The sequence below is a fragment of the Streptococcus sp. A25 genome (assembly GCF_043674095.1).
In the GTDB taxonomy this organism is placed as follows: Bacteria; Bacillota; Bacilli; order Lactobacillales; family Streptococcaceae; genus Streptococcus; species Streptococcus suis_V.
Genome location: NZ_JBIMJO010000003.1, coordinates 57031 through 113244 on the forward strand (window position 1 = coordinate 57031; position 56214 = coordinate 113244).

General features: G+C 45.2%; 63 protein-coding genes and 1 tRNA gene (2 of these 64 cut by a window edge). 16 read left to right on the forward strand and 48 right to left on the reverse strand.

The window, feature by feature from the left end; all coding sequences use genetic code 11:
- The 3 genes in view from ACHBID_RS02045 to ACHBID_RS02055 are tightly spaced (at most 36 nt apart) and all read right to left on the reverse strand, a layout consistent with a single transcriptional unit that may run on beyond the window.
- Positions 1-422, reverse strand: partial view of a PTS galactitol transporter subunit IIC gene (locus tag ACHBID_RS02045; protein ID WP_104929502.1) — the 5' portion only. Its footprint begins 928 nt before the window's first position; the window shows 422 of its 1350 coding nt (coding positions 1-422); the start codon lies at positions 420-422; its stop codon lies beyond the left edge, outside the window.
- Between the two features lie 36 nt (positions 423-458).
- Positions 459-761 carry a PTS sugar transporter subunit IIB gene (locus tag ACHBID_RS02050; RefSeq protein WP_024377731.1) on the reverse strand — a complete coding sequence of 101 codons (303 nt, stop codon included), beginning with the start codon at positions 759-761 and terminating at the stop codon, positions 459-461.
- A 13-nt stretch (positions 762-774) separates the two neighbouring features.
- Complete coding sequence (locus ACHBID_RS02055; RefSeq protein WP_170239024.1) at positions 775-1230, reverse strand: PTS sugar transporter subunit IIA; 456 nt, start codon at positions 1228-1230, stop codon at positions 775-777.
- A gap of 208 nt (positions 1231-1438) precedes the next feature.
- On the opposite strand from ACHBID_RS02055, the gene ACHBID_RS02060 reads away from it, so the two are divergent.
- The 5 genes from ACHBID_RS02060 to ACHBID_RS02080 all read left to right on the forward strand — a co-directional run bounded on the left by ACHBID_RS02060 (position 1439) and on the right by ACHBID_RS02080 (position 6110).
- On the forward strand, positions 1439-2176 hold the full coding sequence (locus ACHBID_RS02060; RefSeq protein WP_394731565.1) for a DeoR/GlpR family DNA-binding transcription regulator: 738 nt from the start codon (positions 1439-1441) through the stop codon (positions 2174-2176).
- A 23-nt stretch (positions 2177-2199) separates the two neighbouring features.
- A complete protein-coding gene (locus ACHBID_RS02065; RefSeq protein ID WP_394731566.1) occupies positions 2200-3156 on the forward strand; it encodes a 1-phosphofructokinase family hexose kinase in 957 nt (318 codons plus the stop codon).
- 80 nt (positions 3157-3236) lie between these two features.
- Positions 3237-4103: an Hsp33 family molecular chaperone HslO gene (gene hslO / locus ACHBID_RS02070; RefSeq protein ID WP_394731567.1), complete on the forward strand. Its 867-nt coding sequence runs from the start codon at positions 3237-3239 to the stop codon at positions 4101-4103.
- Complete coding sequence (dusB, locus tag ACHBID_RS02075) at positions 4096-5100, forward strand: tRNA dihydrouridine synthase DusB (RefSeq protein ID WP_394731568.1); 1005 nt, start codon at positions 4096-4098, stop codon at positions 5098-5100. Before hslO ends, dusB begins: the two co-directional genes overlap by 8 nt.
- Before the next feature lie 185 nt (positions 5101-5285).
- Positions 5286-6110: a C39 family peptidase gene (locus tag ACHBID_RS02080; RefSeq protein ID WP_394731569.1), complete on the forward strand. Its 825-nt coding sequence runs from the start codon at positions 5286-5288 to the stop codon at positions 6108-6110.
- 61 nt (positions 6111-6171) lie between these two features.
- Here ACHBID_RS02080 and pnuC read toward each other — a convergent pair whose 3' ends face one another.
- The 6 genes from pnuC to relB all read right to left on the reverse strand — a co-directional run bounded on the left by pnuC (position 6172) and on the right by relB (position 11665).
- Positions 6172-6975, reverse strand: coding sequence for a nicotinamide riboside transporter PnuC (gene pnuC / locus ACHBID_RS02085; protein WP_394731570.1), 804 nt, complete (start codon positions 6973-6975; stop codon positions 6172-6174).
- Positions 6976-6990: 15 nt separating this feature from the next.
- Positions 6991-8028, reverse strand: a complete 1038-nt coding sequence (locus ACHBID_RS02090; protein WP_105122239.1) for an AAA family ATPase — start codon at positions 8026-8028, stop codon at positions 6991-6993.
- 60 nt (positions 8029-8088) lie between these two features.
- Complete coding sequence (locus tag ACHBID_RS02095) at positions 8089-10539, reverse strand: ATP-dependent Clp protease ATP-binding subunit (RefSeq protein WP_394731571.1); 2451 nt, start codon at positions 10537-10539, stop codon at positions 8089-8091.
- Positions 10540-10543: 4 nt separating this feature from the next.
- Positions 10544-11002 carry a CtsR family transcriptional regulator gene (locus ACHBID_RS02100; protein WP_172021050.1) on the reverse strand — a complete coding sequence of 153 codons (459 nt, stop codon included), beginning with the start codon at positions 11000-11002 and terminating at the stop codon, positions 10544-10546.
- 179 nt (positions 11003-11181) lie between these two features.
- The gene (locus ACHBID_RS02105; RefSeq protein ID WP_394731572.1) at positions 11182-11442 is read right to left on the reverse strand and encodes a type II toxin-antitoxin system RelE/ParE family toxin; all 261 of its coding nucleotides are present in this window, start codon (positions 11440-11442) and stop codon (positions 11182-11184) included.
- 1 nt (position 11443) lies between these two features.
- A complete protein-coding gene (relB, locus tag ACHBID_RS02110) occupies positions 11444-11665 on the reverse strand; it encodes a type II toxin-antitoxin system RelB family antitoxin (protein WP_105111718.1) in 222 nt (73 codons plus the stop codon).
- 280 nt (positions 11666-11945) lie between these two features.
- Between relB and ACHBID_RS02115 the strand changes: the two genes are divergently transcribed.
- A complete protein-coding gene (locus ACHBID_RS02115; RefSeq protein WP_105111719.1) occupies positions 11946-12281 on the forward strand; it encodes a thioredoxin family protein in 336 nt (111 codons plus the stop codon).
- 121 nt (positions 12282-12402) lie between these two features.
- On the opposite strand, the gene purR is transcribed toward ACHBID_RS02115, so the two are convergent.
- From purR to ACHBID_RS02155, 8 genes are all read right to left on the reverse strand, one after another.
- Entirely contained in the window at positions 12403-13221 is an 819-nt protein-coding gene (gene purR, locus ACHBID_RS02120) for a pur operon repressor (protein ID WP_105111720.1), read from the reverse strand.
- A gap of 91 nt (positions 13222-13312) precedes the next feature.
- Positions 13313-14197 carry an aminoglycoside phosphotransferase family protein gene (locus ACHBID_RS02125; protein ID WP_394731573.1) on the reverse strand — a complete coding sequence of 295 codons (885 nt, stop codon included), beginning with the start codon at positions 14195-14197 and terminating at the stop codon, positions 13313-13315.
- Positions 14194-15138: a 3'-5' exoribonuclease YhaM family protein gene (locus ACHBID_RS02130; protein WP_105122241.1), complete on the reverse strand. Its 945-nt coding sequence runs from the start codon at positions 15136-15138 to the stop codon at positions 14194-14196. Before ACHBID_RS02130 ends, ACHBID_RS02125 begins: the two co-directional genes overlap by 4 nt.
- Positions 15128-16366, reverse strand: a complete 1239-nt coding sequence (locus tag ACHBID_RS02135) for a DNA recombination protein RmuC (protein ID WP_105136986.1) — start codon at positions 16364-16366, stop codon at positions 15128-15130. Before ACHBID_RS02135 ends, ACHBID_RS02130 begins: the two co-directional genes overlap by 11 nt.
- Positions 16367-16999 (reverse strand): thiamine diphosphokinase, encoded by a 633-nt coding sequence (locus tag ACHBID_RS02140; RefSeq protein WP_105122243.1) that lies wholly within the window; start codon positions 16997-16999, stop codon positions 16367-16369. It lies immediately after the preceding gene.
- Positions 16992-17651 (reverse strand): ribulose-phosphate 3-epimerase, encoded by a 660-nt coding sequence (rpe, locus tag ACHBID_RS02145; RefSeq protein WP_105111725.1) that lies wholly within the window; start codon positions 17649-17651, stop codon positions 16992-16994. Before rpe ends, ACHBID_RS02140 begins: the two co-directional genes overlap by 8 nt.
- 13 nt (positions 17652-17664) lie before the next feature.
- Positions 17665-18540, reverse strand: a complete 876-nt coding sequence (gene rsgA, locus ACHBID_RS02150) for a ribosome small subunit-dependent GTPase A (RefSeq protein WP_105136983.1) — start codon at positions 18538-18540, stop codon at positions 17665-17667.
- Positions 18541-18675: 135 nt separating this feature from the next.
- Positions 18676-19866 carry a cation:proton antiporter gene (locus ACHBID_RS02155; RefSeq protein ID WP_394731574.1) on the reverse strand — a complete coding sequence of 397 codons (1191 nt, stop codon included), beginning with the start codon at positions 19864-19866 and terminating at the stop codon, positions 18676-18678.
- Positions 19867-20128: 262 nt separating this feature from the next.
- Here ACHBID_RS02155 and ACHBID_RS02160 point away from each other — a divergent pair.
- Positions 20129-20210: transfer RNA gene (locus ACHBID_RS02160), tRNA-Leu, on the forward strand.
- A 53-nt stretch (positions 20211-20263) separates the two neighbouring features.
- On the opposite strand, the gene ACHBID_RS02165 is transcribed toward ACHBID_RS02160, so the two are convergent.
- The 6 genes from ACHBID_RS02165 to ACHBID_RS02190 all read right to left on the reverse strand — a co-directional run bounded on the left by ACHBID_RS02165 (position 20264) and on the right by ACHBID_RS02190 (position 26764).
- On the reverse strand, positions 20264-22696 hold the full coding sequence (locus tag ACHBID_RS02165; protein WP_394731575.1) for an LTA synthase family protein: 2433 nt from the start codon (positions 22694-22696) through the stop codon (positions 20264-20266).
- A gap of 12 nt (positions 22697-22708) precedes the next feature.
- A complete protein-coding gene (locus tag ACHBID_RS02170; protein WP_394731576.1) occupies positions 22709-24439 on the reverse strand; it encodes a hypothetical protein in 1731 nt (576 codons plus the stop codon).
- A gap of 202 nt (positions 24440-24641) precedes the next feature.
- Positions 24642-25514 (reverse strand): 16S rRNA (adenine(1518)-N(6)/adenine(1519)-N(6))-dimethyltransferase RsmA, encoded by an 873-nt coding sequence (gene rsmA, locus ACHBID_RS02175; protein WP_394731577.1) that lies wholly within the window; start codon positions 25512-25514, stop codon positions 24642-24644.
- Between the two features lie 11 nt (positions 25515-25525).
- A complete protein-coding gene (locus ACHBID_RS02180) occupies positions 25526-26158 on the reverse strand; it encodes a tetratricopeptide repeat protein (protein ID WP_394731578.1) in 633 nt (210 codons plus the stop codon).
- Positions 26159-26244: 86 nt separating this feature from the next.
- Entirely contained in the window at positions 26245-26502 is a 258-nt protein-coding gene (locus ACHBID_RS02185; RefSeq protein WP_105123973.1) for a Txe/YoeB family addiction module toxin, read from the reverse strand.
- A gap of 1 nt (position 26503) precedes the next feature.
- Positions 26504-26764 (reverse strand): type II toxin-antitoxin system Phd/YefM family antitoxin, encoded by a 261-nt coding sequence (locus tag ACHBID_RS02190; RefSeq protein ID WP_029693536.1) that lies wholly within the window; start codon positions 26762-26764, stop codon positions 26504-26506.
- Positions 26765-27009: 245 nt separating this feature from the next.
- Between ACHBID_RS02190 and ACHBID_RS02195 the strand changes: the two genes are divergently transcribed.
- Positions 27010-27093: a putative holin-like toxin gene (locus tag ACHBID_RS02195; protein ID WP_221739394.1), complete on the forward strand. Its 84-nt coding sequence runs from the start codon at positions 27010-27012 to the stop codon at positions 27091-27093.
- 185 nt (positions 27094-27278) lie between these two features.
- On the opposite strand, the gene ACHBID_RS02200 is transcribed toward ACHBID_RS02195, so the two are convergent.
- From ACHBID_RS02200 to ACHBID_RS02225, 6 genes are read right to left on the reverse strand one after another with little or no spacing between them, the layout of a single operon-like run.
- Positions 27279-27734, reverse strand: coding sequence for an 8-oxo-dGTP diphosphatase (locus ACHBID_RS02200; RefSeq protein ID WP_257117157.1), 456 nt, complete (start codon positions 27732-27734; stop codon positions 27279-27281).
- Between the two features lie 3 nt (positions 27735-27737).
- Positions 27738-28106, reverse strand: a complete 369-nt coding sequence (locus ACHBID_RS02205; RefSeq protein ID WP_172021035.1) for a hypothetical protein — start codon at positions 28104-28106, stop codon at positions 27738-27740.
- Entirely contained in the window at positions 28099-28668 is a 570-nt protein-coding gene (gene rnmV, locus ACHBID_RS02210) for a ribonuclease M5 (protein WP_105111050.1), read from the reverse strand. Before rnmV ends, ACHBID_RS02205 begins: the two co-directional genes overlap by 8 nt.
- Complete coding sequence (locus tag ACHBID_RS02215) at positions 28652-29434, reverse strand: TatD family hydrolase (protein ID WP_394731601.1); 783 nt, start codon at positions 29432-29434, stop codon at positions 28652-28654. Before ACHBID_RS02215 ends, rnmV begins: the two co-directional genes overlap by 17 nt.
- Positions 29418-29642: a hypothetical protein gene (locus tag ACHBID_RS02220; RefSeq protein WP_105111052.1), complete on the reverse strand. Its 225-nt coding sequence runs from the start codon at positions 29640-29642 to the stop codon at positions 29418-29420. The genes ACHBID_RS02215 and ACHBID_RS02220 overlap by 17 nt, the downstream gene beginning before the upstream one ends.
- A gap of 22 nt (positions 29643-29664) precedes the next feature.
- The gene (locus ACHBID_RS02225) at positions 29665-30891 is read right to left on the reverse strand and encodes an ArgE/DapE family deacylase (protein ID WP_394731579.1); all 1227 of its coding nucleotides are present in this window, start codon (positions 30889-30891) and stop codon (positions 29665-29667) included.
- Between the two features lie 180 nt (positions 30892-31071).
- Here ACHBID_RS02225 and ACHBID_RS02230 point away from each other — a divergent pair, with 180 nt between their 5' ends.
- Positions 31072-31953: a diacylglycerol kinase family protein gene (locus tag ACHBID_RS02230; protein ID WP_105111054.1), complete on the forward strand. Its 882-nt coding sequence runs from the start codon at positions 31072-31074 to the stop codon at positions 31951-31953.
- 51 nt (positions 31954-32004) lie between these two features.
- Here the strand turns inward: ACHBID_RS02230 and rpmH are convergent, their stop codons facing one another.
- From rpmH to ACHBID_RS02275, 9 genes are all read right to left on the reverse strand, one after another.
- Complete coding sequence (gene rpmH / locus ACHBID_RS02235) at positions 32005-32142, reverse strand: 50S ribosomal protein L34 (RefSeq protein WP_018368178.1); 138 nt, start codon at positions 32140-32142, stop codon at positions 32005-32007.
- A 157-nt stretch (positions 32143-32299) separates the two neighbouring features.
- Complete coding sequence (jag, locus tag ACHBID_RS02240; protein WP_105111055.1) at positions 32300-33310, reverse strand: RNA-binding cell elongation regulator Jag/EloR; 1011 nt, start codon at positions 33308-33310, stop codon at positions 32300-32302.
- An 18-nt stretch (positions 33311-33328) separates the two neighbouring features.
- The gene (locus ACHBID_RS02245; RefSeq protein WP_105160356.1) at positions 33329-34138 is read right to left on the reverse strand and encodes a YidC/Oxa1 family membrane protein insertase; all 810 of its coding nucleotides are present in this window, start codon (positions 34136-34138) and stop codon (positions 33329-33331) included.
- The gene (rnpA, locus tag ACHBID_RS02250) at positions 34122-34481 is read right to left on the reverse strand and encodes a ribonuclease P protein component (RefSeq protein ID WP_105111057.1); all 360 of its coding nucleotides are present in this window, start codon (positions 34479-34481) and stop codon (positions 34122-34124) included. Before rnpA ends, ACHBID_RS02245 begins: the two co-directional genes overlap by 17 nt.
- A gap of 86 nt (positions 34482-34567) precedes the next feature.
- Entirely contained in the window at positions 34568-35956 is a 1389-nt protein-coding gene (gene argH, locus ACHBID_RS02255; RefSeq protein ID WP_394731580.1) for an argininosuccinate lyase, read from the reverse strand.
- A gap of 6 nt (positions 35957-35962) precedes the next feature.
- Positions 35963-37159 (reverse strand): argininosuccinate synthase, encoded by a 1197-nt coding sequence (locus ACHBID_RS02260; protein ID WP_105111059.1) that lies wholly within the window; start codon positions 37157-37159, stop codon positions 35963-35965.
- Positions 37160-37349: 190 nt separating this feature from the next.
- A complete protein-coding gene (locus ACHBID_RS02265; RefSeq protein ID WP_105109010.1) occupies positions 37350-37898 on the reverse strand; it encodes a hypothetical protein in 549 nt (182 codons plus the stop codon).
- Positions 37899-38263: 365 nt separating this feature from the next.
- Positions 38264-38791: a transcription repressor NadR gene (locus ACHBID_RS02270; protein ID WP_105111061.1), complete on the reverse strand. Its 528-nt coding sequence runs from the start codon at positions 38789-38791 to the stop codon at positions 38264-38266.
- A gap of 103 nt (positions 38792-38894) precedes the next feature.
- Positions 38895-39707: a VOC family protein gene (locus tag ACHBID_RS02275; RefSeq protein ID WP_394731581.1), complete on the reverse strand. Its 813-nt coding sequence runs from the start codon at positions 39705-39707 to the stop codon at positions 38895-38897.
- 246 nt (positions 39708-39953) lie between these two features.
- Between ACHBID_RS02275 and ACHBID_RS02280 the strand changes: the two genes are divergently transcribed.
- The 3 genes from ACHBID_RS02280 (at position 39954) to ACHBID_RS02290 (ending at position 43445) form a co-directional block, all read left to right on the forward strand.
- The gene (locus tag ACHBID_RS02280; protein WP_394731582.1) at positions 39954-41156 is read left to right on the forward strand and encodes an IS110 family transposase; all 1203 of its coding nucleotides are present in this window, start codon (positions 39954-39956) and stop codon (positions 41154-41156) included.
- Positions 41157-41383: 227 nt separating this feature from the next.
- Entirely contained in the window at positions 41384-42586 is a 1203-nt protein-coding gene (locus ACHBID_RS02285; protein WP_394731582.1) for an IS110 family transposase, read from the forward strand.
- Between the two features lie 358 nt (positions 42587-42944).
- Positions 42945-43445 (forward strand): NUDIX domain-containing protein, encoded by a 501-nt coding sequence (locus tag ACHBID_RS02290; protein WP_394731583.1) that lies wholly within the window; start codon positions 42945-42947, stop codon positions 43443-43445.
- Positions 43446-43498: 53 nt separating this feature from the next.
- On the opposite strand, the gene gltX is transcribed toward ACHBID_RS02290, so the two are convergent.
- The 7 genes from gltX to ACHBID_RS02325 form a co-directional block, all read right to left on the reverse strand.
- On the reverse strand, positions 43499-44953 hold the full coding sequence (gene gltX / locus ACHBID_RS02295; protein ID WP_394731584.1) for a glutamate--tRNA ligase: 1455 nt from the start codon (positions 44951-44953) through the stop codon (positions 43499-43501).
- Positions 44954-45024: 71 nt separating this feature from the next.
- A complete protein-coding gene (locus ACHBID_RS02300) occupies positions 45025-46305 on the reverse strand; it encodes an MFS transporter (RefSeq protein WP_394731585.1) in 1281 nt (426 codons plus the stop codon).
- Between the two features lie 86 nt (positions 46306-46391).
- Positions 46392-47051: a hypothetical protein gene (locus tag ACHBID_RS02305; protein WP_394731586.1), complete on the reverse strand. Its 660-nt coding sequence runs from the start codon at positions 47049-47051 to the stop codon at positions 46392-46394.
- A gap of 4 nt (positions 47052-47055) precedes the next feature.
- On the reverse strand, positions 47056-47502 hold the full coding sequence (locus tag ACHBID_RS02310; RefSeq protein ID WP_394731587.1) for a LytTR family DNA-binding domain-containing protein: 447 nt from the start codon (positions 47500-47502) through the stop codon (positions 47056-47058).
- A 136-nt stretch (positions 47503-47638) separates the two neighbouring features.
- Positions 47639-48397 carry a TIGR00266 family protein gene (locus ACHBID_RS02315; protein ID WP_105111067.1) on the reverse strand — a complete coding sequence of 253 codons (759 nt, stop codon included), beginning with the start codon at positions 48395-48397 and terminating at the stop codon, positions 47639-47641.
- Between the two features lie 280 nt (positions 48398-48677).
- Positions 48678-49172 (reverse strand): carbonic anhydrase, encoded by a 495-nt coding sequence (locus ACHBID_RS02320; protein ID WP_105111068.1) that lies wholly within the window; start codon positions 49170-49172, stop codon positions 48678-48680.
- Between the two features lie 137 nt (positions 49173-49309).
- Complete coding sequence (locus ACHBID_RS02325) at positions 49310-49804, reverse strand: DUF536 domain-containing protein (protein WP_105111069.1); 495 nt, start codon at positions 49802-49804, stop codon at positions 49310-49312.
- 145 nt (positions 49805-49949) lie between these two features.
- Here ACHBID_RS02325 and ACHBID_RS02330 point away from each other — a divergent pair, with 145 nt between their 5' ends.
- The 4 genes from ACHBID_RS02330 to ACHBID_RS02345 all read left to right on the forward strand — a co-directional run bounded on the left by ACHBID_RS02330 (position 49950) and on the right by ACHBID_RS02345 (position 54240).
- Positions 49950-51122 (forward strand): NAD(P)/FAD-dependent oxidoreductase, encoded by a 1173-nt coding sequence (locus ACHBID_RS02330; RefSeq protein ID WP_394731588.1) that lies wholly within the window; start codon positions 49950-49952, stop codon positions 51120-51122.
- Between the two features lie 9 nt (positions 51123-51131).
- Positions 51132-51824, forward strand: a complete 693-nt coding sequence (locus tag ACHBID_RS02335; RefSeq protein ID WP_394731589.1) for a GNAT family N-acetyltransferase — start codon at positions 51132-51134, stop codon at positions 51822-51824.
- A gap of 82 nt (positions 51825-51906) precedes the next feature.
- The gene (locus tag ACHBID_RS02340; RefSeq protein ID WP_172009838.1) at positions 51907-52605 is read left to right on the forward strand and encodes an ATP-binding cassette domain-containing protein; all 699 of its coding nucleotides are present in this window, start codon (positions 51907-51909) and stop codon (positions 52603-52605) included.
- Positions 52606-52614: 9 nt separating this feature from the next.
- Positions 52615-54240 carry a hypothetical protein gene (locus ACHBID_RS02345; protein ID WP_394731590.1) on the forward strand — a complete coding sequence of 542 codons (1626 nt, stop codon included), beginning with the start codon at positions 52615-52617 and terminating at the stop codon, positions 54238-54240.
- 146 nt (positions 54241-54386) lie between these two features.
- Here ACHBID_RS02345 and ACHBID_RS02350 read toward each other — a convergent pair whose 3' ends face one another.
- The 3 genes from ACHBID_RS02350 to ACHBID_RS02360 form a co-directional block, all read right to left on the reverse strand.
- Positions 54387-55127 (reverse strand): metallophosphoesterase family protein, encoded by a 741-nt coding sequence (locus ACHBID_RS02350; RefSeq protein ID WP_257103959.1) that lies wholly within the window; start codon positions 55125-55127, stop codon positions 54387-54389.
- 104 nt (positions 55128-55231) lie between these two features.
- Complete coding sequence (locus ACHBID_RS02355; protein WP_257117169.1) at positions 55232-55876, reverse strand: DUF4352 domain-containing protein; 645 nt, start codon at positions 55874-55876, stop codon at positions 55232-55234.
- Positions 55877-56047: 171 nt separating this feature from the next.
- Positions 56048-56214, reverse strand: partial view of a glucose-6-phosphate isomerase gene (locus ACHBID_RS02360; protein WP_172063867.1) — the end only. It continues 1183 nt past the right edge of the window; 167 of the gene's 1350 nt are visible here — the last part of the coding sequence; its start codon lies off the right edge, out of view — the gene reads right to left on this strand; its stop codon occupies positions 56048-56050.

The window sequence follows — 56214 nt, forward strand, 5'->3', positions numbered from 1 at the left end:
ACATAATATACCAAGTAACCAGTCAAGGCTTTCCCCCAAACGTTCCACATATCCACGTTCAAGGTTTTTGTCCAATTCAAACTAAGCATCAACACGTTGATAGCAATTTGAACAGCAAAGAAGGTGAAAGCAAAGGTCCAAGACCATACAATACTAGCTGCACCAGTCCAACCCAAGTCAAGTGCTGGAAGGGAGATGCCGGTATTTAAGGCCAGAGCTTCAGACGCAGGCGATACGGCATTGGACATGAAACCAATAATCATCCCCATACCTGTGAAGGCTACCCCCAATGTAATAGCGGAGATGAAAGCTTTTTTAAATTTCATCCCTACCAACAAGCCCAGTACAAGAATAATGAGCGGAACAAAGATTGCGGATCCTAAATTCAATATCCATTGAATGATATCTTGAAAGACTCCCATTGTCATTCTCCTTTATAATGTATTTTGATTGATTCCTTATTTTTTAGTTGCCTCTACGATTTCTTCGTAAACGCTATCGACACCCATGCCTGTCAAGAATGGCACACCTGGAAAAACAGATACACCTAGGCGTTCTGCTTCTTCCAAAACCTCTGTTTCTGGCTTGGCGATATAAACGTAGATACTTGCCTGTGGCAACTCATTTAAAATTGACTTATAATCAACTGCTTCTACTGGATAACTAATGTTGTCATCTTCAAAACGAGTTTTTATTTTCTCTGCAATGGTTGTACTGGTTGCAACACCACTACCGCACGCTACAATTAGTTTTCTTGCCATAAGACTGTCTCCTTTATAAATAATGATTTAGTAATTGATACATATCCAAGGGTGTTTCCGCTTGAATAAATTGGTGGGCAAATGCTTCCTGCGAAAATATATCCATGAGTGCCGCCAACAGTCCCACCTGTCCTTTTGGATCCTTAATACCTAGGAACAAGAAATACTGACAGGTCATCTCAGAATTATCTCCCATTTGCAACATATTTATCGGTTGGCTGTTTTTGACAACATAGATAAATGGTCGCTCGATAACATGAGGGTCTGTATGCGGTATTGCAATGTTAACATGACGTGTCTTGAGGCCCGTAGGGAATTCTCGCTCCCTTTCCAACAAAGCCTCAAGGTACTGATCTGTAACGTATCCTTTTTCTTTTAACTCCTTTCCAATTAATTGAAACAGGTCAGTATGCTCGGAAACATTACAATCCAATCGAATTAAATCAGCTTGTAACATATCTTTATACATTTTTTCACCTCTTTTTGTTAACTTTTTTGTTAATCTTTTGTTATAATATGATTATAAACCATTTATTTATCGTTGTCAACGCTTTCAGTAAAATTTTTGTGTCTTTTTGTTAATCATTTGTTACACAAAATGGTTTTTATCTCCCTTTGACTTGTGATATGATAGAAAGAATAAGGGGAACTATCCTATATAGAAAGGAAACAATAGTATGAAAGCTAATCGGCAAAAGGAAATCTTAGACATCACCGACCGAGCCGAAATCATTTCTTATTCAGACCTCGCCCAAGAACTTGGTGTTTCTATCATGACCATTCGGCGAGACATCAATGAATTAGAAAAACAACAAAAAATCATCAAAGAGCACGGTGGTGTGCGTAAAGTGGCTCGTGTCAAACCGACCTATGAAAAATTAACACTGAATACCAAGGAAAAGGAAGAAATCGCTGTAACTGCTAATGCGATGATTCGTCCTGATAGCGTCATCTATCTGGGGGCAGGGACGACCATTCTTTCCTTGGCCAAACACTTGCGAAATGACCATAAACACATTATTACCAATAGCCTGATTACATTTAATTGGCTCATTGACCATCACTTTAAAAATGTCCATTTGACAGGAGGAGAATTCTATCCTAAAACCGCTGAATTCCATGGCCTACATGCAGAAAAACTAATCCAAAATTTTTCAATCGATTATGCTTTTTTGGCGACAAATGGCGTTTCCGAAAACAATATGACAACTTTTTCTCCCTCCGCTGGACGCTTGCAAACTGAAGTTATGAAACAAGCAAAAGAAACCTATCTGGTCATTGACCACACAAAATTTGGAAAAAGTGATTCCTACATTTTTGGTAAGTTGGATCAATTGACCGCCATTATTACCGATAAAGGTGTCAGTTCTGATACCAAGGAGCACTACGAAGCATATACACCGATTATTTCTTAGTTCAACTAGAAAGGATTTCCCCTATGGTTCTCATTGTTACTTTAAACCCCTCTGTTGACCTACTTTATTTTGAACCGCAATTTACACTTGGCAAACACAATCGTTTTAGCCCTTCTACCATTATGGCTGCAGGCAAAGGAATCAATTGTTCCCGTGCCCTTTCGCATTTGGGAATCAATGCAACTTCACTGGCTCTGGTGGGTGGAAAAACAGGTGACTTTTTCAAGCGACATTTGGAAGAGGAAACTTTCCGCTCTCTCTATATTCCTGTAGAGGATGAAACCAGACACTCCATTACAATCATGCACAACCAAGGGACCCACACAGAAATTGTAGAGGCTGGTCCAAAGGTTAGCTCAGAATTGAAAACGACCATTTTCAACCGAATCTTAGACATTGCCAAACAAGAAAAACCTTCCATTGTCTCCCTTAACGGCTCTGTCCATTCTGATGACCCTTATTTTTATGATGAACTTATCCAATTACTCCGAGAGGACTTGGGCTTTCCTATTACCATTGTGACTGACTTTTCACGTCAATCCTTGTACAATATTGTCCACAAAGCCCCCTACAAGCCTGACTTCATCAAGCCGAACATTCATGAGTTTTCCGAGTTGGTTGGTCAGGAATTGTCTTCAAAAGAAGAAGTTCTTACCCACCTACAGACCAATCCGTCACCTATTCCCTACACGCTGGTATCCTGCGGTGGTCAAGGTGCAATTGCTCAATTCAACGGCCAACTCTACGATGTGACTGCTCCTACGATTGACTTGGTAAATCCAACGGGATCTGGTGATGCTTCTGTCGCTGGAGCGATATACGCATTTGCTAACAAGCTAGACGATGAAAGCATTATTCGTTATGCTATTGCTAGCGGAACAGCTAATGCCATGGAAAACGGAGTGGGGGTAGCACCAAAAGAAATCGTGCAACGTTTACTAGATCAAGTCACCATTCGTCCCATTACACATGACAACTAACCTCGGAATAAACCGAGGTTTTCTTTTTCAAAAAAACTCTCCCTTTCCCCATTTTCTCCACTTGTGCTATAATAGTCCTTATGGATAAAATTATTAAGACACTATCAAAGAGCGGGCATTTTCGTGCCTATGTTCTGGACAGCACAGAAACTGTTCGTACAGCTCAAGAAAAACACGACACCATGGCTTCTTCGACCGTAGCTCTAGGTCGCACCCTCATTGCCAATCAGATTTTGGCTGCCAACGAAAAAGGTGATACCAAGATCACCCTCAAAATCTTAGCCAGCGGGGCCGTTGGGGCTATCATCTCCGTTGCCAATACCAAAGGTCAGGTCAAGGGCTACATCCAAAACCCAGACTTGGACTACAAACGAACATCAACTGGCGAAGTCATCGTTGGGCCTCTTGTAGGCAATGGGCAATTCCTAGTCATCACAGACTACGGAACAGGCCACCCTTACAATTCCATGACCCCTTTGATTTCTGGTGAAATCGGTGAAGACTTTGCTTATTTCTTAACAGACAGCCAGCAGACACCGTCTGCGGTGGGACTTAATGTGTTATTAGACGAAGAAGATAAGGTCAAGGTAGCTGGCGGATTCTTGTTGCAAGTTTTACCAGGTGCGACTGAGGCTGAAATTGCCCGTTTCGAAAAACGCATCCAAGAAATGCCTGCCATTTCAAGCCTGCTGGCTTCTGAAAACCACATAGAAGCTCTGCTATCCGCCATTTATGGCGACGACGACTTCAAACGCCTATCAGAAGAAGAAATCGGCTTTGTCTGCGACTGCTCTAAAGACCGCTTCCTCGATGCTCTAGCCAGCTTGCCAAAAGCGGACCTGCAAGAGATGAAAGAGGAAGACAAGGGCGTGGACATCACCTGCCAATTCTGCCAGACCCATTACCACTTTGACGAAAACGATTTGGAGGAACTCATCAATGGCTAACCTCAATACCCCTTTCATGATTGGTGATGTGGAAATCCCCAATCGCTGCGTGCTGGCCCCAATGGCCGGCGTGACCAACTCGGCCTTCCGCACCATTGCCAAGGAAATGGGCGCAGGCCTAGTCGTTATGGAAATGATTTCTGAAAAAGGCCTTCTCTATAACAACGAGAAGACCCTCCATATGCTCCATATTGACGACAACGAATACCCTATGTCCATCCAACTCTTCGGTGGCGACGCCGAAGGACTGAAACGGGCTGCCGACTTCATCCAAACCAACACCAAGGCTAATATCGTGGACATCAACATGGGCTGCCCTGTCAACAAGGTCATCAAGAACGAGGCAGGTGCCAAGTGGCTCAAGGACCCCGACAAGATCTACCACATCATTAAGGAAGTGACCTCGGTCCTCGATATTCCCTTGACCGTTAAGATGCGGACCGGTTGGAACAATACCGACCTGGCGGTCGAAAATGCCCTGGCCGCAGAAAGTGGCGGTGTGGCTGCCCTAGCCATGCACGGTCGGACCCGCGAACAGATGTACACAGGAACAGTTGACCTAGAGACCTTGACCAAGGTAGCTGGCAGCCTGACCAAGATTCCCTTCATCGCAAACGGCGACATCCGCAATGTAGAAGATGCCCGCCAGCGAATCGAGGAAGTCGGAGCTGATGCTGTCATGGTCGGACGGACTGCTATGGGAAATCCTTATATTTTCAACCAAATCAACCACTATCTTGAAACAGGAGAAGTCCTGCCCGACCTCTCCTTCGATGACAAACTCAATGTCGCCTTCGACCATCTGACCCGATTGACCAATCTCAAGGGCGAGTCAGTTGCCGTCCGCGAATTCCGTGGTCTTGCTCCCCACTATCTGCGTGGCTCAGCTGGTGCCGCTAAAATCCGTGGTGCCGTATCCCGTGCCGAAACCATCGAAGAAGTCCAAGAACTCTTCGACCAAGCACGCGCTGCCTATCAAGCAAAACAAGTTAAATAAACAAAAGGAGATCAGTTCCAGCTGGTCTCCTTTGTCATCTCCGCAAAAGACGTGTTACTAAATAAAATATAAGGAAATGGTTGGGCATGCCTCAGCCATTTTTTATGGATAGTTCTTGCTAAATATATATAATTATAATATACTAATATTGTGAAATGTTTTAAAAAATCCTCCAGGAGGTGGCTATGAAATCAAAAGCTATTCTTATCAGTCTCTGTCTGTCTTCTTTAGCTCTCATTCTTGCCTCTGCCAGCTTTTTTCTGCTTGTCCCTCGGCAGGAGCAGGCCTCCCCTGAAGTAAAGGCGACAAGTAGCTCTGTTGTCAAAACAAGTGGAGAACAGACTAAAAACCCTAGCTCTTCAAGCTCCAGTAGCTCTGCCATTACCCAAGAAAATGAACCAAATGAGACCACACCGAGTTCCGAACCAGAGCAGGAAAAGCCGGCATCCAAGCGAATCAAAAAACAGCTAAGTGTCCAACCGCAAATCCAAACTGTCTGGAACTATTGCGCTCCGACGACTGTCAGTATGATGCTATCTAGTCAGGGCGTCCATGTTGGGCAGAAGCAGTTGGCGTTTGAAATGGGAACCTACGAGCCTTTTGGCACCCATAATCGTGACGCCATTCGCATCCTCAATAAACATCTTTTCGGCTATGAATATCCTACAGATGGTCAGGCTGGCTATCGGCTGGTGACGGTGACGGACCCTAATCCAGCTGGACAAGAGATGGCCTTGTTTAAGCAGAGGGTCAGGGAAAATATTGATGCTGGCTACCCTATGTACTACACTTTTGACTCCGCTGTGATGTATCCTAGTAAAAAAGGGGAGCACAACGTCATTGGTATTGGCTATCTGACCACAGAAGACGGGAAGGATATTGAGCAGCTCTACTACCTCGACCCCTCTCCCAATGTCCAGGACCATAGATACGGTGGGCTGAAAGTCACTACGCCCGAAGAACTATTCCAAGCCCTGATGACCTGTGAAGAGCCAAATTATGGCTGGTAGCAATAGCAAAACCTCCGAATGCTGACTCGGAGGTTGTTTTTGTATTTAAGTTTTTAATTTCCTATCCCTTTTTCATAGCCTTGGACCATTGGTACCAGCCGACGACACTATTGAGAGCGTAGACCCAGTACATGGCCTGCATTTGGATGGAATTTCCCCACCAGAGGTAGATAGAAAAGAGGTTGGTCGCAATCCAGAAGAGCCACTGTTCCCTATAAAGATATGTCATGAGAAATTGCCCTGTCCAGTTGGTTCCATCTGTCACAGAATCTCGGAAGGGTCTGGCAGATCCGATAGATTGGTAGAGAAGACCAAAAATCCCCCAGACAAGAGCCGTGAAGCTCAGCCATTTGACCCAGCCAAAGAAAGACAGACTGCGGGTTTCAAATTCGCTGATTTCAGGCGTCTCATCCTCGGTTTCATTGACACGGGCAGCCAACCAAGTATAAAGGCCAATAGGCTGCATGACCAAGAAGAAAACAGCTGTCATCACTTCCCCATAAAAGGCACTATTATAGGAAAGCACAAAGTAAATCAGACTGTTGATAAAACCAAAAACATAGTTACTAGCCCGGCCTTCTGCTACCATGATGACACAGACAATACCCGTCCAGGAGGCAAAGAGCCCCATCCAGTCGTGTTTGTCGCTACCGCTGGTAAACTCTAAAATCAGCGGCACACTGGATAGGCCGATGAGATAGAGCCACTGAAAGGCTGTCCGTCCCAAAAACATATCCGCAAAGGCTGCCTTCAAGAGCCCGAAAAATCCTAATTCCTTGGCTGCCTGGCCTAATTTCGCAAAGGTGGCAGGGACATTTCGGATGCCCTCCACCCAGCCAGTCAGCATCTGTTTTATTTTTTCCATATCTCCGATTTTCTCCTAAAATTCCTGATAGATGGCATCAATCAGATCAATGGATTTTTGATAGTTTTCCAGATAGGACCCACCGATAAAGGCCAAATGCGCATCTGGGTGATTTTTTGCCACTAATTTTTTCAATAACTCCGTAAAAGCATGGCGTACTTCCTGGTCGGCCATAGACATGTCCCGAAAACCGTCGTCCACATAGTTACCTGTCGGCAGGACAAAGATAATCAAGTCCCACTTTTCATTCTTGACCGTGTCAGCACAGAGGGAATGGAAGGAGCTGGAGCTTTCGCCGATATAGTAATTATAGTAGGCCTCGGTCACAGTCGCATTGGTATCCGCAATGACCAGCCCGCGGTTGGTGTCTGAGTCAATCAAGTCAGAGGTCTGGCGATACTGGCCCGTCAGCAGGTAATTGTAATCCTTGCCTGTCAACTCATCGTCACGAACATTGTAGCGCTTTTGGTAATAGCGGGCGTACTCTAGGGAGACAGGACAGGAATAATAGCGTCCCAAATCCTTGACCAGGGTAGTCTTACCGTTTGAGGCCGAACCAACCACCAAGACATTTTTTGAAAAATGCCGTCTGAAGGGCTTGGCAATCAGGTTCCAGTGCTTGGCTGGATTTTCCCGAATCAGGGTAGCCGAAATACCGAAATTACGCTCGGTGAAAGATGCTCTGAAGCCACGCTCTTCCAGCTCCGCAGAGTATTCTTTTTCAGAAACATAGAAGACCAATTCCTCGTCTTCGCCAGCCTGCACCAGCTGTTGCAAGGCCTCTAGCCAGGGCGTCCAACCTTCTGGATAAGGAGGCATGCCTGTTTCGTCTAGCTTATAAACCGAAATCAAGGACTCGTCATTAAAAGTTTCACGAATATAGCGAAAACGCTTTTGCAGACCCAGGCCAATCTTGTCCCCACGGTCATTTTCATAACCAGATACGATGACCACCGCTCGGTCACAGGCTCGTTTGGCCCGCTGGATCAGGTCAATGTGACCCTTGTGCATAGGCGCAAAGGTCCCAAAAATAACAGCAACAGTTTTTTTCATAAGATACCTATTTACATTTTATATTTTAGGAAAATGGCGAATGCGTTCTCCCTTTTCTTCTTACACTATGTCAAATTTCAATTGGCCAGCTTTGACGCCCACTTTAAGGGTTTGACCGCCAACCAGGTCACCACGCAAGAGCATTTCTGCCAATGAATCTTCCAGCTTGGTCTGCAAGAGACGGCGGAGCGGACGGGCACCCATTTCTGGATCGTAGCCTTCTGTCGCTAGGAGTTTGAGAGCAGACGGTTGCAACTTGAGGGTCAGACCACGCTCGGCCGTGATAGCTATCAGCGGCTGCACCATGACCTTGACAATATCCTGCATATCCGCTTCAGATAGGCTGTGGAAGACAACCTTTTCATCAATACGGTTGATAAACTCTGGGCGGTAGGCCTTTTTCAATTCCTCGAAAATCCGTTTTTCCACATGCTCCTGGCTCTTGGACAAATCAAGGGCACCAAAACCAACCGTCTTATCGTCCCTCAGGGCAGTTGCCCCAAGGTTGGAGGTCATGATAATAATCGTATTAGAGAAATCTACCTTACGCCCCTTGTTGTCTGTCAAGACACCGTCGTCCAAGACCTGGAGGAGGATATTGAAAATATCTGGGTGGGCCTTTTCAACCTCGTCAAAGAGAAGGACAGAGTAAGGCTTGTTGCGGACTTTTTCCGTCAACTCGCCACCCTCTTCATAGCCAACATAGCCTGGAGGCGCACCGTTGAGGCGGCTGGCCGCAAATTTCTCCATATACTCGGACATATCAAAGCGGATTAGTGCCGACTCATCATCAAAGAGGACTTCTGCCAGGGCCTTAGCCAGCTCGGTCTTGCCGACACCTGTTGGCCCCAGGAACATAAAGGAACCGATTGGACGGCGACCGGTCCGAATGCCAGACTGATTGCGTCGAATGGCTCTGCTGACGGCTGAGATGGCCTGGTCCTGACCGATGACCCGCTTGTGGAGTTCTGCTTCCAGGTTCAGGTATTTCTTGGCATCTGTCTGGCTGAGTTTCTGCACTGGAATACCCGACAGGCGACTGAGGGTCTCCAAAATATCTGCCTCCGTCACTTCTAAGTCGTAACCTTGGCCGGCTTTAACAGCCTCTTTCTCAGCCAGGAGGAGCTTGCTGACCGTTTTGTATTTGCCAGCCATGAGGGCCTGGTCAAGGACTGTCAAGCCTGTCGCAACTGGCTGACCCTTGACACGGTTCTGCACCCTTGCCGCTGATTCGTCTAGTAAGTCAATTGCTGAATCCGGCAGGCGTTTGCTGGTCAAATACCGCTTGGCATAGGTCACGGCCGTCTCGACAGCACTATCTGTGATTTGGACCCTGTGGTATTTTTCAAAAGTCCCTTTGAGACCTGCCAAAATGGCAATGCTGTCCGCCACTGTTGGTTCTTCGATGATGACCTTGGCAAAACGGCGAACCAGAGCAGCATCCTTTTCGATATGTTTCTGATATTCCGACTGGGTCGTCGCACCAAGCGTCCGCAGAGTGCCACGCGCCAGAGCAGGCTTGAGGATATTGGCCGCATCCATGGTCGAATCAATCCCAGAACCAGAGCCCATAATAGTATGAAGCTCATCAATGAAAAGAATCACCTGACCATCTTCTTCGATGTCGTTTATGATATTGTTCATCCGCTCCTCAAAATCCCCACGGAAACGGGTCCCAGAAACCACACTCATCAAATCCAGCTCCAAGACCCGCATCTTAGCCAGGCTAGGCGGAACATCTCCCGACGCTATACGCTGAGCAAGTCCCAGGGCCAGGGCTGTTTTCCCGACACCCGCATCACCGACCAAGACAGGATTATTCTTGGTCTTGCGCGATAAAATCTGCACCATACGCGAAATCTCAGTATCACGACCGATAACAGGCTCCATCTTGCCTTCACGAGCCAAGGCAGTCAAGTCACGGGTGTAATCTTCCAAACCACCTGTCTGGGGCTGAGGCATACCGCCACCCATCATCTGCCCCATGGTCTGTTGAGGAGCCTTGCGCCCCTTCAAGGCCAGACGAATGGCCTTAAGATCTTCCTTGTTGAAGCCTGCACGGGTCTCAAGATTTTTCCGCAAATCTAGCAGGCGAATCTTATCATCCGAGTCTTCATGGTGAAAACCAACCTTGTCCAAAATCTGACTGGCCACTGTTTTCTTGTCCAAAAGCATGGCTAGGAAAAGATGCTCTGTTCCTACTTCCTTAGCCTTGACGGCCTGCGCAATGGTTTTGGCATTGGCTGCCTTCTCATCCAAACGCTTGGACGACGGCAAAACCTTGAAGGACTCTATGTCCTCCTGATAGACTTTTTCGGTCACGACAAAGGTAGCATGCTCATAGTCTGCCACACTAGGTGGATAATCTGCCAGGACCGCTCCAGCCACTGTATCTTGGTTGATAACAAAGGCCAAGAGCACATGCCAGGTCTCCAACAAATCACTACTATAACGTTGGGCAATCAGCTGGGCATCCTCAAAGACCCGTTTCAATCCCTTTGAAATATTCATTCCCCTAATCCTCTTTCCTATCTAAGCGCCGTAAAATCTGACGCATCATGCGGGCCCGGATACTTGCCGCTTCCTTGCCGAGCACCTCATCTGTACCCGTCGCAAGAAACAAATTGCCCTCGCGCTCTGTCATCAATTTCTCATCAAACAAGAGCTGTAAAATATCATTATAAACGGTCGCAGACAACTGGTCGCCCATATTATTTAACAAATCACGAACCAATTCATGCTTGTCCGAAAAGGTAATGCGGCCAATTCGGATATAGCCTCCGCCACCGCGTTTACTTTCCACAATATAACCCCGACTGGCTGTAAACCGTGTCTTAATGACATAGTTTATCTGACTGGGCACGACCTCAAACCGACTGGCCAATTCACTCCGACGGAGTTCCGCCACATTGACCTGCTCCAAGATAGCCTTGATATGCTCTTCGATATAGTCTGATGTATTTTTCATCGCCATGGAATCGCCTCTTTCTTTGACTTTCTTTGACCATTATACCCTAAAAAGAGGATTTTTTAAAGTAAAACTCTTTTCCAAGCAAATGGGAACATATAATATGCCTGAAAAACATTTATTTTTTAGTTTTTCTTCAAAATATCTACCAAGCAAGGAAAACAATAAAGACTGGTCAAACCAGCCTAATAAACATCTTTCCGGTATCCAAACTCAAGGGCTAGAATAACCATCTTATCCTCTTGAATATCGTAAATCAGTCTGTAATCTCCGATACGATAGCGCCATTCATTAGCTCGGTTACCTGTCAAGACCTTGCCATGCTGCCTAGGATTTTCTGTACCGTCCAGATGTTTGTCAATCCAGGCAAATAGTAACCTCTGTACCTGCTTATCCATTTTACGAATCTGACGCTGTGCTCTTTTGGAATAGTCAATACGGTACATGTTAAAAACCTAGCTCTTTCTTGAAGTCAGCGTGCGAAATGGTTTCAGGGTCGTCTTGGTACTCCTTATAGGCTTGGTGGTAGATTTTTAAATCAAACTCATCTTCTATAGTCCGCTCCAGCGCCTTCTTAAATAAACTCGAGAGGCTTTGGCCTGTCAACTGCGCGTAACTTTTGAAAAAAGTTTCCTCTTCTTGGTTCAATCGAACTGTCACTGTACCCATGCTTTTCCCTCTTTTGTGTTACATTGTAGCACATTTGCCAAAAAAGGCAAACTATCCCCCCTCTTATATGGTTCTACTTACGCTAATTCTGCGCCCTCTATTTTTCCCCACCCTGTCCGACGCTCTAGGAGGCCAGTGACCTCAAGAATTAGAAGACGGTTCAGGAGTTACAAACACGGGACAAGAGCAATAACTACAGAAGATAAAGCTCCCAACGTAGCAGACTTTTGTAATTCTTGCTAAATTCTTCTATAATGTAAGAAAAAAAGGGGGGAACATTATGGATTTCCAAACTTACATCGAAGATTTTACAACTGTTACTGTGCAAGAGGCTGAAAAGCTCTTGGCAGATAAAGAGGGGGACATTCTCTTCATCGGTCGCGCCACCTGCCCCTACTGCAATCGCTTTGTACCGAAACTCCACAAGGTCGCTCAGGAAAATCAGCTGACCGTCAACTTCCTGGACTCTAGCCAGATGAGCCCAGCTCTTCAAAACCTTCGTGACCACTACGGTGTCCCAACTGTACCAGGTCTCCTCGTCGCCAAAGCAGACGGTGTCCAAGTTCGTTGCGACTCTAGCATGACGGAAGAAGAGATTTTGAATTTCCTTTCTTAATTCAGCACAAAAGCACTGACCATCACGGCCAGTGCTTTTTAAGGAGATTATGAAAAATATTTAGGATTGGTATTAGTATACCCCAAATTTTCCATCTCTCCATCGGTCTTGAGACGGATTATTACTTGCTATCAAAAATATTTCCCAACTCAACGTCCACTCGGTTTTCTTTGACATTGATATCGGTCACGGCTAGCAGAGACTTGTAGTTAGCCACACTGCGGTCGCCTTTTTGATTTTCCGCAAAAACTGCTACACCGACCAAGGTCGAGTCAAACTCTGTCAAGAGGCTAATCATACCGTTGATAGTGCCACCATTTTTCAAAAAGTCATCGACAATGAGCACCCGGCTACCGGCCTTGAGACTGCGCTTAGAGAGGAACATCTTCTCAATCCGGTCGCTAGAACCCGACACATAGTTGACCGAAACGGTCGAACCTTCAGTAATTTTCAAGTCCCGACGAACGATAACAAAGGGAACATTGAGTACGTTGGCAACGGCATTGGCCAAAGGAACCCCCTTGGTCGCCACGGTCATAACAGCATCAATCTTCTCTGCCTTAAAGGCATCCGCGATAATGCGACCAACATTTTTTAATACATGGGGCGTCGACAGCAAATCCGACGAATAAATATAGCCACCAGGCAGGATACGGCTACTTTCCGCCATCTGATTGCGAAGGCTCTGGGCAATCTCAATCGATTCTTCCTTAGAAATAGATGGCGTAAATACAACACCCCCACTAGCACCCGTAATGGTCTCGATATGTCCGATAGAGCTCTCTTCAAAAGCTTTTTTGATAATGGCAATGTCCTCTGAAATCGAAGACTTGGCTGATTCGTACTTTTCCGCAAAGGTATTCAAACTGGTTAATTCATAGGGGTGGTTAATCAGGTAATTGGAAATAACCACCATCCGTTCACTTCTTCTTAATTTCATAACAATTTCCTCTTTCACTTTTTTTCATTATACCACACCAACACACAAAAAGCGAACTTTTTCTATCAAGAAAGTCCGCTTTTTTCGTTTTTTATCTGTTTTTACCTAGATACCAGGAGGGAATGACCTCCTTATAGCCCTGATACCAATCAAAAAGCTGTTTAGCCTGCGTTTTCATCAGAGAAATCTGGTCTGGATTCACCTCTTCCGCCCAGACCAAGGCTCCAATGCTATTGACCGTCAGATAAAGGGCCAGCAGCTGCCAAAATTCTTCTGGAATAGTCTCTTCAAAATAGGCATCCAGCATCCCTCGAGCCAAAGCTGGAGAAGTTTCCACTGTAAATATCAGTCGATTGAACTCCTCCCAAGGATCGCCCTTGTCAAAACGATCAAAATCCAGCAGGTAAAGCTGACCATCCTGGCCCACCAACATATTCCCATCATGGAAATCCCCGTGGTGATAAGCAATCGGACGACCCGCTACCAAGTGACGACTGCGCTCGATGAACTCCAACATAGCCTGACCCTGCTCATAAGCATGGCTAGCAGTCTGGTAAGCCGCAGTCTTTTTGTCAATTTTAGCCTGATAATAGCTCTCCCAATCCAAGCTAGTCTGGTCAATTGGGATTTGATGAAGGACTTTTAATAGCTTCTCCGCTTGGCAACCTAGCTCATAAAGAGTTTCATCCGACAAATTCGGAGCCGCTTGTCTCAAATCCTCCCCCTCAATCCACTCAAAAATCTGGTAGACTGACTGACCATCATAAGTCAATTCGACTGTTTTTTGCACTGGCAAATTCCTCTCAAACAAGATTTTGAGTAGGGCAAATTCAGCCTGCTTATCAGCCAACTTTTCCACAAGCGCAATCCGTAATAAAAATTTCTGACCATGTTTATCCACAGCCAGAAACTTTTGGTCAGCAGACCAGCCCTTGGTGATGGGCTGGCACGCAATCAGTTTGGTTTTCATCTTCATTGGTCAATATCCGGTTTGTAGAAGGCGCGATTATCCATGGCAAAGATACGGCTGGTCATCTCGCCCGGTCCCACTTTTTCCAGAGCCGTCAGCATCATCATCATTTCCGCATCAATGTTGTCAATCATGTGGAGAATTTCTGCCTCCATGATTTGCGGACGAACTGGGCTACCATATTCCAGCAAACCATGGTGGCTGAGAATAACATGGCGGAGAACGGTTACTTCTTCCAGACTATCATCAATGCCCAATTCCATCAGAACCTTGGTAATTTCTTCATCAATCAAGGAAATGTGCCCAATCAGATTGCCCCGAACAGTATAGCCCGTATTGTCTGGACCTGTCAATTCAATGACCTTGGCTAAGTCGTGCAACATAATCCCGGCAAAGAGCAGGCTCTTGTTGAGCTGCGGATAGACATCGCCAATCTTGTCCGCTAGACGAACCATGGTCGCCGTATGGAAAGACAAACCGGAGTAAAAGGCATGGTGATTGGTCTTGGCCGCTGGATAGGAATAAAATTCCTTTTCGTACTTGCTGTAGAGAGCCCGAACGATGCGCTGCCAAGTCGCATTTTCAATCTGGAAAATCATCTGACTCAGGTAGTCCTTGGTGTCCTTGACATCAACAGGCGGTTTTTCCTTGAAATCCGCTGGATCATTTGGCTCGCCAGCTTTCGGCAAACGGATCACCAACTGATTGACCTGAGGCGTATTATTGTAAACCTCGCGGCGTCCTTGGACATGAACGACCACTCCAGCCACAAAATCCTTGATTTTTCCCGGTTGGGCATCCCAAACCTTGCCATCAATTTCGCCCGTATCGTCTTGGAAAGTCAGGGCTAGATAATCCTTGCCAGCTCTGGTCTGACGAACATCGGATGACTTGATCAGATAAAATCCTTCGAAGAACTCATCTACTTTCATTTGGTTAATTTTCATCTAAATCCTCTTCTAATGGAGAAATGCCGAGCAGACCCTTGGTCTGGTCGTCTTCGTAGAGTTCAATGGTGCGCAGGGTCCGCTCAATGGCTGACGTCCGTGTCGTCAGGAGCTTGTCAATATTGGAGCTAGCTTGGTTAATCTGGCGCTGGGCCTTGATTAATAGATCGCTGAACTTGCCAAATTCCAGCTTGACATTGCCCAAGACCTTGCTGATGTCGTCGGCCGACCGCTGAATATTGAGGGTCTTAAAGCCGACGGACAGGGAATTGAGCAAGGCAGATAGGGTCGTCGGACCTGCCACTACAATGTTTTCCTGCCGGCGCAGGTCATCAAAGAAAATGGGATTGCGGACCACTTCCGCATAGAGCCCCTCGGTTGGCAAAAAGAGCACACCAAAATTAGTCGTTTCAGGCGGGTTCAGATACTTGCTCTGAATATCCTTGGCAAAGCGCTTGATAGCCGCCAACAGTTGCTTGCGGTGAAAGTCAATTTGGTCCCTGTCACCGGTTTCATAAGCATCTTCCAAACGGTAATAATCCGCCAGGGGAAACTTGGAGTCAATGGGCAGGTAGACATAATCCTCTGCTGATTGCCCCGGCAACTTGACAGCATATTCGACCCGCTCTCCGGAACCCTTAACCGTCGCAAATTCCCTCTCGTACTGGCTGGGCGTCAAAATATCCTCGATAATCTGTCCCAGCTGGAGCTCACCCATGATGCCTCGCGACTTGGTTCCGGACAAAACCTTATTGAGGCTGCCAACATCACGCGCCACTGTCTGCATCTCACCCAATCCACGATTGACAGATTCCAACTGCTTGGACACTGTTTCAAATGAGGCTTGCAGGCGAGTTTGCAGGGTTTTCTCTAATTTTTCTTCCACCGTCTGGCGCATCTCTTCCAAGCGTTTTTCGTTGGACTCCTGAATAGCTTGGAGGCGCTGGTCAGTGGCATCACGATTTTGCAGGAGACTGTGGTGAATATCCTGCCGAATGTCTGTTAATTGTTGATAGAGTTCACGCCGGAGTTCATTGACTTCACGGCTGAGAACCTGTTGCTGCTTGAGACTGGTTGATTCCAATTGATAGGTCAACTGGTCCGACAATTGGTCAGCTGTGTCCTCGGCCTGGTCTTGCAACATCAGAGACAAGCTCTGCCATTTTCCATAGAGAAAGACCAAACCGACCACCACCAAAAGCAGCAAGATGATTTGTAGTATTTCCATCTAATCCTTATCCTTGCTGTAAATCAGGACCACATAGCCTGTGTCCAGACTGATGTCCATGTCCCTACCTATAAATTCGTTAGAGGCGTAGCATTTTTTGTAAAAATAATTTTCGTCGTCCAAGGGATACTTGGCATATTTGATGGTCAAGCGACTGCCGTCGGACGGCATGAAGGAAATATAGGTCATACCCGCAATCGGTGAAATCCTGTGCTGTCCAGCCGGCCGAAAACGAATGACATTCTGTTGGTCCACTAGCTCGATATGCTCCATAAATGGCGCCAAATTAGGTTCTGCTGCCAGAAACAAATTGGTCATGACATGGTCCATTCGACCGCCAAAGGCTGCGTAAATCTGAACCTGTGCCGTTTGATGCCGCTTGAAAATCTCCTTGAGCGCCAATTCCAAGTCCGTATCATCCTTCTCAGCTGGGGCCTTGATAACCAGCTCTGCTCTTTCCTCAATCCGCGATAAATCCGCTGGGCTGACCGAGTCAAAATCGCCAACTGCCATATCAAGAGGAAGGTCATTTTCCAAAAGCCGTAAACAACCTGCATCTACGCCCACATAGAGGTCCACAGGCGCAGGCAAGCTGTCAAACTGTCCACCAGCGACGACTGCGACCCTAATCATGAAGAGCTGCTCTCAACTTGGCAACATTGGCCTCCAAGTCACCCTTGAAGAGGAAGGAGCCAGCCACAAAGACGTTAGCGCCCGCGTCCTTGGCAGAATGAATGGTCTTATCATCAATACCACCGTCGACCTCGATGTCAAAATCCAATCCCTTAGCCTTGCGCATTTCCACCAAGGCTGCAATCTTTTCAGCCACCTCTGGAATGTAGGCCTGACCGCCGAAGCCCGGATTGACTGTCATCAGGAGCACTTGGTCCACCAAATTGAGCACAGGCTCAATGGTCACCAAAGGCGTACCCGGATTGATAACCACGCCAACCTTCATACCCGCCGCATGGATTTTCTGCAAGGTTCCATGCAGATGTAGGGTCGCCTCAGCGTGAATGGTTAAAATGTCCGCACCCGCACGGGCAAAGGTTTCGATATGATTTTCTGGATTGGACACCATCAAATGGCAGTCAAAGACCAGTTTGCTATGGGGACGCATGGCAGCCACCACGTCAGCTCCGAAACTGATATTGGGCACAAAATGACCGTCCATGACGTCGATGTGGACATATTCAACACCAACCGCCTCTAGGCGCTCCAGTTCTGATTGAAAATTTGCATAATCTGCCGCCAAGATAGATGGCGCAATCTTGTAATGTGACATAGGAACCAACTTTCTATTTGAATTTCTTACTAACTTTGCTATAGGTTTCGCGCTGATTTTGGATTTCGCTCAAAAATTGCAGGTAATTGTCAAAGCGACTTTGGGAAATGGCAGAGCTTTCTACCGCAGCCTTGACTGCACAGTCCGGCTCGTGAGTATGAGTACAAGTTCTGAACTTGCAAGCCTGACTGGCCTCCGCAATTTCTGGGAAACAATCCGTCAGAGCCTCTGCCTCCTTGACCTCGTAGTCCAAGGATGAAAAGCCCGGTGTATCCGCAATTTTCCCGCCGAATACATTGTAAAAACTGACCGCACGTGTCGTATGGCGACCGCGACCAAGGCTGTCTGAAATCGCCCCCGTTTCTAAGGCCAAATCTGGCGCAAGGCGATTGAGCAAGGTCGACTTGCCCACACCTGTCTGACCCATAAAGACCGTGACCTTGTCGGTCAAGAGCGGCGTCAGCTCCTCCAAGCTGTAAATGAAGGGATAGCCAATTTTTTCATAGATGGCCTTGAAGGCATCCATTTCCGCATGGTCCTCCAGCAAATCCATCTTGGAAATGTAAACAATCGGCTCCATCTCCTTTTGCTCCAAGAGCACCAAAAAACGGTCTAAGAGATTGGCATTAAAATCCGGCTCCTTGGCCGACATAATCACGACCGCTTGGTCAATATTGACAATGGGTGGTCGCACCAAGCTATTCTTGCGCTCATGGATTTTTAAAATGTAGCCCTCCGACTGCTCCTCAGCCGAAAAGTCCACAAAATCTCCAACGTAGGGCGTCTGGCCTTTCTTGCGAAAATTTCCCCGCGCTCGGGTCTGATAAATCTGTCCATCCGCCTCGACATAGTAAAAACCAGCCAAGGCCTTAATAATTCTTCCTTGCAAACAAGACTCCTTTGGGTATTCTTATAAGTATTATACCAAAATTCCCTAGAAAAAAGGGAATAACAGGTGATTAACTGCTACTCCCTCATCTAAAAACTGACTCTTTTTATCCATAGTGCGTTTTTCTACTTACGGCTATTTTTCTAGTAATTCTTTGCCAAATCGGTCCAGCGGGATAGCCCCTAGAAGTGCGGTGACTAGAATCCCCAAGACAGCCACAGATAAAATCAATTGCCCACTAGCCAGACCGGCCACCAGGGGAATACCACCGATAGCCGCCTGAACAGTTGCCTTGGGCAGATAGGCAATGACACAGAACAGCTTTTCCCGCTTACTAAAGCCATTGCCACTGACGCTAAGCCAGACAGCCAGGGAGCGGATGACCAGGGTCAGAGCAATTAAGCCTAGCACTGGCAAACCAGCCACTGCAACGTAGGAAATATCCACGATGGACCCGACCAAGGCAAAGAGGAAAATTTCCCCAATGACCCACAAACGGCTAAAGAAACCAGCAAACCCTGCAACCTCAACCGGCAAGGCCTGACGATTGACCACCATGGTCCCCACCAGAATAGCCAACAAGCCTGAGAATGGAAACCGATTGGCATAGCGAGCCTCAATCGTCGCCAACAAGAAGGACAAGCTAAAGAGCAAGAGGTATTGGTAGATAGGAGGAAGGCTGTCAGACTGGCGAATTGTTTTCAAGAACCTGGCAAAGGCTAAGCCTGCCAAGACCCCCACTAGCATACTGGTCAGAATAGTCAGTGGAATATTGACCAGGGATAGGACTTGGTAATCCCCCTTCTGAACCAGGCTAAGGAAGGCCGTAAACAGGACAATCACCACCACATCGTCAAAGGAGGCCCCCGCCAGTATCAATTGGGGAATTTTCTTCTGACGGCCAATTTTATTTTCAATCAAGTCCACCATGCGCGGAACAACAACCGCAGGAGATACTGCTGCCATGACACTGCCCATCAGAGCGGCCTCCCCATAGGACAGGTCAAAGAAAAGAGGCGCCAACAGGGTATAGCCGACCAACTCTGCACAGGCTGGCAGGAAGGACATAAGCACGGCTGACCGACCAATGGACTTGAAATCCGATAGTTTTATGGTCAACCCCGCCTTTATTAAAATTATAATGAGGGCAATCTTACGTATATCCGCCGAATTATCCAATAAACTCCTATCAATCCAATTCCCAACATAGGGTCCCAGCAGCATACCAACAAGCAGGAAACCAATGATTTTAGGCAGACCACCCTTTTGGCATAGCCAAGAAACAGTAACCGCTGCTATACAAATTAAGGCCAAAGACAATAACATAAACCCCCTCATTTCTCCAAGAAAAATTCAAATCTAGATTGGTATAAACTCCTACACCAAACTATTTGATTAGGAGAAACACATTAGCGCAGGGGTTGATTGTTCAAAAGGCTCGAGGAACCTTTGAAGCTGTGGGGGCAAACGAACTCTTTCAACTTTCTGAGTTCTGGCCCACTCCCAGTATAAGCCAAATAGAGAAAGATGTAAAGTTGCATTTGCCTCTAGCCAAATGAAGAAAAACGTAGTATAATAGTATCTATAAGCGGAGGTGGTGGAACGGCAGACACGCATGCTTCAGGCGCATGTGCCCATCGGGTGTGAGGGTTCAAATCCCTTCCTCCGCATATCATGATAAAAACTCAAAACCCAAGTCAGACAACTGGCTTGGGTTTTAGTGTTATTCCGTAACCTTAAAGAAATTCTTTTGTTTGAGCAGGTAGCCCTTGCCTGTCGATAGGTCGTACTGGACCATCTTGAGTTCTTCTGCTACCTTGGCATCGCGCTCGGTCAAACCCACTCGGTCCTTGTGGAGGACTTCCGTCAAGAGGGCATAGTAAGGGCTGACCTTGGCATTGGTGGTCTCTAGCATGAGGGCATTCATATCGCTTGAATTGACCAACTCGTAATGACGGTCCTCCGTCTCAAAATTGCTCCAAATAAAGTAATCCGTCTTGTATTGGAGGCTAGGGTCTGTCACAAAAGCTGACTCAGGATAGAGCCCCGGCAGGTGGTCCCCATAGAAGACAACCGTTACCTTTTGATCCAACTGCTTGAGCTGGTCCAAGAAATCACGGGTCGACTGGTCCGTAAAGGACAAAAGTCTTGCATAGCTGGTCAAATTGGCATTTTCCTCAGCCGTGAAATTGACCCCTGTACCTGTAATGGCAACAGGCTCCTCTGAGTGCCACTGGACATGGTTTTGCATGGTTATAGCCGAGACAAATCGAGGATTACCTGACCGCACCTGCTCCAGTATCAAATCATAGGTCTTCTTGTCGCTGACAAAATTCCCCTGATAATCCTCAGCCGTCACCGCAATAGGATGGGTCGTAGAGTTCAAGGTGTAAAATTGCTCAATCCCCAGCTGCTGGTAGATGGCATTGCGGTTGTAACTGGTATCAAAATAAGGATGGATGGCCACACGCGCCGTGTCCGCATACAAATCACTGATACTTGGCAACTTCTTCATCCGAGGTGCCACATCTAGATAGACAGACGAGATGGACGAATTGTAATTGTAAAAAGGCAAGCCACTGTAAACCTGAAACTCAATATTAGCCGTACCCCCACCATAATGGTCACTCTTCATGAGACCGCTGGTCGTCTGGCTCATAATCTGTTCAATATTTGGCAGGACATTCTGGCTCAAGGTCACACCCGGAATCCGTCTCGGGTCCGCTAGACTCTCGCTGAGAATGTAAATAACGGTCTGGTCGGTCAGCTGATTGGCACGTTCAGCGTTGATTTCCTCTGCCAGCTTTTCATATTTCTTGACGATAGCCTTAATGGTTTTCTCCGAATATCCCTGCGGTTCTTCCATACTGGTCTTACTCAACTGTTGCAGCCAGAGGAAGGATAGCGTGCGATAACGAGCCACGAAAGCATAGCCCTTCCAATCCACGTTCCGCCAATTATTGACCTGGGACAAAATCGGTATCCAACTGGCAATCTTGTGGTCTTTTTCCTTGCGGATAGCAAAGCCCATTCCCACAATCAAGAAAACAATCATGGCAACCGTCACCAAGCGCTTCCAGAAGGTCTTTACAATTGACCCCAGGAAATAGCGCCTGTGAATACGACGATAGAAATAAGCGGCGATGATTAGAAAGACGACTGATACAAGGACAATGCGCAAACTGATGAAGCTGAGAATCATCCCCATATTTCCAATCCACTTGAAATCATTTGGAGTCAGAGGCTCTGACCGGTAGCGGAATTTGAGGAAATTGGCTGTAATCAAGGTCACATTGAGGCTGGCAATAACAGCCGCCGACAGGACCTGACGATTGAGCACTAGGCTGATGATGACGTTGAGCAAAAAGAGACAGACTATCTGAAAAATGATGGCACCAGGGAAGAGATGGCGGGTAAAATAAGACCCCGTCGCCCCAGCCATAGAGACCTGATAGCCGATATGGGACAGGATTGCCAGCACCAGACTGATAAAGACCATGCTGTGGACATTGGTCCGATTGGCCTTAAACTCTACAAATGCCTTATGAAGATAGCGGAGAAATATATAGGTCCCTATAAAATGAATAGGCGCAAACAGCGGTGTCTGGCTGAAAAACTCTATGTAAGAACCTTTCTCAACCAAACTCTCATAATGGCTATCTTTCCAATAAGAGATAGCTAGAGGGCTGAGAGAAAGCAAACTGGTCAAGAGCAAATAGCCATCTGATACCAAGTGATTGGCTGACCACTGGCTTAATTTTTCTCGAATTCCCGTCTTCTTCCGCCATAAAAATGCCAACAATACTGGAAGAGCCAACATCAATAGAAACTCAAATTGAAAGAGATTATTACGGAAAATATTCCAGGGTTGATATTTCTTGGCATTGAGCCGATAGACTAGATTGACAAGATACAGAAAGCCTAGAAAATAGCCGACATACTTGGCAAAGGTTTTGGTCTTGATAAACTGTTCGTACTTATCCAGCAGGACCAAGATATAAAAAGTAAAAATAAGATAGGCAAGCAAGGGCAGGGGGATAAACCAGAGCGGGAAAGATACTCCACTTAGCAATAGAGCCCGACCCATCGCCAGCAAAACGGTCATAATCATAACCAGAATAAATTGTTTGCTTGCCTTTGGATTGATTTGTTTCATAACATTTCTCTCTTAGGAAAGGCTTGATTTTCGGTAAATAAAGATGTAGTACATCGACCAGACTAGCCATCCAGTCAAACTGATAATGATAACTGGCAGTAACCACCATTGTTGTTTGTAGGATAGGACAAGGGTATTCTGCCCCGGTTGGCTGGTAACCGTTGGCACACCGATTTCGGAAAGTTCTACAGCCTCTCTATCTAAAACGGTGTTATTCAAAACAAGCTGACTGTCTTGGTAAACAATAACTGGTACCGCAGTTTCTTCTGCTTCTGACGCCGTCCAAGTCACCACCAGCTGATTACCATCAACTTCTTTGACAAAATCTTGATTTGGTAAAATCACTTGGTCACGATAGGTAAAATAGGTATTATCCGACTCTTCGTTGGTCAGATGTCCAGTCTTTTCTGATAAATCTGGTACATAGTCCGGCGTGGATTTCTGAGCAATCTGGATAAATTCGCCCAAGTCTTTAGAATAGAAAGAAGCTCGTATCTCTTCCGTTGTACCGTACAGAGTCGTATGAATTCGTTTTTGTAGGAAGGTATCGCTGTAGTAATGCCCATTGATTTCCTTATAACTCTGATTCCAGAGGAAACCAACCGAAATAAGCAGGGAGGCAAGAGCCACACCTGAAAAGATTTGCTGCAGTTTGTTAGACAAGCCAGACACCTGGACCCCTACGACTGCCAGTAAAAGAGCATTGGCGTAGAGGAAAAAGCGAAATGGAAATTGAATCAATTCGACAAGTGTAATTCCTTTACCTGCAAACAACTGCCAAGGGAAGAGGTTGGTTGATAAGATTAAAAATACTGCGTAGGTCAAAGCAAGTCCACCCAGAACTAGCGATTGTTTCTTCCAATTTTTTACCAAGAAATAGAGATAGGTTCCAAAGAAAAGAGGAAGTGGATATGGATAGTAGAGAAAGGCCGTTTTTAGCCATGTTACGGTATTGAGGACAAATTTCTTATTGACAAATGGCGGTACCAAGGTATTGGTTGCGTTGATATAAATAAGCGGCAACCAGATATTGATGGTCAGGAGCAGGAAAATCCCTACCGACAGAGCCACCTGTCCAATAATCTTCATTTTTTGCTCTGATTTCCACCAACCAATGAAAAAGAGAATGCCATAGGCAATGACCAAGAACAAGGTCGATAGCATATGGACCTGTAACATAAGACCCACAGCTCCTGCCATGAGGAAAATGGAGACTTTGTTCGTCTGCAAGAAGCGGACTGCAGGGATTAAACAAAGCGGAAAGAGAGCAACTCCCCAGCTGGTAAATCCTTGGGTTGCCCACCAATACTGAATGGAATAGGTCGTCACAAAGAACATGGACAAGAGAATAGAGTGAGCATATTTGACCTTGACCTCACGCATGAGGAAATAGAGGGAGGTTGCACTCAGAGTTCCCAAGAAAAGATTGGATAAAATCTGATAGCGGAACCAGGTCCCACTTAAAAGAACTAGCGCCCCCTGTAAATAGGCAAAATAAGGTCCATAGAGAGCATTGACAATCCGTCCTGACTGCTGGTAGCCATACAAACTGATGATATAGGAGAAATTCCCCTCCTTCATCTGCATAGCCGCATCATAGAAACGATTGTAGTGGAAAATCAAGTCCGCACCTGTCACCATGCCCTTAGTGAGCAAGTGGGGAACCAATAATAATAAAGAAAAGCCCACAAATAGGCCCAGGGCTACTAAATGGGGATGCTTTTTTAGCATAGTTTTTAACATATCGATACCTTCATAAAAAAAGAGGGAAATCCTCTCTTGTTTTTGTAAATATTCTGCCAATTTGCAGACAATATTTTTCAAAAGTTAGTCACTTTTCAGTATAGCAAGCTTTCCACCCACTGTCAACGAACAAGGCAAATAGGGAAACAATTTTCCATTAAAATAAATATTGATTGCAGATTTCTCCGCAATCAATACTTGCTTATAAGCCAACTTCCTGGAGGCTATCAGACAAACGTGCGAAGTCAGCCATAGAAAGTGCTTCTCCACGGACACTGGCTTCTAGCTCTGCCATGCCAAGTGCCTGCGTCAGCTTGTCCTTGACCTCTTCGGACTTGCCGAAATGGTTGGTCAAGTTGTTCCACAGGGTCTTGCGGCGGTGCACAAAGCTGGCCTTGGACACCCGGAAGAAGAATTCTTCATCCTTGACGCTCACCAGGGGTTGGTCACGGCGGACCATTTTGAGAATGGCGGAATCCACGTTTGGTGCGGGCACAAAGACGGTGCGAGGCACGATGAAGGCCACCTTGGCAGTCATGTAGTACTGGACCGCAATGGACAGGCTACCGTAAGCCTTGGTGTTTGGCTCGGCAGAAATGCGGTCGGCCACCTCCCGCTGCATCATGACCACGAACTCGCTGAAGGGAATCTTGCTCTCAATCAGGTGCATGAGGATGGGTGTGGTGATGTAGTAAGGCAGATTGGCCACAACCTTGATGGGCAGGTCAGGATTTTTGAAATTCTGAATCTGGGTCTGCAGGTCGGTCTTCAGGATGTCTTGGTTGACCACGGTCACATTATCAAAGCGGCCCAAGGTATCCGCCAAAATCGGAATCAGGCGGTCGTCAATCTCAAAGGCCATGACTTCAGCAGCATTTTCCGCCAAAAACTCGGTCAAGGCCCCGATGCCAGGTCCAATCTCGATGACATTGACATTCTGGTCAATCTCTGCCGTGTCCACAATCTTCTGTAAAATATTGGTATCGGTCAAAAAGTTCTGACCGAAGGATTTCTTAAAGGTAAACCCGTGGCGTTCCAGGACGGCGCGAGTAACGTTTTTGTCTGCGATTCTCATGTGTGTTCTTTCTAAATTATTTGATAGGTAGCCATCAATTCTCTAACTTCGTTCGCCCCAATATCATCTCCTGCTTCCTCAAAAGCAGTAATAGACTGTTCAAAAGCTTGTTCAGCCAGGGTAGTTGCTGTATTTGTCGCATAAATTTCACCCAGCCCTCGATAAGCACAGGCTTGAGCAATGAGGTCGTCTGTCATTAAGGCATTCTCTAAACTCCGTTTCATAAAATGCTGAGCCGATTCTAGCTCTCCTAGTTGCAATCGCAAATAGCCTTGCTCGTACTCATTAACCGACCATTTCAATTTGTCGTCTGAAAAATCAGTTGCTAACAACGCAGCCTCTTCCTCAATTAACTCCAAAGCCTGCTTAAAGTTGCCTTGACTCCGATAGACCATGGCCAGTTGGTGCAAACCGATATGCTCTTGCTCCACGTCTTTTTCATCGCGAGATAGTTGAATGTAGCATTGACAAGCTAATAAAGCTTTTTCAAAGTTTTGTTCGTCAAGATAAATGTAGGCAAATAGATTGAGACCAGCATAATCCAAACAACTTTCAACTTGATACTCTTTCTCAAGTAACTGCTTAGCCTCTACCACCTTCCCTTCAAAAAAGAGTTCCCATGCCTTGTCTATAGTATTACTCATATAGCTCTCCTTGTGTATGTTTCACATTATTCTGAGTTCATAATCTTGATTTTACCAACGGTTACTAGATAGTCTCCATTCTATCCTCACTTATAATGGTCCTTTAGCGACAAGATATACAACTGGTCGGATTCTACCATATAAATCAACCGATTCTCCGCATCAATCCGTCTCGACCAGGCACCCTGATAATCATACTTCAAAGGTTCTGGCTTGGCAATTCCTTCAAAAGGATGTCGTTGCATATCCTTGATAATCTTATTGATTCGCTTCAGTGTTTTCTTATCCTGACCCTGCCAATAAAGATAGTCTTCCCAAGCATCCTCTGTAAAATGGATTCCCATGCTAGTCAGCCTCTATCAGGTTTCGTTCTTGAGTTTGTCCCGCTTTGACTTGAGCCATACCACGTAGAACTTTTTGGGACAGATAAGTGTTCCGAGCAACAGCAAGGGTTTCTTGTAAACTATCCCACTCACTCTTTGAGAGTACAACAATATCTTCCTCTGGATTTTTATTAACCACGACCAAGGGCTCAAACTCGTCATTGACCTTTTTCATATAGTCCTTTAAGTGGTTTCGAAAATGGGAATATACAATAGCTTCCATAAGCAATACCTCTCATCATTTCTAGGCTTACTATAGCATAGAAAAAAAGAGTTGTCAAACTTATTGTACAACTCTTCATCAATTCTTATGCGTGTTTCTCATTTTTTGCCTTTTATTTTAAAAAAGCGGAACAAAATACTTGTTGTTTTCCGAATTAATCTAGTGTAGGGAAGTTCCGAAGGCGGGACGGAAATCTGATGCAGGAGGTGAGGCCATGGCACAACTCCTTAGAAAGGTGACCGTCGATGTCAGTTTATGAGGCAATTGAGCTAATGATAAACTTTGGCATTCTTTTACTGGCTATTTTAACATTTCAACGAAAAAAATAAACAGTAAAACCGCACTTCCAACTTTGACAGGTCTGTAAGTAGCGGTTTTTCTGTTATCTACAAATACGTCCCGTCTTTAAAACGGTCCTATGGGTCATCAGGTGAAAACTTGGTGACCTTTCTGTTTTTATTGTAGGCTTTTTAAGTGAAATTGTCAAGTCAATCGGCAGTTTGCTTCGCTAAACTCACTTATTCTCCACCTTCCACTCACCATCTTCAAACCAGTAGAAATTCTCCGTCAGCTGTGGCTGTTCAAAGATTTCCAACATAGCTTCAAAACCGTCTGCCAGCTGAACATTCTTCAGGTCCGCACGATCAATCCAAAAGACTTCTCCCTCATCAGAAGATTGGAGAACACCTGAAAACTGGTTGGTTTTGTAGCAAAATACCAGATAGCGATACTGGTCAGTAGGATCCGTCCAGTTTTGAATGCCACAGAGTTCGAGATTGGATACAGTTAAACCCGTTTCTTCCTTGATTTCACGAATGACAGAGGCAATAAGCGACTCATTTGGCTCGATATGCCCTCCAGGAAATGTGATTCCCGGCCACTTTGCTGACTTTCGTTCCTGGACCAACACCCGCTGACCCTCGCTAATCATACACATATTGGTTAAGACAACTTGTTCTCGTCTAGACATTCCCTATCTCCCCAAATCATCAAAATAATAGAGATTCAAAAATTCTTCCTCAGTAACTAGACGTTTAAAATTGTAAAACCAGCGATAGACTTCCACGGCTGGTCCATCAAACTCTACCCTGTCGTCCATTTCTTGCACACCAGCAATATGAAACAAACGACTCTGTTTCCAAATCCCATCCGCATTGACATAGCCATCTTCAACTGAACCACGCAAATAGTCTGCTAGTTTGTTCTTATCAACCTGCTCATCCTCCCAAACAAGGACATCAGCCGGCAGCAAATAGGTCACTTCTTCATAAGATGAGTAATTCTCATAAGTTGGCTCAAACTCGTTTTTTACCAAGCACTTAACAGCGTAAACTCTATCCATGATAGCTCACCATACACTCCTCCACTTCCACCAAACTTATCCCAAACAGCTCCAAGCGTTTGAGGAGTTGCTTGCCGTTGCAGTAGCCGATACGGAGCTTCTCTCCCAGATGTTCTCTCCGCTTGCGGCTGTCGCCACCCATAAGCAAGCCTAGGCGAATCAGGTCTGACTTGCTAATGTCAAAGTTATTTTCGTCATCATAGTAGCCACGAACGCCCGCCAGGGCCTTTTCCAAGTCTTCGAAGCTGGCGTGCTCAATCCCCAGGGATCGTCCTTTTGTTTTGGACTTAGGGGCAGCCTCGTCCCGCTGTAAAAAAGCGTGTTTGACCGTGGGAATGGCCTGCATAATGATTTTCCGAATCCGCTCCCCATTGTAGTCTGGGTCGGTAAAGACAATGACGCCACGCAGGTCATGGAGTTTCTCGATGCGTTCCAAGTCATCGTCTGATATGGCAGAACCCCTGGTTTCGTAGGTATCCACCTCGTAAAACCGTTTCAAGTTTGCCGTATCATCCTTGCCCTCGACAACGAGGACTTCTTGAATCTTAATTTTCTGAGTCAATTCTGAACAAGCTCCTTGCATTCTCGTAGGTCGCTTTCGCCACTTCTTCGACCGATTGGTTGCGAAGCTGGGCCAACATATCCACCACATATCTGGTGTAGCCGGTGCGATTTTCCCGACCACGCTTGGGAACTGGGGCCAGATAGGGCGCATCCGTTTCAACCAGGATTTTTTCTAGGGGCAACGCTTGCGCCGCTTCTTGAAGTTCGACAGCTTTTTTGAAGGTCACTACTCCCGAGAAGGAGATGTGCATACCCAAGTCCATGAAGGCCTGAGCCTCCTCCAGCGTACCAGAGAAGGAATGCATGATACCTCCGCGCGGACCGACGCCGACTTCCTTGATGATCTGGTAGGTATCTTCCAAAGCATCACGAGTATGAACCACAAAGGGCAAATCCAACTGCTTGGCCAACTCCATCTGTCGCTTGAAGATATGGGCCTGGGTTTCCTTATCTGCCGTCATCCAGTAGTAGTCCAGCCCAATCTCCCCCAGGGCAATGACCTTGGGATGCTTAAGAGCCTTGAGTAGATAACGTTCAACTTCTTCATCATAAGTGCCAGCCTCTGTCGGATGCCAGCCCAATGTCAGATAGATTTCAGGATGCTGATCAGCAAGCTCCATAGCCTTGTCAATGGTTGCTCGGTCAAAACCGACGACGTTGTGGAGGGTGACCCCCATCTCCTTGGCAAAATCTAGTTCTTCTTGGACCCGACCATCAAACTGCTCGACGTTGAGGTGGGTATGGGTATCAAATATGTCTATCATCATACTTCTCTTTCTTTTCTACCATTATACCATAAGCCACCTCTGTCTTTGGCTGAGAAAAAGCACCGAACCCTGTCCGATGCTTTCTTTTATGGTTATTCTTCAAACTGGCCATCTTTAAATCCTGTGAGACCTTTTCTTTCTCTACTATATCACATTTTTGAATAGAATATAAACAGATGACGCCTATAACAGTTTTATCTTTCATCAGTATCCAGCAAACATTCCAATTATGAAAGATAGTCAGATAGAATGGCTTGATAAATCGCAATAAAATCCCAGTATTGCTCCACCGGTAAACGTTCATCAATCTTGTGATTGAGCATGGGAATGCCTGGGCCATAAACGGCCACGTCAAACGTTTTCTCCGACAGAGTAAATTGGGCTGCATCGGTTGTTCCCGACACCGCTAGAGGGACTAAGGTGGTTGGCAGATTGTTTTGTCCTGACAGGTCACCTCCTAAAACCTCTTCCATCTGCTTCAATTGGGCAGGAACCTGTAAACTAGGAAACTGCTGCTGTACTTTCAAAATAGACTGAATGAGTGGAGAATTCTTATCACTAACAACTGGTTTTTGATCAGCAGTCACCTCTATACTTAAATCAAATCCTTCTTGCTCATTCAGCTCTTCAATCACTTCCTTGACTGTTCGAATTACGTCTTGGTTATCAAAAGCAGGGATTGTCCTGGCATTAGCTTCAAAACTTGCCCAATCGGGAATAGAATTCACCTGTTGGCCCCCTGTTACCACCGTAATATTATGAAAGGTTTGCCCTAACTCTGGATCAGTATGCTTTGTTGCTTCTTGTGCAATAGCTTCTGATATCTTCAGCATAGCATGATTGAGGTGCTCAATGGCATTGTTCCCGAGTTCTGGCATGGAAGAATGGGCTGCCGTACCCTTGGAAGTGACCTTGTAGTTCAACGAGCCTTTATGAGCATAAATAATCCCAATATTACAAGGTTCTCCAATTAGCAAACCATCTAAATCATCCACATAGCCCAGCTTCGTTAGCTGCTTGGAACCATATTCTCCAACTTCTTCACCAACAGTCGCCAACAATCGAATGGTCCCTGAATAGTCTTGTGATTCATGGAGGGCAACCATAGCCAGAATAAGAGCTGCAAGACCCGACTTCATATCTGAAGCTCCCCGTCCCCAAAGAATCTTGTTTTCATCAACGAAACCTGAAAAAGGAGGGTGAGTCCAATCCTCGGCATTGCCAGCACTGACAACATCCAAGTGACCAGTTAGTCCCAATTTTTTCCCAGGCCCATTTGAAATTTCCGCTACTAAACTAGCACGTCTTGGCGCAAATTCCACTAACTCGCTCTCGATGCCATGAGCAGATAAAAACTCTTGAATATAGCGAGCCAGTTCTTCTTCATTATCATTTTCTGTATTAATCTGTATCATGTCCTGTAACAATTGGACTGCTTCTTCTTTTGTTACCATATCGATTCCTCCTTATAATATCCTAGTATATCACTTTTAATTGTTTTTTGATATATCTAGTATATCACTTTTAATTGTTTTTTGATATATTGAATTCACGGGACAAGGAGCTTCCTTTTGCAATCACAGCCTAAATACCTTATAATATAGAGGTAAGTTGTATTTTGAAAGGAGATTCGCATGAAAAAAGCTTTATTAGTAGTGAATCCTAGTTCTGGTGGGGAACGTGCCCTGGAGTTTAGAGACTTGGCCCAGGTCAAATTGGAGGAATATTTTGACCAAGTCCTTATCAAAGAGACTCAAAAAGGCGGAGATGCTTGCCAATTCGTCAAGGAGGCTGCGCAAGAAGGTTTTGACAGTGTCTTTGTCATGGGCGGAGATGGGACAGTTAACGAGGGCATCAGTGGTCTGGCTAAGGAAGAATATCGACCGAATTTTGGATTTTTCCCACTAGGTACGGTCAACGACTTAGCGCGAGCCTTGGGAATTCCCCTTGATCCAGCGCAAGCTATTAAACAATTTGATCCAAACCGTAAGCGCCCTCTTGATATTGGCCAGGTCAACGATAGCTACTTTATGAATGTCGTGGCAATCGGCGCTATTCCACAAGCTATCAATAATGTTGATCCAGATGAGAAAACCCGCTATGGGAAGATGGCCTATTTCATCAATGGCTTCAAGGAATTGATAAACAACCAACTCTATGAGTTTCAGATTCAATTAGACGGCGAGACTAAGGAAATTGCCTCGACAACCATCCTGATTGGGCTAACTAATTCCATTGGTGGGTTTGAAACCCTTCTTCCAGATGCCAAGGTAGATGACGGCCTTTTACACCTGCTCTATCTGAAAGATAGCCACTTCTTAAATACGGTATCTGCCATTCCTCAGCTGATGGGCGGCGTCACAGAAGAAAGTAATAGCCTGGGTTATGAAACCTTCAAGGAAGGGGAAATCAAACTTCTCGATGGGGACCTACAAATCAACATTGATGGAGACGAGGGAGATAGTCTTCCTATTCGTATCTCGGTCCTTCCATCTCACCTATCTGTTTATTATTAAAAAAGAAAAAACCAGCAGACTCGAGTTTCTGCTGGTTTTACATTCGTCTTCTTATGCCACTGCAAGCACTTTGCGTCCTTTACGACGACGAGCTGCTAAGACACGACGGCCGTTTTTGGTTGACATACGGTTACGGAATCCGTGTTTACGAGCACGACGGATTTTACTTGGTTGAAAAGTACGTTTCACGATGAATACCTCCTCTTAGATTCTTGTATTCGTTTAGCCGGCTAGTTTTGATCAGTTACTAAACATACCAAACTATTTTATAAGAATTCTGACTGTTTGTCAAGGCATTTTGACCTATTTTCAGTAAGGAGTGTGAAAAAAAGAGGCTAAACCTCTTTTAATCGTTGTGTCCTTCAATGTCCACGACCACATAGCGGTTAGGCTCGCTACCTTCAGAATAGCTGGTCAAGCCGTCCATTTTGGAAATAATCCGGTGGATAATCTTGCGCTCACTGCTAGACATCGGATCTGTGTGATAGGCCTCTTGTTCTGCCAGGACCCGCTCCGCCAATTTTTGAGCGTAGCCTTGCAAGACTTCTGCACGATGTTCCACATAGTCATTAACGTTGATATTGATGTAGAAATTGCGCTCATAGCGGTTGTAGAGGAAGTTCTGCGCCAACAATTGCAACGCCTTCAAGACCTTGCCGTGGTAGCCGATTACGCGACCAGGCTCATTTGTATCAACCTGAATGTTGATGGTACGGCGGTTATGGCTGGTCTCGATCCGTGCCTCAACGTCCATGTCATCCAAGATTTCCTGCACGTAAGCTGATACTTCTGCCACCACCTGCTCAATGTCATGCTGGTACTCGATTTTAATGTCTAAGTCGGAAAACTCTTCCGATTTTGAAACAGGCTCTGTCTCCTCAGTAGCCTCAGGAGTTTCAACAACTTCTTCAATTGTCTCTTCTGCAGTGGCCGGTTGCAGGAGTTCTTCTGGCAAAATTTCGATACGACCTGTTTCTTCTAAAATCGTAGTCGCTTCTTTTTCATTTTTCAGAATCTGAGCCTTGATATCATCCTCTAAGACCTCACCAGACTTTTCGTATTCCTTAACAGCGGCAACAACCTTACCAAGGTCAATCGTCGCTTCTGATACGCTTTTCACTGGCTCGTTTTGCTCGTTGATTTCATCTGGAACGCCACGAACAGCCTTCTGGTTAGCCTTGACAACCGTTGTTTCATTGATAACATCAATATCGACGACCGCTGGTTTCTTACCAAAACCAAGGAAACCTTTTTTCTCACGAGCAACGACAGTAATATGTGCCTTCTTACGAGGGATATTTAATTCTGCCAAACCATTTTGGATGGCTTCTTCAACATTTGCACCTGTAAATTTCATCTTTTCTCTCCTACTATCCTATTTCTTTTTCTGGGCTTTTTTCTGAGCTTTCCTGATTTTAGCCTGGCGCGCTTTCTCTGCATCAATCTTAGCTTGACGCTCTGCTATGATTTTAAAAGGATTATTGAAAATCAAGGTTTGAACGACTTGGTAGGCGTTGGACACGGTCCAATAAAGGGCAACCCCGCTAGCTGACGTCACCGCAAAGAAGAAAATGAGAAACGGCATGACGTACATCATCACGGTCAGAGCACCATTTTTCTCTGGCGCAGCCTTATTGGTCAACCAGGTACTAAGGAAGGTGAAGACCGCAGCCAGAATCGGCAAAATAAAGTACGGGTCCGGCTGACCCAAGTTCATCCAGAGAAACTGGCCAACCTTGAGAGCATCCACCTTAGTCAGGGCTTGGAAAAGAGCCAAAAGAATGGGCATCTGGATCAAAAGCGGTATAAAGGATGACCCCATGCTGACGCCGTTTTCTTTGTAAAGACGCTGGGTCGCTTCAGCCAATAATTGGCGGCTTTCCATATCTTTGCCTGGATAGCGTTCCTGCAACTCTCTCAGCTGCGGCTGAATTTCCTGCATCTTGCGAGAGGATTTTGCCTGAATCTGAAAGAGTGGCAACAATAAGGTCCGAATCAAGATAGTGAAAAGGATAATCCCAATACCGATATGACCATTGATAGACAAGAATTGGATGATGCTGGCAAACCACTCAATGAGTGAATCCCAGACACCCGAAGATTGGTTGCTGGCTTGATTTCCACAGGCCGCTAATACGACAAGGGACAGGGTCAAGAGGCCCGCCCATTTAATTTTCTTTTTCAATCTCAACACCTTCCTGGTAGAGTTTCGCAAGTTTCAAAACATGGAGCAGATTCTTCCTGATTTCTTGGTAGGTCAATTCCTCCACACCCTTACGGGCAATGATGACAAAATCCTCTGCCTGTATATCCTCTTTCAATTCAAGCAGAACATGCCGCAGGCGACGCTTGATTTTATTGCGTGTGACGGCATTTCCTAACTTCTTGCTGACAGATAAACCTACACGGAAATGCTCTTTTTGATTGGCCAAACGGTAGACCACAAAGCGTCGATTGGCAACATTGTGTCCCTTGGAAAAAATATCATTGAAATCTCGTTCGCGCTTGACACGGTAGCTTTTTCTCAAACTGTCACTCCATCTTTCAAAATTACCTCTATTATACCATAAAATTCAAAAAAGCCAATAAACATCACGTTTAGAGGCATTTTTCATTATTTATCTGGGTTTAATTCCACTGTCGCTTGCTGAATTTGGTGTTGAACTGACTCAAATCCTGTCCCACCCAGTGAGGTTCTGCGTTCCACCGCTGTACGAGATTGCAGGGCCTGGTAGATGTCCTCCTCAATCAAGTCCGTCACTTCTTGGTAACGTTCCAGCGGAATATCCTGCAAGTAGTGACCAGCCTTGGTGCATTCCAAGACTAGCTTGCCGACCACTTCATGGGCCTGGCGGAAAGGCATTCCCTTGCTGGCCAAGTAGTCTGCCAACTCAGTCGCATTGGAGAAGTCTTTCTCGGTTGAAACAGCCATTCTATCCTTGTGAACGGTCATAGATTCCAGCATACCGGCCAGTATGTCAATGGCAACTGTAATGGTCTCCGCCGTGTCAAACATGCCCTCTTTATCTTCCTGGAGGTCTTTGTTGTAGGCCAATGGCAGAGCCTTCATGACGGTCAGTAAACCAACCAAATTGCCCACTACCCGACCCGATTTTCCTCTGATCAACTCTGCCATATCAGGATTTTTCTTCTGCGGCATGATAGAGGAACCTGTTGAGAAGGTGTCCGATAGGGTGACAAATTGGTACTCGTGGGAACACCAGTTGATGATTTCCTCGCATAGACGAGAAGCATGCATCATGAGAATAGAGCTATTAGACAAAAATTCCAAGATGAAATCACGGTCAGACACCGCATCTAATGAATTGCTGTAAGGTTTGGCAAAGCCCATCAAATCAGAAGTCAGTTGACGGTCAATGGGGAAAGTAGTTCCTGCAAGGGCCGCTGCGCCCAGCGGTGACATGTCCGCATGCTGGATATTGAAAGTAAAGCGCTCGCTGTCACGGGTGAACATTTGATAGTAGGCCATGAGATGGTGACCAAAAGAAATGGGTTGGGCATGCTGCAAGTGCGTATAGCCCGGCATAATGGTCTCCACATGTTCCTCAGCCAAATGGACCAAGACCTGACGTAGATTGGCCAATTTCTCAATCACCTCATGGAGCTTGTCCTTGAGATAGAGGTGCATGTCTGTCGCGACCTGGTCATTCCGTGAACGAGCCGTGTGGAGCTTGCCAGCCACTGGACCGATTTTTTCCGTCAAGAGCGATTCCATGTTCATGTGGATGTCTTCGTTGGTCACGTCGAATTCCAGCTGACCAGTCTCATACTCAGCCAAGAGCTCTTCCAGACCAGCCTTGATAGTGTCTGCTTCAGACTGCTCAATGATACCTGTCTGACCCAGCATGGTCACATGGGCAATGGATCCTTGAATATCAAACTTGGCTAGTTTCTGGTCGAAGCGGATAGAGGCACCAAATTCCTCCACCCAGGCCTCCAAGCTGGCCTCAAAACGACCGCCCCATAATTTCTTTTCCATCAAAATCTCCTATTGGTTTTGGTGATGTACTTCCGCATTTACCTTGGTTGGCAAGCCCCAGAGCTTGATAAAGCCGACTGCTGCTGCCTGGTCAAAGGTATCTGCACTTGTGTAGGTTGCAAGATTTTCATCATAGAGTGAGTTTGGTGATTTTCTAGCAACGACTTGAGCTGTACCCTTGAACAATTTTACCTTGGCAGTACCGTTTACCACTGACTGGGTTTGTTTCAAGTAAGCCTTCAAAGCATCTGTCGCTGGATTGAACCACAAACCGTTATAAATCAAGTTTGACAATTCATTGGAAATGATTGGTTTGAAGTGAGCTACTTCACGAACCAGGGTCAAATCTTCAATTTCCTTATGAGCTGTCAAGAGGGTAATGGCACCTGGGCACTCGTAGATTTCACGCGACTTGATACCCACCAAACGGTTCTCAACGTGGTCGATACGACCAACACCATGGGCACCCGCAATCACATTGAGTTTCTGAATCAAATTAGCCAGGCTCAGCTCTTCTCCATTGACGGCAACAGGTACACCAGACTTAAATTCGATTTCGACATATTCAGGCGTATCTGGTGCCTTTTCTGGAGCAGTCGTGATACCGAATGCATCTTCTGGCGCCTCGTTCCATGGATTTTCCAAGACACCACACTCATTGGCACGACCCCAAAGGTTTTGGTCGATTGAGTAAGGGCTGTCCAAATTAGCTGGAACCGGCACACCATTTTCCTTGGCAAAGATAATCTCTTCCTCACGAGACCAGTGCCATTCACGAACCGGAGCCACAACCTTCAAGTTTGGATCCAGGGCAGCGATTGCCACCTCAAAACGAACCTGGTCATTTCCCTTACCGGTACAACCGTGGGCAATAGTCGTCGCGCCAGTCTGGTGGGCAATTTCAACCAGTTTTTTAGAAATCAAAGGACGGCTGAGAGCGGATACCAATGGGTATTTTTGCTCATAGTAGGCTTGAGCTTGGAGGGCAGGAAGCACGTAGTCATAGGCAAACTCTTCCTTAACATCGATAACATGGGACTCAACCGCACCGATCGACAAGGCCTTGTCATGGATAAATTCCAAATCCTTACCCTCACCCACGTCCATGCAGACAGCGACAACATCATAATCCTTCTTCAACCATGCAATAGCAACCGAAGTATCTAAACCACCTGAATAGGCTAGGATTAATTTTTCTTTCGTCATAAACATTCTCATTTCTATTTAAATTAGCAAATAAAACTTAGTGACTATTATAGTGTATATTTATACTTTTTGCAACATATTTATACACATTTTTTAAAAAAATTGAATAAATCTCGTACATTTACAGAAAAACAAGAAAAAGCCAGAGAGTTTTCTCCGACTTCTAGACTATATTTTATCTCAACTCACATTAAGGTTGATAAATTTTCCGTTCTTTCAAGATTTTCCAAAAATAATATGCCAAACTAAAATCGAGCAATCCATGAAGTGCAGAACCTAGACCAACTAAGCCAAGCATAGTCATCCAATAAGTATCTGAAGTCTGCCCACCCGAAGTCAGGGCCATGACCACAATATACTCCCCTAAGCCATGAAGTAGATTGAGACCAATCCCTAATATGAAGAAACGCTTGGTGTCCATAAAACTTGGAAATCGATTTATTAAAAAAGCTCCCAGAGTAAGAAAAATCAAGTGGGTTAATGCACGAAATACGATGACAATAGGAAATCCTGCTAAAAAGAAGCCTAAACTGGAGCCCAATGCTACCAATATGGCCGTTGCTGGTGAAATAAACATTGCAATAAACAACGGAATATGACTAGCAAGTGTGTAGGATGCTGGACCAATAACAATTTTAATCGGCATCATCAGTGGAATCAATATAGCAAATGCAGTAAGAATCGCACTAATGGAAAGCTGCTTGACGGAACTTTTAGATGATAGTGTTAATTGGGACATAAGGAACCTCTCTTTCTATAGGTTCGATTATAAACCAAAACATTACAGGTGTCAAGACACCTGTAATGTTGAGTTTGTAGACAAAGTCTCTTTTCAGACTTTCCTGAGGTGATGTCGGACGGTAGCGACTTCCTTCGGAATTCCATACCTAGCCTTTGAGCCTAAGGTCTCACAGGCTCCGAATGCTTGAAACGACAACGTTTCAAGCATTTTCATCACAGCGGAAAGTCCCGGCTTAGGGCTCGCTCCGCTTGCAAAATAAATCAAATTTTTATTTCTTCTTAGCGGAGCTACTAAGTTTATTTATACAAAAGCTAGTTTGTCTACGTTCTGAACATTACAGGTGTCAAGACACCTGTAATGTTTTATTGATTTTCTAGCAAAATTCCTGCAGCCTTTAATACCAAAGAAAGTTCTTGGTAGGCTTGAACCGAGGGAAATGAGACAGTATGAGTATGAACTCCTTCTGTTAAATTACTCAATAGTACTCCTTTATAATGACTCAAATCATCTAAAAAACGGTCCCGATCTTCAAAACTGGTAATATTTAGTTTGCCAGATAATAGACCGTAAATAGGATGTTCAATTTCGACATCAAGGATTTGAGCTCCTCCCTCTAATAGGATAGTCAACTCTTTTTCAACATCTTCTGGTCCATGCTGACAAACTATTTTACGAACATAAGCTCCCTCAATAGACGCCAGAGAAGACTGCAGTAGGTAGCCTCTCGGAGTCGCCAAAACCAGATCCCCCTCTGCTCGAAGCAAGGCTATATCTCCCACAATCACCTGACGGCTCACTCCAAATTCTTTTGCTAGGTAATTCGCTGAAAGTGGTTGAGATGTTTCCTGTAAAAGTGATAAAATGTGCTTTCGTCTTTCTATTGCTTTCATGTGGTCTCCCCTCTACTTTCTTTCATTATACCAAAAACCGAGCCAATTCATTCTTGTCTAATAGAAAAAACAGAAACTGCTATCCAGTTCCTGCCAATCTTGACTAATTTAATATCGTTTGAATAGTTGCGAAATCTAGACGTTTCATGGTCAACACTGCATCATTAACAGCCTTGACAGTTTCTTGGCTAGCCGTATCGTATGCTTCCATCAACATACGCGGTACAATCTGCCAGGAAATCCCAAACTGGTCCTTGACCCAACCGCACATTTCCGCCTCTGGCACTGCTGATAAGAGGTCATAATAGAAATTGAGTTCGTCCTGACTATCCACATAGACCATGAGCGAGAAGGCTTCGTTGAATGAAGCTTCACCCCCGTAGCCGTGGTCCATGACAATCATTTTCTGTCCAGCGATAAGAAGTTCCGCATAGTTCAGTTTGGCAGCCTCAACAGCAGCCTCCCCTTCACCGTAGTAGGAAAGTTGACCGACACTAGCCTGAGGGAGCTTGTCCTTGTAGTAGTCCAACATAGGCTGGGCCAAACCAACCTGTTCCTGCGAGAAGAGCAGACAGATGTCAAACTGATAAGACTTGACCAAGTCGGGTGCATAAGATAGTTGCCAAGACAGACCAAAGCGGTCTTCCAACCAGACATAGTAAGGGCTGAAGGGATACTCTCCCAAAGGCATGAGAATACGACCGCCTTCTGACAAGGCTTGGTACAAACGTGTCACTTCATCCTTGCTGGCTACATTGACCATAAGGGACATGGACTCATTGAGCTTAAAGTATGGACCCGCACTAATAGCCGCCAAGGTCATATCGCCCAGTTGAAACTGAATCAAATCCGAATCACCCGAAGGCGTATCCGTAATGGTATAGGTCCAGTCCAGCTTGCCACCGAATAGGTCCACATAAACATACTAAGATTAGTAGTGAGGAAATCTCCGACGGGAGAAAGTACTCACTACTTTTTCTTTATGATAAAGTAGAGGTGTCTTGTTAAGTCGTAGGGCTTTTTGACGCTAGACGTCGCAACAAAAACTGGCAAGACACCTGTTTTAGAAAGAATGTTATCAAAGTATGTGGGACGCCAGACGTCGAGTATTGAAAATGACATCACTAAAACAAGGAATCATTCAAGACAAAGAGGTAATATCATGCGAGTAGTATTTGGGATTGACGTGAGTAAAGTAAGTTCAGAAGTAGCCATTCTAGTTAACGGCGAGAAAGTTCATGGCTATACCATGTCCAATGATGCCATTGGCTTTTCTCGGCTACTTGGCGATTTGAAAACCGTCCACAAGCCAGAAATCATTTTTGAAGCAACAGGCGTCTATTCTCGTCGTCTTCAAGCTTTTCTAGATGAACATGGCTACGCTTATACACGACTCAATCCCTTAGAAGCTAAGAAGCAACTGGATAGCTTGCGTGTGCGGAAAACAGATCAAATTGACGCCGAAAAACTAGCTCAATCTCAGTTTGTACTGAATCGTAAAACGACGTATGTCCAAAAAGAAGTCTACCAAAACTTGCGGGATCTCAGCCGTTTCTATCAGAATCTGACCGAGGACATCGTTCGAGCTAAAAACCGTCTGCACAAGGTCTTACAAGTCACTTTTCCTGAATTGGAAAATATCTTATCAACACCATCTGGCGAACAATACTGGAATCTGGTCATAGCTTTTCCTTGCAAGGACTTCGTGCTTGATTTAAGCAAGGACGAACTCTCAGAGAGCATCCGTCTGTCCACTACAAAACGGATTTCGGACAAGCGTGTGGCTTACTTAGCTGAGAAGCTTACAGCACTAGCTAATCAATCTTATTGTGCCGTCAAGAAAACCTCTCCAATCATGGAAGAGGTGCGTTACTATGCGAAAGAATTGCTTAGACTTTCTGAACAGAGACAAGCAGTCTTAGACGAAATGGTGGAACTAGCCCAACCTTTACCAGAGTATGACATTCTGCTTTCTATTCCTGGTATCGCTGAGACTACTGCAACAAGTATTATTGGCGAACTGGGAGATATTCGCCGTTTTCAGTCTGCCAATCAAATCAATGCCTTTATCGGTATTGACCTGAGACACTATGAATCTGGAAACTTCATCGCTAAGGAACACATTACCAAGCGTGGCAATCCCTATGCTAGAAAGATTCTGTTCAAATGCATTCACAATATCGCTTCAGCTAGTCACACCAATCCTTGCCATATAGCAGACTTTTATGAGAAACGAAAAAGGCAATCGCAAATGACTTCAACCAAGCCACACACGATTGCCTCCATACATCGTCTCATTCGGACAATGTATTACCTCATAACGCATAACAAACTTTACGATTATATTTCAACCCAAAATCAGTAAAATTGTTTATGCACTATCATTGTAACACCTTATCAAAAATTTTCAACATAAGGTGTTAATTTCGTGTACTCTTTTTTACACGTAACTTTAGTCCAAAAGAAAACAATTGCCTTATTTTGACTATTGAACTCAAAATATTTTTCATCAAATACCTTGATAGACTTGACAAATGGTAGAAAAATGACATCACTAAAACAAGGAATCATTCAAGACAAAGAGGTAATATCATGCGAGTAGTATTTGGGATTGACGTGAGTAAAGTAAGTTCAGAAGTAGCCATTCTAGTTAACGGCGAGAAAGTTCATGGCTATACCATGTCCAATGATGCCATTGGCTTTTCTCGGCTACTTGGCGATTTGAAAACCGTCCACAAGCCAGAAATCATTTTTGAAGCAACAGGCGTCTATTCTCGTCGTCTTCAAGCTTTTCTAGATGAACATGGCTACGCTTATACACGACTCAATCCCTTAGAAGCTAAGAAGCAACTGGATAGCTTGCGTGTGCGGAAAACAGATCAAATTGACGCCGAAAAACTAGCTCAATCTCAGTTTGTACTGAATCGTAAAACGACGTATGTCCAAAAAGAAGTCTACCAAAACTTGCGGGATCTCAGCCGTTTCTATCAGAATCTGACCGAGGACATCGTTCGAGCTAAAAACCGTCTGCACAAGGTCTTACAAGTCACTTTTCCTGAATTGGAAAATATCTTATCAACACCATCTGGCGAACAATACTGGAATCTGGTCATAGCTTTTCCTTGCAAGGACTTCGTGCTTGATTTAAGCAAGGACGAACTCTCAGAGAGCATCCGTCTGTCCACTACAAAACGGATTTCGGACAAGCGTGTGGCTTACTTAGCTGAGAAGCTTACAGCACTAGCTAATCAATCTTATTGTGCCGTCAAGAAAACCTCTCCAATCATGGAAGAGGTGCGTTACTATGCGAAAGAATTGCTTAGACTTTCTGAACAGAGACAAGCAGTCTTAGACGAAATGGTGGAACTAGCCCAACCTTTACCAGAGTATGACATTCTGCTTTCTATTCCTGGTATCGCTGAGACTACTGCAACAAGTATTATTGGCGAACTGGGAGATATTCGCCGTTTTCAGTCTGCCAATCAAATCAATGCCTTTATCGGTATTGACCTGAGACACTATGAATCTGGAAACTTCATCGCTAAGGAACACATTACCAAGCGTGGCAATCCCTATGCTAGAAAGATTCTGTTCAAATGCATTCACAATATCGCTTCAGCTAGTCACACCAATCCTTGCCATATAGCAGACTTTTATGAGAAACGAAAAAGGCAATCGCAAATGACTTCAACCAAGCCACACACGATTGCCTCCATACATCGTCTCATTCGGACAATGTATTACCTCATAACGCATAACAAACTTTACGATTATATTTCAACCCAAAATCAGTAAAATTGTTTATGCACTATCATTGTAACACCTTATCAAAAATTTTCAACATAAGGTGTTAATTTCGTGTACTCTTTTTTACACGTAACTTTAGTCCAAAAGAAAACAATTGCCTTATTTTGACTATTGAACTCAAAATATTTTTCATCAAATACCTTGATAGACTTGACAAATGGTAGAAAAAAGCCACCGCTTCTTTTGCCTCTGTGTCATACCAGAGGTGAGGAATAATAGGTTGCATAAATTTCTCCTTTGAGTTAGTAGCCCCAGTATAACACTTGTCCGTACAAAAACAAAACATGTTGCCTTACACTTACAGATGTGCTATACTGAATAACTACAAAATTGACAGGAGAATGAAATGGAAATCTGGAACGCCTACACAGCCCACGGTCACTTGACCGACCAAACTCTCACACGCGGAGAACCCATTCCCGACAGCCTCTACCACCTGGTCGTCGAGTGCATCATCCGCCACCACGACGGTAGCACCCTCTTCATGAAACGCGACAGCACCAAACCCTCCTACCCTGACTATTATGAAGCGACAGCAGGAGGTTCGGCCTTGTTTGGGGAAATAGCAGAGCAAGCCATTTTGCGCGAAGTCCGCGAAGAGACAGGCATTGAGCTGATAGTTGACCAACTCCGCCACCATACACACTTTGTCGCCCATGACGACCAGTGCATTTTCCACTGCTACTGGGCCGAAACCAATTGGGACAAAGCTGCTATCCAACTCCAAGCCAACGAAACCAGCAACTACATCTGGGTCCCACAAGAAAATTTGAAAGATTTCCTGGAAACAGAGCTAGTCATTCCAAGGCAGAAAGGCTATGTGGAGAGGCTATTTTTAGAAAGCTAAATTCCCCTAACAGACAAATCCCCGCCGTCATGTGACAGCGGGGATTATTTATCTTACAAACTCTTCAACATATTATCAATATGCTGGATAGATTTTTCACGGCCGAGCAGATAAATGGTGTTTGGTAGCTCTGGTCCGTGCATTTCACCTGAGACGGCGATACGGATTGGCATGAAGAGGTTTTTACCCTTGATGCCTGTTTCTTTTTGGACTGCCTTGATTTGTGGGAAGATATTGTCTGGTTGGAAGTCTTCGTCTGTCATGGCTTCCAATTTTGCCTTAAGAGCGTTGAGAACAGTTGGAACTGTTTCGCCTGCCATGACTTCTTTTTCAGCCTCTGTCAACTCTGGGAAATCAGAGAAGAAAAGATCTGTCAAAGGCACAATTTCATCCGCAGATGACATCTGTGGTTTATAGAGTTCTACTAATTTTTCTGCCTTATCTGTCAAACGACCAGCCTCTTCCAAGAATGGCTTAGCAAGATTAAAAACAGTCTCCAAATCAGCATTCTTGATGTACTCGTTGCTCATCCAATCCATTTTCTTCTGGTCAAAGGCTGCTGGCGATTTGCTGAGACGATTTTCATCAAAGAGTTGAATAAATTCCTCACGCGAGAAGATTTCGTCTTCGCCACCAGGGTTCCAGCCCAAAAGACCGATAAAGTTAAAGACAGCTTCTGGCATGTAACCTTTACGGCGGTAGTCTTCGATGAACTGAAGAGTATTGGTATCACGTTTGGACAACTTTTTACCAGTCTCAGAGTTGATAATCAAGGTCATGTGACCAAACTCTGGTGCTTGCCAACCAAGTGCTTCATAAACCATCAACTGTTTTGGCGTATTGGCAATGTGGTCATCCCCACGGATAACGTGCGAAATCTGCATATCATGGTCATCAATAACAACTGCAAAGTTGTAAGTTGGGTAACCATCACGTTTCTGAATAACCCAGTCACCACCGATATTAGCCCCTTCAAACTCGATGTCGCCCTTAACCATGTCATCCCACTTGTAGATGCCTGCTTCATTGACAGCCAAGCGGACTGTTGGAACGATGCCAGCTGCTTCACGCTCTGCGATGTAAGCTGCTTTTTCGTCCTCAGACATGCCTAGAAACTCATTGATATAACGTGGTGTTTCCCCAGCTGCTTCTTGGCGCTCACGCTCTGCTGCTAGCTCTTCTTCGGTCACATAAGATTTATAGGCCTTACCTTCAGCCAAGAGTTGATCAATATACTGTTGATAAAGTTCCAAACGCTCTGACTGACGGTAATTCTCATGTGTCTCTGGGCTTTCATCCCAATCAATCCCCAACCAACGTAGGTTTTCCAACTGAGAACGCTCACCATCTTCCACATGACGTTTGCGGTCAGTATCTTCGATACGGATGATAAAGTCACCACCGTGATGACGGGCAAAAAGATAGTTAAATAAAGCTGTACGGGCATTACCGATGTGTAGTAGCCCTGTTGGACTTGGTGCATAACGCACACGAATTGGTTTAGTCATGTTTCTCTCCTGTAAAATTTCAATCAAGAACATTATAGCACAGATATGAGTAAGAAAACAGAAAAATCAGCCTATACAGACTGATTTTGAGGTGTTTTTTGATTTCTGATAAGCCAGTAGATAACATATAAAGCTAAAAAAACACTAGTACTCAGGAAAATCCAGCTAATCTGATCAACTGATAATAGCAAGACTAAACCGGATACAACTAGCCGAAATAGAGCTTGACCCAACATGAAGTAGGTGGAAACACCACCTCCTATCGTTGCCAACTGCTCCTCTGGCATGGAATTGACAAATTTTGCATTAAATTTTGGACCACTAGCTCCGAAACCAATTCCCATAGTCGCTAAAAAGAATAGGATGAGAGGCAATTGGTGAGTCAACATTCCTACAAATACCCCCAATAGAGAAAAAGTAGCTGCCACTTCAAGCGTAACCATGCTGGTCTTTTTGAACAAGGTAAAGACCAAAGAGGAACCCAAAATATTTCCGACAAAAAATATTAGAATGGTCAGGGCAAGGGTTGTTTCAACATTAAGGAAGACAAGGCCTGGGTCTTCGCTAATCAAGAGGACCAAAATAGGATAGAGAATAGCTCCGCAGGCATTGATAAGGGGGCTGGTAATCAGGACCAGACGGAACTCGGGAATCTTGCGAAGCTCCACGATTGCTTGCTTGAAGGAAGCTAGAATGCCCGGTCCCTTGTTTTCTGGCTCGGACTGGCTCGGCTGCTCTGCTATTTTCAAAGGCTGCTCCGTCAGGAGTTTGCGAAAGGCTGGCGTCAGCAGCTGCATGATGAGGAGGGCGGCTAAAAAGGTGCCGGCGTTGAGAAAGGCCAGGTTTTGGTAGGAGAGGAGGCCGACCAAAAGGGCAGAGAGGGCCTGAAAGGCAATGTTGAGGAGGCTGGTCACGGTCTGGCGAAAGGCCGAGTACTGCTCCCGCTCTTCTTTGGGCGCTACGCGTAATCCCAGAGGTGTATAGAGGCCGTTTTCATAGAAGCCAGCGAAGTCTGCAAAGACATTGAAAGTTGCAGCCACTACGACAATCCAGAGGGCTGGCTCAAAGCCCATGCAGAAGCCTAGGATGAGGTAGAGTACCGCACGAAAGAGCAGAGTCAGCTTGATAGTGCCAATCTTGTTGACTGTCTTGTCCGCCAGATAGCCTGTAAAGAGCCCCATAAAGCTAGGGAAAATTTCCGAAAAGGTCACAATCGCCAGAGCCAGACGACTGTTGGGTACCAGCAAAACATAGTTCATCAAGGCCAGATAATAGACCACATCACCAAAATTGGACAGCATATCTGCAGTCAGTACCCATAGGTAAGTAGTATTTTTCAAAATCTTTTTCATGATAATTCCTTTCTTTTGAATAATTTCCAGAATATTCTGACTTTTTATTCTACAGAGGAGCCTGGATAGACTGCTCTCTGTTCACTCTAGGTGTAATAGATATTCAAAGTGGAGAAGGCCATATCTCCTGTGATATGTAGCATCTTTTCTCCTATACCAGTTGCATAGTTATTGACAGCAGATATAGAACTATCCAGTTCCACGACCGCCTGCCAATTTGCCGGCAGATAAAGATTAACTGATGAGAAAGCTGCATCTATATGAAACTCAGCCTTATCTCCCAGAATAACCGCTTGATCAAAATAAACCATACTAGAGCCAAAGGCCACTTCCACACTATCCTGGATAAAATTTTCCTCATGAATGTAGCGAGTAGAGGAGCCAAAAGCTATTTCCCGACCCTTATCGCCAATCACCCCTGTACCAACTCCATGAGTTGGTCTGCGCTTCTTGGGTTTAAAAATCAGTTTCAAACCAAGGCACAGCAGGACAAGTGACAGAACCATATTCCAGGTCCCGAACTTCACCCAATCATAAACTGAGTTCACTGCTATAAAAGCTAGACCAAAACAAAAAATACTGTTAAGCCAATCCAGCTTCACCAAGCGGTGAAATCCAGTCACAAAAGTTAAAACAAACCAGACAGTGGTCCAAAAGGGCATGGATAAATGCAAACCTAGTGAATCCCTAAACAAGACCAAGCCTGCCAAGACCAGCAGGGCAATCCCTAAACCATATTTTTTCATCTCTCTACCTCACTTCTCGTAACTTTTCTTTTAATAAATGATAATAATGCCGCGACACATGGACCTCCTTGTGGGTCTGATAGAAGGAAATCCGACTAGTTCCTGAAAAGGATTTGTCCAGCGAGTAGATGGCCTTGCTATTGGCAATAGTTGACTTGGAAACCCGACAAAAATAAGCAGGGAGACAGTCTTCTAATTCATAGAGCTTCATCTTGACTTCATAGGCATCATCCCTGGTATGTCCCATCATCTTGGTTCCATCCGTTTCAAAAAAGAGCAGGTCTTCTAGTTTCAAGAAATATTCACTGGTGCCCTTGTAAAAGACCAGACTAGGACGGCTCAGGCGACTTAGGGCTTGCTGGATTTGTTCCAACTCTGGCCCTAACTGATTGCTTCTGATAGTCACTTCGACTTGTTCTAAGCTGTCATCTAATTCAATCCGAACTTTCATAAGACCTCCTTTGCTTTTTCTGGTTTTATTATATCAACTTACTCGAATTTTGCAAGGGCATTTCAGTAAGTGGTTAGATTTTACAAGTAAGTGGTAAAAATGTGCAGATAAAAACCAGCCAAAGCTGGTCGACTGGTTAAAATATCGCATCTAAAAGTGTTGTGGAACCGCCACCTCCGTCGCCACCCGAAACAGTCAAATGACTACCGATGACATTGGCAAAGGTCTCGATATTAAGGCTTTGTACATAGATTTCCCCATAACCTGAGAATGTATTGACAATCCCTTCACCAGTACCAATAGACTGAAGGAAGCCGTTTTCTAGGTGAATATCATAGTTGAGGTCACGACTCCAGGCTACCACGTGAGCATTATCGATGGTGATGCTTCCACCTGTTAGCTCAATTTTCTTGATGGAACCAAAGGCATTTGCCAAAAGTGTACCCTCGCCTTCTGTAGTCATGACAAAGAGTCCGCCTTGGCCACCAAAGAAGGCACGGCCCACACTTTGGCGTTCCATCTTATATTGAGCAGAACCATCCAAAGCCAGAAAGGCTCCATCATTAAGGCGGTACTGCTTGGAACCTAACTCAAGGGCAATAACTTGACCAGGTGTGGACGGCGCCAGGGCGATTTTCCCGTCATAGCTATTAGATACAGCCTGGGTGATAAACATAGACTCACCCGACACCATGGAGCGACCGATAGCTCCCAGCAACTTACCGAATCCTGAACCACCGCGGGCATTGAGCTTAGTATTTAAGGTCACACTGGGTGTATGGTAAACCATGCTCCCCTGTTGAATATAAGCCGACTCTCCAGCCTCTAAGGCAATTTCCACCAAAGGAAATTGCATATTGCTATCAATTGTGTATTTCATACGATTATCAGACATGAGAGGACTCCTTTGTTTCTTTGTATTATTTTTATAAAACAATTCTACATCAACTCCGAATGACTGTCAAGTATTTTTACAAAAAAAGCCGGAAATAATCCGACTTCACAACTCTGCTCTTAGAACCTATATTCACAAGTAAGGTGCATGTAGATAAGAGATAGTTTTTTGCTAATCAAGGCCGTTTGAGCTGGAATACTGACTGTATTTCGAGAAAAACGAACGCTTAGTAGCAGAAAACTAGCTTTAGCTAAAGATGGCGAGCTGTGAATACAGGTTCTTAGCTGACCTCTGTCATCCGACCCGTATCCACATCATAGACCGCACCTGAAATGACCACATCCTCAGGAATGAGCGGTGATTTCCGCAGTAGTTCCATATCCTCGCGAACACTCTCTTCCACATCTGTAAATGGCAAGAAATCCTGTCCAGCAACGTCCACACCCAGATCCCTGTGGATATGCTCCGCAAAAGCCTCATTGGTAAAGGTCTGCGCACCGCAGTCCGTGTGGTGGAGAACCACAATCTCCCGCGTTCCCATTTGTTGCTGGGAAATGACTAAAGACCGAATCATGTCCTCAGTGACACGTCCGCCAGCATTCCGCAAGATATGGGCATCCCCTAGAGCCAGCCCCAAGGCCTGGGCAACGTGCAGGCGCGAATCCATACAGGTCACAATGGCCACCTTGGTCTTAGGACGCAAGGGCAAATGCTGGGTTCCATGCAAGTCAACATAGGCCTTATTGGCCTTCATAAAATTTTGAAAATAGGACATAAAGCAACCTCCTCTAGAATAGTTTCCGAAATTTTCAGAAAATTATCTGTTTCTAGCTTACCACAATCACTCCTTTATGTCGCAAAAAAGAGAGCGACAACTTGTCACTCCCGAACATTTCCTAAAATAGGATCCCTCTATTTGCCAAATAATCTAGCAAAGAAACCTTTCGGTTTTACCTCTTCCGCCTGGGCCTTAACCTCGTCTAATTCTAACTTGAGAACTTCCTTGTCCGCCATAGCCTTGGCTGTCAACTGCTGCTGTTGGTCCAGCTGCTTATCCTTCTCCGCAATCTGGATATCCTTGACCCGCAACTGCTCATCTTTCTCAGCCAATTGTTGGTCCTTAACCTTGAGTTGGGCATACAAGCGCTCGATTTCTTCATTTTTTCCATCGATGACAATCTCAATCATTTCACGGTGAAGAACTTCGTCGCTGACTGGCTCATCTTCAAAAATCGTGGTCTTGTAAATCTCTTCCAGCTTGACCAGACCCTGACGATTGACCACCGTCACGCCCTTATCATTCTTCTCAACAAACTCATCTGGAAGTGATTTTACCCGGTTATTCATAGCCTGACGGCTGACACCTAAAATCTCAGCCAATTCGCTGACTGTTTTTTCAATTCCCATATTATCCTCAAATACTTGATTTTTCTACTGACTGTATCATTAAAATATTACCATAAGCACCCTAAACTGTCAAATTTAGACCAATAAATAAGTAGAGGGGAGTAACCTGCCAACCAGCTCTGCTATTTTATGATACAATAAAGGCATGAATACAGTAGATACCATTATTATCGGAGCGGGACCTGCTGGCATGATGGCCGCTATTTCTTCCAGCTTTTACGGCAAGAAGACCCTGCTCCTGGAAAAAAACAAGCGTTTGGGCAAGAAACTATCTGGCACAGGCGGCGGACGTTGCAATGTGACCAACAACGGTACACTAGAAGACCTGCTAGCTGGCATTCCTGGCAATGGCCGCTTTCTATACAGCGTCTTTTCTCAGTTTGACAACCATGACATCATGAATTTCTTTCAGGAAAACGGGGTCAAGCTCAAAGTGGAGGACCACGGCCGTGTCTTTCCGACCACCGACCGTTCCCAGACCATTATCAAGTGCCTGGAAATGAAGATGCTGGAAAATGGCGTGGACATCCGCACAGGAACTGAGGTGGTTTCCGTCCGCAAGATTGATGACCTCTTCCATGTCAAGACCAGCGAGGAGACTTTTACAGCTCCCCAGCTGATTGTCACCACTGGCGGCAAGACCTATCCCTCCACTGGCTCGACTGGCTTTGGTCACGACATTGCCCGCCACTTCAAGCTGGAAGTCACGGAGATTGAGGCCGCTGAAAGCCCGGTTCTGACCGACTTCCCCCACAAGAAGCTCCAAGGCATTTCCCTAGACGACGTCACCCTGACCTACGGCAAGCACGTCATCACCCACGACCTGCTCTTTACCCACTTTGGCCTGTCGGGGCCCGCTGCTCTTCGTCTGTCTAGTTTTGTCAAAGGCGGCGAAACCGCATTTCTCGATGCTCTGCCAACCTATTCTGACCAAGACTTGTTTGAGCATTTAGAAAAGAACAGAGAAAAATCCGTCAAGAATGCCCTTGCTGAACTCATGCCAGACCGCCTAGCCGACTTCTTCGCAGAGAACTACGACTGCAAGGTCAAGCAGGTCTCCCAAAAAGACCTGACTAATCTGGTCTCCCTGCTCAAATCCCTGCCGATCAAGATTACCGGCAAGATGTCCCTGGCCAAGTCCTTTGTGACCAAGGGTGGCGTTGACCTCAAGGAAATCAACCCCAAAACCTTGGAAAGTAAGAAAATTCCTGGCCTTCACTTTGCAGGTGAGGTCTTGGACATCAACGCCCATACAGGCGGCTTTAATATCACCTACTGTCTTGCAACTGGCTGGGTGGCAGGGAGTTTGCATTATTAGGAGGGAACCATGCCTATCAATTCATTCGGCCAAGAAATTGGTATGCCCTTGCCACATTACTCCAGTGGTGAGCGACCAAGTCTGGATATTCTTCAAGGAAAAACAGTCCGCTTAGAAAAACTGGGCCTGCACCATGCAGATGATCTCTATCAGTTTTATGGACCAAATGCCAAGAAAGCTGACTGGACCTACTTGGCCCTTGAACCCTTTGCAGACCGTGACTCTTTTCAAGCCTATTTCCAGACGATGTTGGATTCTATTGACCCTTATTATCTAGCTATTGTGGACCAGGAAAGCCAACAAGCCATTGGTAGCTTGGCACTAATGAATATTGTTCCAAATCACCGTAGCATCGAGGTTGGCTGGCTTATCTTTTCTCCACAACTGCAACGGACCCGACAGGCGACAGAAGCCCACTATCTTCTCATGAACTATGTGTTTGAAGAACTGGGCTATCGACGTTATGAATGGAAATGCGACTCGCTCAACCAAGCCAGTCAGGTCGCTGCCAACCGTCTGGGCTTTACCTACGAAGGCACCTTCCGTCAGGCTCTAGTCTATAAGGAACGCAACCGCGATACCGCCTGGTTTTCTCTATTAGACCATGAATGGCCTGACCGCAAGCGTTCCCTTGAAAACTGGCTAAAGGATAGTAACTTTAATGGCCAGGGGCAGCAAAAACAACCCCTATCCTCTTTCTAAATTCAAGTAAAAATCTGCTTGAATTTTTTTGTTTTTTATTGTATGATAAATCCATAACAATATAACAAAAAGGAGATTGGCTATGCAACTGAAATTATCTTCTATTTCCAAGAAATTCGACCATAAAATCATTTTGGAAGACGCTTCTTTTACCTTTGAAAAAGGGAAGATTTACGGCTTGCTGGGGCGGAACGGAGCTGGTAAGACAACCCTGTTTAACTGCATTGCCCGAAATCTGACCTTGGATAGTGGCTCGATTCAGTTTGTAAAGGATGGAAATGCCTTTGACTACGATAATACGGACATCGGATTTACCCAAACCTACCCACAACTGCCTGCCTTTATGACGGCCTATGAATTTGTCCGTTTCTATATGGATATTCACAAGGATAAGCTCAAATCTCCTCGCAGTCCAGAAGAATGGCTGAACTTAGTCGATATCGGAGAAGAAGACCAACATCGCCTGCTCAAGGATTTTTCCCACGGTATGCAGAACAAGGTCCAGTTGCTCCTGTCCTTGATTGTCCAACCTCCTGTCCTGCTCTTGGATGAACCTCTGACTTCCTTTGACCCCGTGGCTGCCCACGAGTTCAAGCAGCTGATTCGGGAAGCCAAAAAAGATTCCGTGATTATCTTTTCCACCCACATTCTACAACTGGCTCAGGATCTCTGCGACGAGATTGTGTTGCTCCATCACCAAGAACTACAGGCTGTTCCGAGTGACAAGCTCCACGACCCTGATTTTGAACAGGAAGTGGTTGCCTTGCTGACAGTAGACTAGGAGGAGCTTATGAAAACCATTCTACGTTATTTTTGGTATCAGGAAAAGTACAACCTCTATCGGACCGTCAACGGATTTTTCTACTATTTGCGAAAACTGCCACTTGTGGGCAAGAGCATTCCAGAGAGTATTTTCAAGTCTTACAGTTTTAAGTCTGGTCTCTTTTTGATCCTGCACATCCTCTCCATCCCCAGTCGTTTTCTTGTCAAGGGAATTTGGTTAACCATCTATTCTTGCATTGCTGCCTTCTGGATTAAACTCCTATCCAACAATCAGCTGGACTTTTGGCAAATCCCGTCAGATACTTGGCTCCTTGGCTTTTCTCTATGGCTGGTCTTTGTTGGCTATGCCTATCGGTTTGGCAAGGGATTTGAGCCTTTTATCGCCAAGTCCGAACGGGAATTCATGCAAAATTTTGGACTTTCCCAGTCTAGTTTTCTCCAGAGCCAACTCTTTGTAGAGCCTATTATCTCCAGTCTGGCCTACCTGCCTGCCTTGCTAATTTTTTCTAGCCTATCAGAAAATTGGCTCTATCTGCCTCTAGGATTACTGACCATTCCAGCAGGAAGCTTTGCTGGACAGGCTCTCAACCGCTGGTTTTTTAATCGACGGATTCTATCCCGCTGTCATTCTTGGCAATCTTGGATTATCTTGGGTACTGGTCTAGCAGCTATTGCCAGTCTTATCCTTTTCCGCAATCATCTGTCGCCCATCTTTTTACTGCCTGTGCTTGTCTGTCAGGTCTTGCTGATTTGGTTTGGCTATCGTTATTTGAAACAACAGACCAACCATCTGGATTATCTCTACTATTGCATGGACCAGTCCTTGCAGATGGATAAGAAACTTTTTGAACTGACCAAGGGGAACGAGTACACCCGACAAGGTTTGCAGATGCAGGCGAAACTGAGTATGGAAACAGGAAAGGACCTGTCCCACCTATCAGGCATGAACTACCTAAACGCTCTGCTATTTGACCGCTACCGAACCATCCTAGAGAAAAAATCCCTCTTTCGGGTCGGCATTCTGGTCTTGATTTTTGCGACCTTGGAGCTCATTCGGTACTTGGACCCTACCTTTACGGTTCCTGCCGAGAAAGGATTTCTACCCTTCCTGCCGGTGACCTTTATAGTCATGTATGCCGGCTCAATGGGGAAAACCATTGCTCAAATGGTCTTTGTCAACTGCGACCTTTCCATGCTCCATTACCCCTTTTATCGGGAACCGCAGACCATTATTGCTGGTTTCAACTACCGATTCAAGCAGTCTATCTTCTACAACGCTCGCTTTGCTGTCACCCTCTTTTTAGGGCTTATCCTCTTTACACGGGCGACATACACTCCTGGCAGCTATCTGCTAACTGCCCTGCTATTGACCAGCCTGACCGCCCTCTTTTCCTTCCATGACCTCTTTATCTATTATATGTTGCAGCCCTTTACCAAAGACATGGAAGTGACCAACCCTGTCTATAAATTTCTCAGTGGAGCCCTCTACTGGGTGGCCTATCTCAATAGCCGCGTAGATATTGGTTCTCACTACTATGTCATCGGCGTGTCATGCCTTCTCCTGCTCTACGTCGGCTTCGGCTATTTCTTTCTCTTGAAAAAGGCGCCACAGACTTTTCGGTTGAAGACATAATACCTTCTGCAAACAACTCTCGTGACCACTCAGACTTTTTAGACAATTTTATCTGAATACACAAAAAGGCGACCACAATCGCCTTTTTTAATATGTCTATTTACAAAATCTTGTTCTCCCCTGTTTCACGGTGGAGCTGATAAAAACTAATCTTCTATCTGCAACTGGAATCGGGTGTGACCGACCACATAGTCTTCGATTGGCCCGTATTGATTGCAGACCAGACCATGGAGGACACCGCCATAGACAGCACCGCCATCCATGCCAATTTTTCCATCACCACTGTCCCAAATCTGACTGATCCGCATCTTAGTTCCAAACAAATTATAGACTGGTGTATGGCCGAAAATAATCCACTTGCCAGTTTCATTAGCTGCCTCGTGGAACTTGGACCGCAACCAAACCATGTCATGCTCACTGGTTTCCCGCCAATCATCCAAGGTCAGGTCAACCCCCGCGTGAACAAAGATATAGAGCTCCGTTTCTAGATAGTAGGGACAAGATTTTAGAAAGTCAATCAATTCCCCATATTGCTCTGAAACCTGATGGGCATCCACCATACCATCCACCGACGCATCCAAGGAACGCCCCAGCAATGAATTGATGGTCGTATCACCACCATTTCTCTGATAATGGTCATAGCGGTCCTGAGGGTCCCGCAACCAGGCCAGGAACATCCGCTCATGATTACCTGTCAGGCAAATGGCTCCCTGATTCTGCACCAAATCCATGACCAATTCCAAACAAGCCTTGGAATCCTCACCCCTGTCAATCAAATCCCCTAAAAAAATCAATTGCTGACGCTCAGGATTCCACTTCTGCAACAAATCAACCAAGAGTTGATACTTGCCATGAACATCCCCGACTACAAAATACTCTGGTTTCATAGACCTATCTCCTTGTAAAACCATTGTACCATAATTTTAGGCATAAGAAAAACCGACCAAGCGGCCGGCAATGAGAAAGAGACTAGAGTTATGCCTCTTGATTGTTATTGTAGGTTAATCAAACCAGTCTCTGTACCCCAAAATCCAGTTTGTACTTTGAGTTGGATACTTGGATCATTTGCTGTCTCTTCTGTAATATCAAAGATGACATTGCCAGTAATGGTACTCTCTGGATTTACCTCAGAGAGGAAGAAATTTGCATCTTGATTAGCAAATAGACCCGCTGACGAATCTGTCTCGTACTCCACTTCACCTTTTAACAAAGTAAAGAAGTCATCTGTTACTGTAATGGCTTTAGTCCCATTATTTTTTACGGTAACATTGAGCAACAAGAAAACTCCATTTGCATTTTTACCAAATTCACCACCAACATTAGTGACAATTTCTTTTGAATTTACAATATAGGTTACATCACCAACTGGTACTTCTTGCCCAATGCCATAGGTCACCTCTGCTGGCTTCTCCTCTGCTTTTTCTGAGCTACTTGCTGGAGTCTCCGTATTTGCCTGGCTTGTTTCCTGTGTTGAAGGTTGGCTTGAGGTTGTTGTTCCCTCTTTACCGCCGCCAAGTGCATTGCCTAAAGCTCCAAGTACAATTAAACCTGCCAACACGATAAACCAAATCCGTTTGTAAAATGGTTTCTTCTGTACATAGACATTGCCATGCTCATCCCTAATTTTCTTTGCCATAATAGCCTCCTAAAGAATGTTATATGTCCATTATATATATATATATCGGTTGTCAATAGATAAATGCAAGAAAATTTAGAGAAAAATTACTTTTTTAGACAATAGACACCTAGACACACAGACAGGATTTGAGGCATAAGAAAAACCGACCAAGCGGCCGGTTCATATTCATTACAAACGTGCGTTCAATTCTGCACCGAGTTCTTCAAATCCTGGTTTACCAAGAAGAGCGAACATATTTTTCTTGTAGGCTTCTACACCTGGTTGGTCAAATGGGTTGATGGCATTGAGGTAACCAGAGATCGCAATTGCCAACTCGAAGAAGTAGAAGGTGTAAC

What these genes read in the sequence shown, in the direction of transcription:
- ACHBID_RS02050 (WP_024377731.1), bottom strand. Translation starts at nt 761, where the DNA reads ATGGCAAGAAAACTAATTGTAGCGTGCGGTAGTGGTGTTGCAACCAGT.
- ACHBID_RS02055 (WP_170239024.1), bottom strand. Translation starts at nt 1,230, where the DNA reads ATGTATAAAGATATGTTACAAGCTGATTTAATTCGATTGGATTGTAAT.
- ACHBID_RS02060 (WP_394731565.1), top strand. Translation starts at nt 1,439, where the DNA reads ATGAAAGCTAATCGGCAAAAGGAAATCTTAGACATCACCGACCGAGCC.
- ACHBID_RS02065 (WP_394731566.1), top strand. Translation starts at nt 2,200, where the DNA reads ATGGTTCTCATTGTTACTTTAAACCCCTCTGTTGACCTACTTTATTTT.
- hslO (WP_394731567.1), top strand. Translation starts at nt 3,237, where the DNA reads ATGGATAAAATTATTAAGACACTATCAAAGAGCGGGCATTTTCGTGCC.
- dusB (WP_394731568.1), top strand. Translation starts at nt 4,096, where the DNA reads ATGGCTAACCTCAATACCCCTTTCATGATTGGTGATGTGGAAATCCCC.
- ACHBID_RS02080 (WP_394731569.1), top strand. Translation starts at nt 5,286, where the DNA reads ATGAAATCAAAAGCTATTCTTATCAGTCTCTGTCTGTCTTCTTTAGCT.
- pnuC (WP_394731570.1), bottom strand. Translation starts at nt 6,975, where the DNA reads ATGGAAAAAATAAAACAGATGCTGACTGGCTGGGTGGAGGGCATCCGA.
- ACHBID_RS02090 (WP_105122239.1), bottom strand. Translation starts at nt 8,028, where the DNA reads ATGAAAAAAACTGTTGCTGTTATTTTTGGGACCTTTGCGCCTATGCAC.
- ACHBID_RS02095 (WP_394731571.1), bottom strand. Translation starts at nt 10,539, where the DNA reads ATGAATATTTCAAAGGGATTGAAACGGGTCTTTGAGGATGCCCAGCTG.
- ACHBID_RS02100 (WP_172021050.1), bottom strand. Translation starts at nt 11,002, where the DNA reads ATGGCGATGAAAAATACATCAGACTATATCGAAGAGCATATCAAGGCT.
- ACHBID_RS02105 (WP_394731572.1), bottom strand. Translation starts at nt 11,442, where the DNA reads ATGTACCGTATTGACTATTCCAAAAGAGCACAGCGTCAGATTCGTAAA.
- relB (WP_105111718.1), bottom strand. Translation starts at nt 11,665, where the DNA reads ATGGGTACAGTGACAGTTCGATTGAACCAAGAAGAGGAAACTTTTTTC.
- ACHBID_RS02115 (WP_105111719.1), top strand. Translation starts at nt 11,946, where the DNA reads ATGGATTTCCAAACTTACATCGAAGATTTTACAACTGTTACTGTGCAA.
- purR (WP_105111720.1), bottom strand. Translation starts at nt 13,221, where the DNA reads ATGAAATTAAGAAGAAGTGAACGGATGGTGGTTATTTCCAATTACCTG.
- ACHBID_RS02125 (WP_394731573.1), bottom strand. Translation starts at nt 14,197, where the DNA reads ATGAAGATGAAAACCAAACTGATTGCGTGCCAGCCCATCACCAAGGGC.
- ACHBID_RS02130 (WP_105122241.1), bottom strand. Translation starts at nt 15,138, where the DNA reads ATGAAAATTAACCAAATGAAAGTAGATGAGTTCTTCGAAGGATTTTAT.
- ACHBID_RS02135 (WP_105136986.1), bottom strand. Translation starts at nt 16,366, where the DNA reads ATGGAAATACTACAAATCATCTTGCTGCTTTTGGTGGTGGTCGGTTTG.
- ACHBID_RS02140 (WP_105122243.1), bottom strand. Translation starts at nt 16,999, where the DNA reads ATGATTAGGGTCGCAGTCGTCGCTGGTGGACAGTTTGACAGCTTGCCT.
- rpe (WP_105111725.1), bottom strand. Translation starts at nt 17,651, where the DNA reads ATGTCACATTACAAGATTGCGCCATCTATCTTGGCGGCAGATTATGCA.
- ACHBID_RS02155 (WP_394731574.1), bottom strand. Translation starts at nt 19,866, where the DNA reads ATGTTATTGTCTTTGGCCTTAATTTGTATAGCAGCGGTTACTGTTTCT.
- ACHBID_RS02165 (WP_394731575.1), bottom strand. Translation starts at nt 22,696, where the DNA reads ATGAAACAAATCAATCCAAAGGCAAGCAAACAATTTATTCTGGTTATG.
- ACHBID_RS02170 (WP_394731576.1), bottom strand. Translation starts at nt 24,439, where the DNA reads ATGTTAAAAACTATGCTAAAAAAGCATCCCCATTTAGTAGCCCTGGGC.
- rsmA (WP_394731577.1), bottom strand. Translation starts at nt 25,514, where the DNA reads ATGAGAATCGCAGACAAAAACGTTACTCGCGCCGTCCTGGAACGCCAC.
- ACHBID_RS02180 (WP_394731578.1), bottom strand. Translation starts at nt 26,158, where the DNA reads ATGAGTAATACTATAGACAAGGCATGGGAACTCTTTTTTGAAGGGAAG.
- ACHBID_RS02185 (WP_105123973.1), bottom strand. Translation starts at nt 26,502, where the DNA reads ATGGGAATCCATTTTACAGAGGATGCTTGGGAAGACTATCTTTATTGG.
- ACHBID_RS02190 (WP_029693536.1), bottom strand. Translation starts at nt 26,764, where the DNA reads ATGGAAGCTATTGTATATTCCCATTTTCGAAACCACTTAAAGGACTAT.
- ACHBID_RS02195 (WP_221739394.1), top strand. Translation starts at nt 27,010, where the DNA reads ATGTCAGTTTATGAGGCAATTGAGCTAATGATAAACTTTGGCATTCTT.
- ACHBID_RS02200 (WP_257117157.1), bottom strand. Translation starts at nt 27,734, where the DNA reads ATGTCTAGACGAGAACAAGTTGTCTTAACCAATATGTGTATGATTAGC.
- ACHBID_RS02205 (WP_172021035.1), bottom strand. Translation starts at nt 28,106, where the DNA reads ATGGATAGAGTTTACGCTGTTAAGTGCTTGGTAAAAAACGAGTTTGAG.
- ACHBID_RS02215 (WP_394731601.1), bottom strand. Translation starts at nt 29,434, where the DNA reads ATGATAGACATATTTGATACCCATACCCACCTCAACGTCGAGCAGTTT.
- ACHBID_RS02220 (WP_105111052.1), bottom strand. Translation starts at nt 29,642, where the DNA reads ATGAAAGATAAAACTGTTATAGGCGTCATCTGTTTATATTCTATTCAA.
- ACHBID_RS02225 (WP_394731579.1), bottom strand. Translation starts at nt 30,891, where the DNA reads ATGGTAACAAAAGAAGAAGCAGTCCAATTGTTACAGGACATGATACAG.
- ACHBID_RS02230 (WP_105111054.1), top strand. Translation starts at nt 31,072, where the DNA reads ATGAAAAAAGCTTTATTAGTAGTGAATCCTAGTTCTGGTGGGGAACGT.
- jag (WP_105111055.1), bottom strand. Translation starts at nt 33,310, where the DNA reads ATGAAATTTACAGGTGCAAATGTTGAAGAAGCCATCCAAAATGGTTTG.
- ACHBID_RS02260 (WP_105111059.1), bottom strand. Translation starts at nt 37,159, where the DNA reads ATGACGAAAGAAAAATTAATCCTAGCCTATTCAGGTGGTTTAGATACT.
- ACHBID_RS02265 (WP_105109010.1), bottom strand. Translation starts at nt 37,898, where the DNA reads ATGTCCCAATTAACACTATCATCTAAAAGTTCCGTCAAGCAGCTTTCC.
- ACHBID_RS02270 (WP_105111061.1), bottom strand. Translation starts at nt 38,791, where the DNA reads ATGAAAGCAATAGAAAGACGAAAGCACATTTTATCACTTTTACAGGAA.
- ACHBID_RS02280 (WP_394731582.1), top strand. Translation starts at nt 39,954, where the DNA reads ATGCGAGTAGTATTTGGGATTGACGTGAGTAAAGTAAGTTCAGAAGTA.
- ACHBID_RS02285 (WP_394731582.1), top strand. Translation starts at nt 41,384, where the DNA reads ATGCGAGTAGTATTTGGGATTGACGTGAGTAAAGTAAGTTCAGAAGTA.
- ACHBID_RS02290 (WP_394731583.1), top strand. Translation starts at nt 42,945, where the DNA reads ATGGAAATCTGGAACGCCTACACAGCCCACGGTCACTTGACCGACCAA.
- gltX (WP_394731584.1), bottom strand. Translation starts at nt 44,953, where the DNA reads ATGACTAAACCAATTCGTGTGCGTTATGCACCAAGTCCAACAGGGCTA.
- ACHBID_RS02300 (WP_394731585.1), bottom strand. Translation starts at nt 46,305, where the DNA reads ATGAAAAAGATTTTGAAAAATACTACTTACCTATGGGTACTGACTGCA.
- ACHBID_RS02305 (WP_394731586.1), bottom strand. Translation starts at nt 47,051, where the DNA reads ATGAAAAAATATGGTTTAGGGATTGCCCTGCTGGTCTTGGCAGGCTTG.
- ACHBID_RS02310 (WP_394731587.1), bottom strand. Translation starts at nt 47,502, where the DNA reads ATGAAAGTTCGGATTGAATTAGATGACAGCTTAGAACAAGTCGAAGTG.
- ACHBID_RS02315 (WP_105111067.1), bottom strand. Translation starts at nt 48,397, where the DNA reads ATGTCTGATAATCGTATGAAATACACAATTGATAGCAATATGCAATTT.
- ACHBID_RS02320 (WP_105111068.1), bottom strand. Translation starts at nt 49,172, where the DNA reads ATGTCCTATTTTCAAAATTTTATGAAGGCCAATAAGGCCTATGTTGAC.
- ACHBID_RS02325 (WP_105111069.1), bottom strand. Translation starts at nt 49,804, where the DNA reads ATGGGAATTGAAAAAACAGTCAGCGAATTGGCTGAGATTTTAGGTGTC.
- ACHBID_RS02330 (WP_394731588.1), top strand. Translation starts at nt 49,950, where the DNA reads ATGAATACAGTAGATACCATTATTATCGGAGCGGGACCTGCTGGCATG.
- ACHBID_RS02335 (WP_394731589.1), top strand. Translation starts at nt 51,132, where the DNA reads ATGCCTATCAATTCATTCGGCCAAGAAATTGGTATGCCCTTGCCACAT.
- ACHBID_RS02340 (WP_172009838.1), top strand. Translation starts at nt 51,907, where the DNA reads ATGCAACTGAAATTATCTTCTATTTCCAAGAAATTCGACCATAAAATC.
- ACHBID_RS02345 (WP_394731590.1), top strand. Translation starts at nt 52,615, where the DNA reads ATGAAAACCATTCTACGTTATTTTTGGTATCAGGAAAAGTACAACCTC.
- ACHBID_RS02350 (WP_257103959.1), bottom strand. Translation starts at nt 55,127, where the DNA reads ATGAAACCAGAGTATTTTGTAGTCGGGGATGTTCATGGCAAGTATCAA.
- ACHBID_RS02355 (WP_257117169.1), bottom strand. Translation starts at nt 55,876, where the DNA reads ATGGCAAAGAAAATTAGGGATGAGCATGGCAATGTCTATGTACAGAAG.